The 56,265-nt window shown below is 63.1% G+C and carries 53 protein-coding genes and 1 pseudogene (1 of these 54 only partly in view); 32 read left to right on the forward strand and 22 right to left on the reverse strand.

Features of this window, described 5'->3' with window-relative positions:
- The first annotated feature begins 113 nt into the window (after positions 1–113).
- A complete protein-coding gene (locus ACEWPM_RS00005) occupies positions 114–1,715 on the forward strand; it encodes an ATP-binding protein (RefSeq protein WP_393964161.1) in 1,602 nt (533 codons plus the stop codon).
- A gap of 146 nt (positions 1,716–1,861) precedes the next feature.
- Here the strand turns inward: ACEWPM_RS00005 and tnpC are convergent.
- The 3 genes and pseudogenes from tnpC to ACEWPM_RS00020 all read right to left on the reverse strand — a co-directional run bounded on the left by tnpC (position 1,862) and on the right by ACEWPM_RS00020 (position 4,122).
- Positions 1,862–2,968: pseudogene (gene tnpC / locus ACEWPM_RS00010) on the reverse strand (IS66 family transposase).
- A 233-nt stretch (positions 2,969–3,201) separates the two neighbouring features.
- Positions 3,202–3,393 (reverse strand): transposase, encoded by a 192-nt coding sequence (locus tag ACEWPM_RS00015; protein WP_393960445.1) that lies wholly within the window; start codon positions 3,391–3,393, stop codon positions 3,202–3,204.
- A 90-nt stretch (positions 3,394–3,483) separates the two neighbouring features.
- Entirely contained in the window at positions 3,484–4,122 is a 639-nt protein-coding gene (locus ACEWPM_RS00020) for a sulfotransferase family protein (protein WP_393960446.1), read from the reverse strand.
- Positions 4,123–4,314: 192 nt separating this feature from the next.
- Between ACEWPM_RS00020 and recA the strand changes: the two genes are divergently transcribed.
- The 4 genes from recA to ACEWPM_RS00040 all read left to right on the forward strand — a co-directional run bounded on the left by recA (position 4,315) and on the right by ACEWPM_RS00040 (position 9,129).
- Entirely contained in the window at positions 4,315–5,397 is a 1,083-nt protein-coding gene (gene recA / locus ACEWPM_RS00025) for a recombinase RecA (RefSeq protein WP_393960447.1), read from the forward strand.
- 138 nt (positions 5,398–5,535) lie between these two features.
- Positions 5,536–8,199, forward strand: a complete 2,664-nt coding sequence (alaS, locus tag ACEWPM_RS00030) for an alanine--tRNA ligase (RefSeq protein ID WP_393960448.1) — start codon at positions 5,536–5,538, stop codon at positions 8,197–8,199.
- A gap of 3 nt (positions 8,200–8,202) precedes the next feature.
- Complete coding sequence (locus ACEWPM_RS00035) at positions 8,203–8,490, forward strand: DUF1330 domain-containing protein (protein WP_393960449.1); 288 nt, start codon at positions 8,203–8,205, stop codon at positions 8,488–8,490.
- Positions 8,491–8,577: 87 nt separating this feature from the next.
- Positions 8,578–9,129 (forward strand): histidine phosphatase family protein, encoded by a 552-nt coding sequence (locus tag ACEWPM_RS00040; RefSeq protein WP_393960450.1) that lies wholly within the window; start codon positions 8,578–8,580, stop codon positions 9,127–9,129.
- 3 nt (positions 9,130–9,132) lie between these two features.
- On the opposite strand, the gene typA is transcribed toward ACEWPM_RS00040, so the two are convergent.
- From typA to ACEWPM_RS00055, 3 genes are all read right to left on the reverse strand, one after another.
- Entirely contained in the window at positions 9,133–10,953 is a 1,821-nt protein-coding gene (gene typA, locus ACEWPM_RS00045) for a translational GTPase TypA (RefSeq protein ID WP_393960451.1), read from the reverse strand.
- 111 nt (positions 10,954–11,064) lie between these two features.
- The gene (locus ACEWPM_RS00050; RefSeq protein WP_393960452.1) at positions 11,065–11,958 is read right to left on the reverse strand and encodes a GNAT family N-acetyltransferase; all 894 of its coding nucleotides are present in this window, start codon (positions 11,956–11,958) and stop codon (positions 11,065–11,067) included.
- A gap of 59 nt (positions 11,959–12,017) precedes the next feature.
- Positions 12,018–12,539, reverse strand: coding sequence for a single-stranded DNA-binding protein (locus tag ACEWPM_RS00055; RefSeq protein WP_393960453.1), 522 nt, complete (start codon positions 12,537–12,539; stop codon positions 12,018–12,020).
- 181 nt (positions 12,540–12,720) lie between these two features.
- On the opposite strand from ACEWPM_RS00055, the gene ACEWPM_RS00060 reads away from it, so the two are divergent.
- Positions 12,721–13,305, forward strand: coding sequence for a lytic transglycosylase domain-containing protein (locus tag ACEWPM_RS00060; RefSeq protein WP_393960454.1), 585 nt, complete (start codon positions 12,721–12,723; stop codon positions 13,303–13,305).
- Between the two features lie 6 nt (positions 13,306–13,311).
- Here ACEWPM_RS00060 and ACEWPM_RS00065 read toward each other — a convergent pair whose 3' ends face one another.
- Positions 13,312–14,103: an AraC family transcriptional regulator gene (locus ACEWPM_RS00065; RefSeq protein ID WP_393960455.1), complete on the reverse strand. Its 792-nt coding sequence runs from the start codon at positions 14,101–14,103 to the stop codon at positions 13,312–13,314.
- A 93-nt stretch (positions 14,104–14,196) separates the two neighbouring features.
- Positions 14,197–15,066, reverse strand: coding sequence for a tRNA (adenosine(37)-N6)-dimethylallyltransferase MiaA (miaA, locus tag ACEWPM_RS00070; RefSeq protein WP_393960456.1), 870 nt, complete (start codon positions 15,064–15,066; stop codon positions 14,197–14,199).
- Positions 15,067–15,234: 168 nt separating this feature from the next.
- On the opposite strand from miaA, the gene pyrH reads away from it, so the two are divergent.
- The 13 genes from pyrH to lpxB all read left to right on the forward strand — a co-directional run bounded on the left by pyrH (position 15,235) and on the right by lpxB (position 27,498).
- Positions 15,235–15,966 (forward strand): UMP kinase, encoded by a 732-nt coding sequence (pyrH, locus tag ACEWPM_RS00075; protein WP_393960457.1) that lies wholly within the window; start codon positions 15,235–15,237, stop codon positions 15,964–15,966.
- Between the two features lie 84 nt (positions 15,967–16,050).
- Complete coding sequence (gene frr, locus ACEWPM_RS00080) at positions 16,051–16,614, forward strand: ribosome recycling factor (RefSeq protein ID WP_393960458.1); 564 nt, start codon at positions 16,051–16,053, stop codon at positions 16,612–16,614.
- Positions 16,614–17,372, forward strand: a complete 759-nt coding sequence (gene uppS / locus ACEWPM_RS00085; protein ID WP_393960459.1) for a polyprenyl diphosphate synthase — start codon at positions 16,614–16,616, stop codon at positions 17,370–17,372. Before frr ends, uppS begins: the two co-directional genes overlap by 1 nt.
- On the forward strand, positions 17,372–18,154 hold the full coding sequence (locus ACEWPM_RS00090) for a phosphatidate cytidylyltransferase (protein ID WP_393960460.1): 783 nt from the start codon (positions 17,372–17,374) through the stop codon (positions 18,152–18,154). Before uppS ends, ACEWPM_RS00090 begins: the two co-directional genes overlap by 1 nt.
- A complete protein-coding gene (dxr, locus tag ACEWPM_RS00095) occupies positions 18,151–19,320 on the forward strand; it encodes a 1-deoxy-D-xylulose-5-phosphate reductoisomerase (RefSeq protein ID WP_393960461.1) in 1,170 nt (389 codons plus the stop codon). Before ACEWPM_RS00090 ends, dxr begins: the two co-directional genes overlap by 4 nt.
- Positions 19,321–19,361: 41 nt before the next feature.
- Positions 19,362–20,708: an RIP metalloprotease RseP gene (gene rseP / locus ACEWPM_RS00100; protein ID WP_393960462.1), complete on the forward strand. Its 1,347-nt coding sequence runs from the start codon at positions 19,362–19,364 to the stop codon at positions 20,706–20,708.
- Between the two features lie 171 nt (positions 20,709–20,879).
- Entirely contained in the window at positions 20,880–21,002 is a 123-nt protein-coding gene (locus ACEWPM_RS00105) for a hypothetical protein (RefSeq protein WP_393960463.1), read from the forward strand.
- A 138-nt stretch (positions 21,003–21,140) separates the two neighbouring features.
- The gene (gene bamA / locus ACEWPM_RS00110; RefSeq protein ID WP_393960464.1) at positions 21,141–23,498 is read left to right on the forward strand and encodes an outer membrane protein assembly factor BamA; all 2,358 of its coding nucleotides are present in this window, start codon (positions 21,141–21,143) and stop codon (positions 23,496–23,498) included.
- 41 nt (positions 23,499–23,539) lie between these two features.
- Positions 23,540–24,184, forward strand: a complete 645-nt coding sequence (locus ACEWPM_RS00115; RefSeq protein ID WP_393960465.1) for an OmpH/Skp family outer membrane protein — start codon at positions 23,540–23,542, stop codon at positions 24,182–24,184.
- Positions 24,185–24,277: 93 nt separating this feature from the next.
- A complete protein-coding gene (gene fabZ / locus ACEWPM_RS00120; RefSeq protein WP_393960466.1) occupies positions 24,278–24,742 on the forward strand; it encodes a 3-hydroxyacyl-ACP dehydratase FabZ in 465 nt (154 codons plus the stop codon).
- Positions 24,739–25,533 carry an acyl-ACP--UDP-N-acetylglucosamine O-acyltransferase gene (gene lpxA / locus ACEWPM_RS00125; protein ID WP_393960467.1) on the forward strand — a complete coding sequence of 265 codons (795 nt, stop codon included), beginning with the start codon at positions 24,739–24,741 and terminating at the stop codon, positions 25,531–25,533. The genes fabZ and lpxA overlap by 4 nt, the downstream gene beginning before the upstream one ends.
- A 4-nt stretch (positions 25,534–25,537) precedes the next feature.
- Positions 25,538–26,347 carry an LpxI family protein gene (locus ACEWPM_RS00130; protein ID WP_393960468.1) on the forward strand — a complete coding sequence of 270 codons (810 nt, stop codon included), beginning with the start codon at positions 25,538–25,540 and terminating at the stop codon, positions 26,345–26,347.
- Complete coding sequence (lpxB, locus tag ACEWPM_RS00135; RefSeq protein WP_393960469.1) at positions 26,344–27,498, forward strand: lipid-A-disaccharide synthase; 1,155 nt, start codon at positions 26,344–26,346, stop codon at positions 27,496–27,498. Before ACEWPM_RS00130 ends, lpxB begins: the two co-directional genes overlap by 4 nt.
- Positions 27,499–27,508: 10 nt before the next feature.
- Here lpxB and mnmA read toward each other — a convergent pair whose 3' ends face one another.
- Positions 27,509–28,654, reverse strand: coding sequence for a tRNA 2-thiouridine(34) synthase MnmA (gene mnmA / locus ACEWPM_RS00140; protein ID WP_393960470.1), 1,146 nt, complete (start codon positions 28,652–28,654; stop codon positions 27,509–27,511).
- A gap of 183 nt (positions 28,655–28,837) precedes the next feature.
- On the opposite strand from mnmA, the gene sciP reads away from it, so the two are divergent.
- The 5 genes from sciP (at position 28,838) to ACEWPM_RS00165 (ending at position 34,827) form a co-directional block, all read left to right on the forward strand.
- Complete coding sequence (gene sciP / locus ACEWPM_RS00145; protein WP_393960471.1) at positions 28,838–29,116, forward strand: CtrA inhibitor SciP; 279 nt, start codon at positions 28,838–28,840, stop codon at positions 29,114–29,116.
- A 92-nt stretch (positions 29,117–29,208) separates the two neighbouring features.
- Positions 29,209–29,925 (forward strand): response regulator transcription factor CtrA, encoded by a 717-nt coding sequence (ctrA, locus tag ACEWPM_RS00150; protein ID WP_393960472.1) that lies wholly within the window; start codon positions 29,209–29,211, stop codon positions 29,923–29,925.
- A gap of 294 nt (positions 29,926–30,219) precedes the next feature.
- A complete protein-coding gene (gene ligA / locus ACEWPM_RS00155) occupies positions 30,220–32,469 on the forward strand; it encodes an NAD-dependent DNA ligase LigA (protein WP_393960473.1) in 2,250 nt (749 codons plus the stop codon).
- A complete protein-coding gene (gene recG / locus ACEWPM_RS00160) occupies positions 32,466–34,592 on the forward strand; it encodes an ATP-dependent DNA helicase RecG (protein ID WP_393960474.1) in 2,127 nt (708 codons plus the stop codon). Before ligA ends, recG begins: the two co-directional genes overlap by 4 nt.
- A gap of 103 nt (positions 34,593–34,695) precedes the next feature.
- Positions 34,696–34,827, forward strand: coding sequence for a hypothetical protein (locus ACEWPM_RS00165; RefSeq protein ID WP_420767987.1), 132 nt, complete (start codon positions 34,696–34,698; stop codon positions 34,825–34,827).
- Between the two features lie 216 nt (positions 34,828–35,043).
- On the opposite strand, the gene ACEWPM_RS00170 is transcribed toward ACEWPM_RS00165, so the two are convergent.
- Positions 35,044–35,484: an iron-sulfur cluster assembly scaffold protein gene (locus ACEWPM_RS00170; RefSeq protein WP_393960476.1), complete on the reverse strand. Its 441-nt coding sequence runs from the start codon at positions 35,482–35,484 to the stop codon at positions 35,044–35,046.
- A gap of 67 nt (positions 35,485–35,551) precedes the next feature.
- Here ACEWPM_RS00170 and hisI point away from each other — a divergent pair, with 67 nt between their 5' ends.
- Complete coding sequence (hisI, locus tag ACEWPM_RS00175; protein ID WP_393960477.1) at positions 35,552–35,914, forward strand: phosphoribosyl-AMP cyclohydrolase; 363 nt, start codon at positions 35,552–35,554, stop codon at positions 35,912–35,914.
- A 30-nt stretch (positions 35,915–35,944) separates the two neighbouring features.
- Here the strand turns inward: hisI and gluQRS are convergent, their stop codons facing one another.
- From gluQRS to ACEWPM_RS00190, 3 genes are all read right to left on the reverse strand, one after another.
- On the reverse strand, positions 35,945–36,817 hold the full coding sequence (gene gluQRS / locus ACEWPM_RS00180; RefSeq protein WP_393960478.1) for a tRNA glutamyl-Q(34) synthetase GluQRS: 873 nt from the start codon (positions 36,815–36,817) through the stop codon (positions 35,945–35,947).
- Between the two features lie 48 nt (positions 36,818–36,865).
- Complete coding sequence (gene trmFO, locus ACEWPM_RS00185; RefSeq protein ID WP_393960479.1) at positions 36,866–38,212, reverse strand: methylenetetrahydrofolate--tRNA-(uracil(54)-C(5))-methyltransferase (FADH(2)-oxidizing) TrmFO; 1,347 nt, start codon at positions 38,210–38,212, stop codon at positions 36,866–36,868.
- 390 nt (positions 38,213–38,602) lie between these two features.
- Positions 38,603–39,388, reverse strand: coding sequence for an enoyl-CoA hydratase (locus tag ACEWPM_RS00190; RefSeq protein WP_393960480.1), 786 nt, complete (start codon positions 39,386–39,388; stop codon positions 38,603–38,605).
- Positions 39,389–39,446: 58 nt separating this feature from the next.
- Between ACEWPM_RS00190 and ACEWPM_RS00195 the strand changes: the two genes are divergently transcribed.
- The 4 genes from ACEWPM_RS00195 (at position 39,447) to ACEWPM_RS00210 (ending at position 43,137) form a co-directional block, all read left to right on the forward strand.
- Positions 39,447–39,881: a PaaI family thioesterase gene (locus ACEWPM_RS00195; RefSeq protein WP_393960481.1), complete on the forward strand. Its 435-nt coding sequence runs from the start codon at positions 39,447–39,449 to the stop codon at positions 39,879–39,881.
- Between the two features lie 185 nt (positions 39,882–40,066).
- Positions 40,067–40,531, forward strand: coding sequence for a 50S ribosomal protein L13 (gene rplM / locus ACEWPM_RS00200; RefSeq protein WP_393960482.1), 465 nt, complete (start codon positions 40,067–40,069; stop codon positions 40,529–40,531).
- Entirely contained in the window at positions 40,531–41,013 is a 483-nt protein-coding gene (rpsI, locus tag ACEWPM_RS00205; protein WP_393960483.1) for a 30S ribosomal protein S9, read from the forward strand. Before rplM ends, rpsI begins: the two co-directional genes overlap by 1 nt.
- 117 nt (positions 41,014–41,130) lie before the next feature.
- On the forward strand, positions 41,131–43,137 hold the full coding sequence (locus ACEWPM_RS00210; RefSeq protein WP_393960484.1) for an acyltransferase family protein: 2,007 nt from the start codon (positions 41,131–41,133) through the stop codon (positions 43,135–43,137).
- Here ACEWPM_RS00210 and ACEWPM_RS00215 read toward each other — a convergent pair.
- The 6 genes from ACEWPM_RS00215 to guaA all read right to left on the reverse strand — a co-directional run bounded on the left by ACEWPM_RS00215 (position 43,119) and on the right by guaA (position 49,103).
- Positions 43,119–43,748 (reverse strand): TetR/AcrR family transcriptional regulator, encoded by a 630-nt coding sequence (locus tag ACEWPM_RS00215; protein WP_393960485.1) that lies wholly within the window; start codon positions 43,746–43,748, stop codon positions 43,119–43,121. The genes ACEWPM_RS00210 and ACEWPM_RS00215 overlap by 19 nt on opposite strands.
- Entirely contained in the window at positions 43,749–44,630 is an 882-nt protein-coding gene (gene ppk2 / locus ACEWPM_RS00220; RefSeq protein ID WP_393960486.1) for a polyphosphate kinase 2, read from the reverse strand.
- Between the two features lie 67 nt (positions 44,631–44,697).
- Positions 44,698–45,657 (reverse strand): alpha/beta fold hydrolase, encoded by a 960-nt coding sequence (locus tag ACEWPM_RS00225; RefSeq protein ID WP_393960487.1) that lies wholly within the window; start codon positions 45,655–45,657, stop codon positions 44,698–44,700.
- A 4-nt stretch (positions 45,658–45,661) separates the two neighbouring features.
- The gene (gene metA / locus ACEWPM_RS00230) at positions 45,662–46,585 is read right to left on the reverse strand and encodes a homoserine O-acetyltransferase MetA (protein ID WP_393960488.1); all 924 of its coding nucleotides are present in this window, start codon (positions 46,583–46,585) and stop codon (positions 45,662–45,664) included.
- Between the two features lie 29 nt (positions 46,586–46,614).
- Positions 46,615–47,487 (reverse strand): ATPase, encoded by an 873-nt coding sequence (locus ACEWPM_RS00235; protein WP_393960489.1) that lies wholly within the window; start codon positions 47,485–47,487, stop codon positions 46,615–46,617.
- Positions 47,488–47,540: 53 nt separating this feature from the next.
- A complete protein-coding gene (guaA, locus tag ACEWPM_RS00240; RefSeq protein WP_393960490.1) occupies positions 47,541–49,103 on the reverse strand; it encodes a glutamine-hydrolyzing GMP synthase in 1,563 nt (520 codons plus the stop codon).
- A gap of 210 nt (positions 49,104–49,313) precedes the next feature.
- Here guaA and ACEWPM_RS00245 point away from each other — a divergent pair, with 210 nt between their 5' ends.
- A complete protein-coding gene (locus ACEWPM_RS00245) occupies positions 49,314–50,858 on the forward strand; it encodes a trimethylamine methyltransferase family protein (RefSeq protein ID WP_393960491.1) in 1,545 nt (514 codons plus the stop codon).
- 28 nt (positions 50,859–50,886) lie between these two features.
- On the opposite strand, the gene ACEWPM_RS00250 is transcribed toward ACEWPM_RS00245, so the two are convergent.
- Positions 50,887–51,183: a DUF6477 family protein gene (locus ACEWPM_RS00250; protein ID WP_393960492.1), complete on the reverse strand. Its 297-nt coding sequence runs from the start codon at positions 51,181–51,183 to the stop codon at positions 50,887–50,889.
- 263 nt (positions 51,184–51,446) lie between these two features.
- On the opposite strand from ACEWPM_RS00250, the gene ACEWPM_RS00255 reads away from it, so the two are divergent.
- Positions 51,447–52,547 (forward strand): DUF6456 domain-containing protein, encoded by a 1,101-nt coding sequence (locus ACEWPM_RS00255; protein WP_393960493.1) that lies wholly within the window; start codon positions 51,447–51,449, stop codon positions 52,545–52,547.
- Here ACEWPM_RS00255 and ACEWPM_RS00260 read toward each other — a convergent pair.
- Both ACEWPM_RS00260 and katG read right to left on the reverse strand, forming a co-directional pair.
- Entirely contained in the window at positions 52,544–53,269 is a 726-nt protein-coding gene (locus ACEWPM_RS00260; RefSeq protein WP_393960494.1) for a VIT1/CCC1 transporter family protein, read from the reverse strand. The two genes, ACEWPM_RS00255 and ACEWPM_RS00260, sit on opposite strands and share 4 nt — an antisense overlap.
- A gap of 128 nt (positions 53,270–53,397) precedes the next feature.
- Positions 53,398–55,584, reverse strand: coding sequence for a catalase/peroxidase HPI (gene katG, locus ACEWPM_RS00265; protein WP_393960495.1), 2,187 nt, complete (start codon positions 55,582–55,584; stop codon positions 53,398–53,400).
- A 158-nt stretch (positions 55,585–55,742) separates the two neighbouring features.
- On the opposite strand from katG, the gene ACEWPM_RS00270 reads away from it, so the two are divergent.
- A protein-coding gene (locus tag ACEWPM_RS00270; protein ID WP_393960496.1) for a hydrogen peroxide-inducible genes activator crosses the window boundary here: on the forward strand, positions 55,743–56,265 show its 5' portion. It continues 437 nt past the right edge of the window; only the first 523 of its 960 coding nucleotides appear in the window; the start codon lies at positions 55,743–55,745; its stop codon lies off the right edge, out of view.

Genomic DNA, 56,265 nt, shown 5'->3' on the forward strand with positions numbered 1-56,265 from the left:
ATCCAAATTTATCAGGGGGGTCACTTTTGGACGCCGATCACCCCAATACAGGGGTCAAAGTTGCATGCTGATCCACACGCATCTGCGCCAAATTGCCGCTCAGATCTGGCCAGATGAACGATATCAGCACGCAAACCGGCGTTCAGTCCTGCCTCGTGGTCGAACTTGAGGGAATTGCCGGGCGACGCGAGGTATTCATCATGCCAGGCATCGCCGCCACCGAGCGCCCCTCCGATGGGTGGACGTTCTTCGATGAACTGCCGGTGCCCTTGCTGAAACTGACGCGCGGCGGAGCGATCGATCTCTGCAACCGGCCTGCAAGTGAATTGCTAGGATGTGCCGATTGGTCGGGCAAGCAAATTACCGACCTGCTGGAAGGATTGGGCCGGTCCATACCCGATTGGCTGGAAGATGCGGCCTTGGCGCGCGGCAGTGTACATTCCGAATTCCTCCGCGTGCGCCGGGCGGACGAGGAGGTGTTCATCCAGGTGACGCTCAATCGGGCCACCGAAGAAGGAGAGACGGTCTTGATCGCGGTTTTGAATGACGCGACAGAGCTGAAGTCTCTTGAGGCGCAGTTTGTACAATCCCAAAAGATGCAGGCGATCGGCCAGCTTGCGGGCGGCGTTGCACATGATTTCAACAATCTTTTGACTGCGATTTCCGGTCACTGCGATCTTTTGCTGCTGCGGCATGACCAAGGCGATTCCGACTACGGCGATTTGCTGCAGATCGCGCAAAATGCGAACCGTGCGGCTTCCCTCGTTAATCAGTTGCTCGCCTATTCCCGCAAACAAACACTGCGCCCCGAGGTCATGGATCTGCGAGATGCGATGTCAGATCTGACGCATCTGCTCAATAGATTGGTTGGCGAGAAGGTTCTCCTGTCCCTGAACCACGATCCCACGCTTTGGTCCATCCGTGCAGACAAGCGCCAAGTTGAGCAAGTCATCATGAATTTGGTCGTCAACGCACGGGACGCAATGTCGTCGGGCGGCGAGATCAGGATCGAGACCAAAAATGTTACATTGGACAAACCGATGCATCGCGACCGCGCGGTTGTTTCGCCCGGAAGATGGGTCAGGATTAGCGTCTCCGACGACGGAACGGGAATCCCGCCGGACCGTTTGCAGAAAGTGTTCGAGCCATTTTTCACAACCAAGCGGACGGGTGAGGGGACTGGGCTGGGCCTGTCGACAGCCTACGGAATTGTCAAGCAGACCGGTGGTTTCATCTTCGTCGACAGTGAGCGCGATGTCGGGACGACTTTTTTCCTGATGTTCCCGGCTCATGAGAGCGTTGCGCTGCCGGTAGAGGCCGAAAAGCGGCTGGTCATGGATTCCGCGCCGGCGGAAGGTATCGTGCTGCTGGTCGAGGATGAGGCGCCTGTGCGGGCCTTCGCCTCGCGTGCTCTGCAGATGCGCGGCTTCACGGTTCTCGAGGCCGAATCCGCCGAAGAGGCTTTGGAAATCCTCGCCGATGCTAGCGTATCCGTTGATGTTTTCGTGACAGACGTCGTCATGCCCGGGATGGATGGGCCAAGCTGGGTCCAAAAAGCGCTGATAGACAGGCCCGAAGCCCGCGTGGTCTTTGTTTCTGGATATGCTGAAGAGGATTTTGGAGACACGCAGTCTCGCATCCCGAACTCGGTTTTTCTTCCCAAGCCTTTTTCTCTTACCGACCTGACGGATATCGTGCAGCGGCAACTTGAGTAGACCTTCTGAGGCCGCATATCGCAGGCAATTAGCCAAGTGACGATCAGATGGGTTGTCGGAAAAGACCGCGGCGGTTCTGGGTGAAGACCAGATGAATCAGCGGCTGACACCTGGTAGAGTAAGCGTCGTCTGCGGCCCGCTCGGGATCATCTTGACGGCGAGACGGTCCATGGCAAGAGGTCGTCGATCCTGCTTTGCGGATGGCCGGCGGCGATGGCCTCGATGGCGGCCTTGAGATAGGCGAAGGGCTCGACACCGTTGATCTTCGCGGTCTCGATGAGCGATGCGATGCGATGCGGCCCCAGGCCCGCCCGCCTTCGTCATGTCCGGCGAACAATGCGTTCTTCCTGTTCAGAGCGATCGGCCGGATCAGGTTCTCGACGCTATTCGAGTCGAGTTCGACCCGCCCGTCCTGCAGGAAGGTTTGCAATTCGTGCCACTGGCAATGGATATAGGCGAGCTTCTCTCTCAAACGCGACTTGGCGGAGATGCGCAGGCGCTGTTGTTGCAGCCATTCACCGAACTCAGCCACGAGGGGTGCGGTGCGCACCTGGCGGGCCGGGAGGCGCTGTCCCGGAGCCGCGCCGCGGATGTCTGCCTCGACCTTGTAGAGCTCGGCAATCCGGCGCAGCCCCTCGGCGGCGATCTGGGAGCCATCTGGGAGCCGTCGCGGGCGAACACCTCCTTCAGCTTGCGCCGCGCGTGCGCCCAGCAATGCGCCACGCGGACCGGATCGCCACCTTTGCGAGCGGGACGCGTCAGGCGGTTGTAACCCTGGTAGCATTGAGCTGCAGGATGCCGTCAACGGTGACGATCACCCGCAGCTGCGCGGGCACGATTTCCAGCCGCTCGGCGCGATCCTCGCCGATCTTGTGCATTTGCCCGCAACCACAAGGGCACAGCAGGCTGTCCGGTTCGATCACGCGCTCGATGCGCGGCAGGTCCTCGGGCAGGTTGCCCCGGTTGCCCCGGTTGCGCCGGTTGCGCCGGGCCGCACGCCGGGGTCGGCGCTCGGAAGGTGCCAGCGCATCCTGCTTCGCCTCAACTTCGGCAATCGCCCTCTCGAGATCCTCGAAAGCCAGTTGCCGGTCATCTTCGCCAAGCTTCTCGGAGCCTTTGCCGTGAACCGCGTGGTTGAGCTCGGCGACCAGAGGCTCGAGGCGCTTGTTGGCCTCCTTCAGCACATCCCGCTCGCGCAGCACCGCGGCGACAGCTTCACGCTGCGCCTCGGGGATGTGGGACGGGATCATCATGATGACGCCCCGAGCGCAAGCACGATCTCGGCAATCCGTACCGCCGGGGTATCGGCGGCGAGTTCGATCGCCACGTCACCGAAGATCAGCCGCAGCTTGTCATCTGGTTGCGGGGAAGGTTCCGGCGCTTGCGGCGGTTCCGGGTCGCACAACACCAGCGGCGCGAAGGTCGTCGGGTCGGCCGCCGTCTCGGCGGCGGGCAGGACCAGCTTGCCCCGCTTGGCCAGGCATCGTCACGCGGAAAGCTGGTTCGGCTTCACTCCGTAACGCCCGGCTACGGCGTTGACCATTGCCCTCGGTTCCAGCGTCTGCGCGACGGCCTGCGCCTTTACCGCTGGCCATCGTCGATGCCCGCTCTCGAAAGTCTCAACCCCGAGCGATCTGAGAAACGCAGTCTGAGCATCCATTGCGAAACGCACTCCCATCAAAAGATGGGTACCACCTCGCAGGCCACGCCGGGGCGAGCAACGTGTGGCTCAGCCACCGCTTGCCTGGTAGAGAACACGTCGCCGGAATCATCCGACGGGAGATGCAACTGGCTTGGGGGTGTAGGAACCGTCTGGCTGAATGCTGTCATACAATTCGAAATCAGGCGCGTACTTTCTGGTGAGGACGGCCATTGTTTCGGCCGAGAGATCGAGTCGCTTTGATCGGGATGTGTTGATTCGGTCTGTTTCAACTCGCTTGCCCAGGCGCTGCTCAAGATACGATATAAGGGAACCCTGATCTTCATATCGGAAAAGATGCGTCGCCGATGTGCCATTTCGCTGCGGCTGCAGGAACTTGGATTGCGAGCCGACATTGGCAAACTGTGGCTGGGTGCCCTGGACATAAGCCCGGACGAATTCATCAAAACTGATCCCTTCGGTACTGGTGGCCTTGCCTGAAAGAAATGACCGCTGTCGATAGCGATACCAACTGCCCAACCAGTCGATCGGTGCGCGCATCACGGCGATAACATGAAGATCCTCGCCGATGAACTTTTCAAGCGCCGGTCTGAAAAACCGATTGTATCGGAAAACCGGCGCATGTTTCAGCTCGGGTGGGTCGCTCACGATCATCGACGCTTGCGGGCCAAGCGCGGCCTGCCACGCGGTCGTGCCGGTCTTAGGCACGGATAAAAACACCAGTTTCTGCTTGGAAAAGACCAACATACCGCTTTGTGCCACCTCATATTGACCTCACAGGCCGACGTTAACAGTTCTTCAACAGTTCTGGTTAAAAGTGAATACATGAACATTTGACTTGAAATGTTCGCCATTTGTCTGCATCTAGGTGAGAACAAGAGGCGAACAAACGCAGCGATTGCCGGTAGAGGCATGGTGTGAAATAAGGATGCGAACGCAATGGCAACGGCAGATCTTTTGAGCATGGACAACAAGAAGAGCGCAGACAAGCAAAAGGCCCTGGACAGTGCGCTTGCGCAGATCGAGCGTCAGTTCGGTAAGGGCTCGATCATGAAGCTGGGGGATAACCCCATCACGGATATGGAATCCACGTCAACCGGGTCGCTGGGGCTCGATATTGCCTTGGGTATTGGCGGTATTCCCAAGGGGCGGATCGTCGAAATTTATGGTCCCGAGAGTTCTGGCAAGACGACGCTGACACTGCATTGCGTCGCCGAAGAGCAGAAGAAGGGCGGCGTTTGCGCCTTTGTCGATGCCGAGCACGCGCTGGATCCGCAATATGCGCGCAAACTGGGTGTCGATCTGGACGAATTGTTGATCTCGCAGCCTGATACGGGTGAGCAGGCGCTTGAGATCGTAGATACGCTTGTGCGGTCCGGCGCGGTCAGCATGGTCGTGGTCGACTCGGTGGCGGCGCTTACGCCGAAATCCGAACTCGAGGGTGATATGGGCGACAGCAGCGTCGGCGTGCATGCCCGTCTGATGAGTCAGGCAATGCGCAAGCTGACCGGTTCGATCAGCCGCACGAAATGCACGGTCATTTTCATCAATCAGATCCGCATGAAGATCGGCGTCATGTTCGGCAGTCCTGAGACGACGACGGGTGGTAACGCGCTGAAATTCTACAGCTCGGTCCGGCTGGATATTCGCCGCATCGGTGCCCTCAAGGATCGCGATGAAGTTGTCGGAAACGCGACGCGGGTCAAGGTCGTCAAGAACAAGGTCGCCCCTCCGTTCAAGCAGGTCGAATTCGACATCATGTATGGCGAAGGCATCAGCAAGATGGGCGAGATCCTGGATCTGGGCGTCAAGGCCGGCGTTGTGGAGAAATCCGGTAGCTGGTTCAGCTACGGCGATGAGCGGATTGGACAAGGGCGCGAAAACGCCAAGACCTTTCTCAGGGAAAACAGCAAGATGGCGCTGGAAATCGAGGACAAGATTCGCGCCGCGCATGGGCTGGATTTCGATATGACCGCCTCCGGCGATGAAGGCGGGGACAATGACGATCTGATGGAGGCGTAGCCGCCTCCGGATTGAAAGCTGAAGGCCCGGCGGCATCTGCGCGCCGGGCTTTTTTCTTGCGGTGGACAGGGCGGGCAGGGGCGGATAATCAATGCGACGCCCGACCCGTCTGAAATCATCCTTGAAACGAGGCCCCGCATGCCGACGCTGAACGACATCCGCTCGACTTTTTTGAGTTATTTCGACCGAAATGATCACCGCATTGTCGATAGCTCGCCCCTGGTGCCGCGTAACGATCCGACACTCATGTTTACCAATTCGGGGATGGTTCAGTTCAAGAACCTCTTTACTGGCGTGGAAAAGCGCGACTATGTCCGCGCCACCACCAGTCAGAAATGTGTGCGAGCGGGCGGCAAGCACAATGACCTGGACAATGTCGGCTACACGGCGCGCCATCATACCTTCTTCGAGATGATGGGAAATTTCAGCTTTGGCGATTATTTCAAGGATGACGCCATCCGCTTTGCTTGGGAGCTGCTGACGCGCGATTTCGGCATCGACAAGTCCAAGCTGCTGGTCACCGTTTACCATACCGATGACGAGGCCGCGAATATCTGGAAAAAGGTTGCAGGCCTTTCGGATGACCGCATCATTCGCATCGCGACCGATGACAACTTCTGGTCCATGGGGGCGACCGGTCCTTGCGGGCCATGCTCGGAAATCTTCTACGATCATGGCCCAGAGATCTGGGGCGGCCCTCCGGGCAGCGCCGAGGAGGATGGCGACCGGTTCATTGAGATATGGAACCTTGTTTTCATGCAGAACGAGCGGTTCGAGGATGGAACGCAGCGCGATCTGGACATGCAGTCGATCGATACCGGCATGGGGCTGGAGCGGATCGGCGCGCTCTTGCAAGGCAAGCATGATAATTACGACACCGACCTTATGCGCGCGCTCATCGAGGCCAGCGCCCATGCGACCAGCACCGATGCGGATGGGCCGGGCAATGTGCATCACCGCGTGATCGCCGATCACCTGCGTTCGACCTCTTTCTTGATGGCTGACGGCGTGATGCCGTCGAACGAGGGGCGAGGATACGTGCTGCGGCGGATCATGCGGCGCGCGATGCGGCACGCGCATCTGCTGGGGGCGAAGGATCCGGTGATGCACCGCCTTGTGCCGGCGCTGGTGGGTCAGATGGGTCAGGCCTTCCCGGAGTTGGGCCGCGCGCAGGGGATGATCGAGGAGATGCTGCGGCTGGAGGAGACACGTTTCAAGCAGACGCTGGAGCGGGGGCTTGGCCTACTGGACGATGCGCTGAACACTCTGGATGAGGGCGCGGATCTGCCGGGCGAGACGGCTTTCAAGCTCTATGACACGTTCGGATTCCCCCTGGATCTGACGCAGGACGCGCTGCGCGAGAAGGGCCGGAACGTGGATACCGAGGGCTTCGATGCGGCCATGGCCGAGCAGAAGGCCAAGGCGCGCGCCGCTTGGGCGGGCACGGGCGAGGCGGTCGATCAGGCGGTATGGTTCGATATCGCAGAGTCCAGCGGCGTGACCGATTTCCTGGGATATGACACGGAAGAGGCTGAGGCACAAATCGTCGCACTGGTGCGCGATGGGGCACAAACGGACAACGCGGGCGAGGGCGATGCGGTGCAGATCGTGCTGAACCAGACGCCGTTCTATGCCGAGTCCGGCGGCCAGGTGGGCGACAGCGGCGTGTTGCGCTGCGAGGGCGGTGAGGCGCGTATCACGGACACTCGCAAGGTGGCCGGCGTGTTCATTCATTTTGCCGAGGTGACCAAGGGTGAGCTGACCAAAGGCGCCGCCGCGCAGCTGGAGGTCGATCATGGGCGCCGCAGTGCGATCCGGGCAAATCATTCGGCGACGCACCTCCTGCATGAGGCGCTGCGCGAGACGCTGGGCAATCATGTTGCGCAGCGCGGCAGTCTCAATGCAGATGACCGCCTGCGCTTTGATTTCAGCCACACCAAGGCGCTGACGGCAGATGAGCTGGCTCGGATTGAGGCCGATGTGAACGCCTATATTCGGCAGAATGCACCGGTGCAGACGCGCATTATGACGCCGGACGAGGCGCGCGCGCTGGGGGCGCAGGCGCTGTTCGGTGAGAAATACGGCGACGAGGTGCGCGTGGTTTCCATGGGACGCAAGGACGGCTCTGAGCGCGGCGCCGATGGCGCGACCTACTCAATCGAGCTTTGCGGCGGCACGCATGTCCGCAGTACGGGCGATATCGGCCTCTTCGTCCTCCTTGGCGATGCCGCCTCCAGCGCCGGTGTACGGCGGATCGAGGCCCTGACGGGCGAGGCGGCGTTGCGCCATCTGGGCGGTCATTCCAAGGCCCTGACCGAAATCGCGGGCGCGCTGAAAGTGCGGCCCGATGGCGCGCAATCCCGCGTGCAGGCCCTGCTGGATGAGCGCCGCGCGCTGGTGCAGGAGGTTGCGCAGCTGCGGCGCGATCTGGCCATGTCCGGCGGCGCCGGAAGTGGCGGCGAGGCCGAGATCGAAGAGATTGGCGGCACGCGGCTGATCGCGCAAGTTCTCAGCGGTGTTGCGGGCAAGGAGTTACCCGGCCTGATCGACCAGATGAAGACGCGGATAGAGAGCGGTGCAGTCTTGTTGATCGCGGATACGGGTGGCAAAGCCGCTGTGGCCGCGGGCGTGACCGATGACAAGACCGGCACGCTATCGGCGGTTGACATCGTGCGCGCCGCCGTGGCCGAGTTGGGCGGCAAAGGCGGCGGTGGCCGGCCCGATCTGGCACAGGGCGGAGGGGTTAACGCTGCTAATTCCAGCGCCGCGATCGACGCCGTGCGCGCTCTCTTGAAAGGATAGATCATGCCTGCACTCTGGATTGCCCATGTCTCGGTCAAGGACGAGGAGGCCTATGGCCGCTACGCTGCATTGGCCGGGCCTGCTGTGGCCAAGCATGGTGGCAAGTTCATCGCGCGGGGCGGGCGGTTCGTTCAGCTTGAGGGCAAGGAGCGGCCGCGCAATGTGGTGGCGAAGTTCGACAGCGTCGAGGCTGCCGAAGCCTGCTATCACTCGCCCGAATACCAGGAGGCTCTCGGCCATGCGCGCAATGCGTCCGAGCGGGAATTGCTGATCGTTGAAACCGACGAATAGACGCGCAACGCCGGTGCGGGGCCTTTCGTCTCGCAGAACTGGACCTTCCGCTGCTTTCTCCTACCTCACATCGTGTAGGAAAACGTCATGCGTATCTGGGTATTGCCTCTTGTTTTGATCTGCCTGCCGGGGCTTGGTGCCGCGCAGGATGCCACTTTGCTGGATCGGCCGGGCGCCGTTTGGTTGATGCGGCATGCGCTGGCACCCGGCACGGGCGATCCCGCAGCGTTCATGCTTGGCGATTGCACCACCCAGCGCAATCTGAGCGCCGACGGGCGCGATCAAGCGCGCCGGATCGGTGCAGCATTGCGCCACGCTGATATACGGCCAACGCATATCTTTACAAGCGAATGGTGCCGCGCGCGAGAGACCGCCGATCGTTTGGGCCTTGGCGACGTCACGCCGCTTCCGGCGCTCAACTCGCATTTTGCGGGACGAGGCGATCAGGCCGCCCAGGCGGGCGCGGTTATGCGGGTTTTGGCGGAGCTACCCGAGAACGCACGGCCCCTACTGGTCACACATCAGGTGAATATCAGCGCGCTCAGCGGAACCTACGCGCGCTCGGGTGAGATCGTGGTGACCACCCGCGACGAAAACGGCCAGCTTGCCGAAGCTGGCCGTTTTCTGATCGAACCCTGAGGATCAGGCGCTTTTGGACGCGCGCTTGCGCTCATGCGGGTCCAGATGCCGCTTGCGCAGACGAATCGCGTTGGGCGTGACCTCGACCAACTCGTCATCGTCGATATAGGCAATGGCCTGCTCAAGGCTCATCTCGACCGGTGTCGTCAGGCGCACGGCCTCATCGGTGCCGGAGGCGCGCACGTTGGTCAGCTTCTTGCCCTTCAGCGGGTTCACCTCAAGATCGTTCTCGCGGCTATGCTCGCCGATGATCATGCCGGTATAGATCTTGGCTTGCGGGCCGATGAACATTTTGCCGCGATCCTCAAGGTTCCACAGCGCATAGGCGACTGATTCGCCGTTTTCCATCGAGATCAATACGCCCGCCCGGCGGCCCGGGATCGGCCCCTTATGCGGCGCCCAGCTATGGAAAACGCGGTTGAGAACGCCGGTGCCGCGCGTGTCGGTCAGGAACTCGCCGTGATAGCCGATCAGGCCGCGGGACGGGACATGCGCGATGATGCGCGTCTTGCCGGCGCCCGCGGGCTTCATCTCGGTCAGATCGCCCTTGCGGGGGCCGGTCAGCTTTTCGATCACGGCGCCGGAATATTCGTCATCGACGTCGATCGTGACCTCTTCGATGGGCTCCAGACGCTCGCCATTCTCGCCCTCGCGCATGACGACCTGTGGGCGCGAAATGCTGAGCTCGAAGCCTTCACGACGCATATTCTCGATCAGAACGCCCATCTGCAGTTCGCCGCGGCCCGCGACCTCGAAGGCCTCGCCGCCGGGCGTATCCTTGACCTTGATGGCGACGTTCGATTCCGCCTCCTTCATCAGGCGGTCGCGGATGACGCGGCTTTGCACCTTCTTGCCATCGCGGCCCGCGAGGGGGCTGTCATTGATGCCGAACGTGACGGTGATGGTGGGCGGGTCGATGGGACGCGCCTCCAGCGGCTCGTCCACGGCCAGCGCGCAGATCGTGTCGGCCACGGTGGCCTTGGACATGCCTGCGAGGCTGACGATATCGCCCGCCTGCGCCTCTTCGATGTCTTGGGAGGCGAGGCCCCGGAACGCCTGAATGCGCGTCACGCGAAACTGCTCGATCTTCTGGCCGATGCGCGAAAGCGCCTGCACGGTCGCGCCCACCTTCAGCTTTCCCGATTCCACGCGGCCAGTCAAAAGGCGGCCGACGAAAGGGTCGGCACCCAGTGTCGTGGCCAGCATGCGGAAATCATCATCCTGATGCTTGACCTGCTTGGGGGCGGGGACGTGGTTAACAATCAACTCGAACAGCGCGGTCAGATCCTTGCGCGGCCCGTCGAGCTGATGATCGGCCCAGCCGGAGCGGCCAGAGGCATACATATGCGGAAAATCCAGCTGGTCGTCATCCGCGCCGAGGTTGGCAAAAAGGTCAAAGCACTCGTCGAGCGCGCGATCCGGCTCGGCATCAGGCTTGTCGACCTTGTTCAGCACGACAATGGGGCGCAATCCGAGGGCGAGCGCCTTGGACGTGACAAACTTGGTCTGCGGCATCGGGCCTTCGGCGGCGTCGACCAGAAGGACGACACCATCGACCATGGAGAGGATACGCTCCACCTCACCGCCGAAATCGGCGTGGCCGGGCGTGTCGACAATGTTGATGCGCTTGCCCTTCCATTCGACCGAGGTCGGCTTGGCAAAGATGGTGATGCCGCGCTCACGCTCGAGGTCGTTGCTGTCCATCGCACGCTCATCCACGGCCTGGTTGGCGCGGAAAGCGCCCGATTGCTTGAGCAATTCGTCGACCAGCGTGGTTTTGCCGTGGTCAACGTGGGCGATGATCGCGATATTGCGAAGGTCCATTCGAGTAAATCCTTGGGGTTTTTTTCAGCGCCCTATAGGCTGCGCGCCCGTTTGACCAGAGCAAAGAGGGTTTCGGACGGATATCGGCGGGCCTCTGTTGCGCTGCGCGGGTCAAAGGCGCAGCCGTGTCGGGCCCAGCTCGCGACCAGCCGCCCCTGTGCCCAGCTTGAAGCGGGCGATGCCGGGCGTCTGCGCGGCGTCGGTGCGGCCAAGGTCGAGGGCGCTATACCCCGACTGCGCCAGCAGGCAGGAGGCGCGCCATAGCAGCAGGGTATGCGCATTCAGGGCGCGTCCGCACGCGCCCGTCCAGCCGATGTGATAGGTGGCCATGTCCGAATGCAGCAGCATCAGCATGAAGGCGATGGGCGCGCCTGCGTCTTCCGCAATCAGCATCAGGCTATCGCGCGGGGCGAGCGTGGCCCACTTGGACGTGAAGTCGGGCGGCAGGGCGGCATAGCGGCGCGCGCGGCGCTGTGCCTCTTCGTTCTGCAGAAAGGGCGCATCGCAGGCCATGTCGAGAGGGCGTGCGATCACCCGGAGGCCCGCCGCCTCGGCGCGCTTCAAACGGTTGCGCCATTTCCCATCCAAGGCCGCGCGGCGGGATGCCTCGTCAGGGCGAAGATCTAGCTGAGCCATCTGCACGCCCTTCGAGACGGGGACGCCAAGGCGCGGCCCCGAGGTGTCCGCGCTGCTCGCCCAAAGCGCGCGCCATGGCGCGGCGCGGGGCAGGGCTGTGACCAGTTCGGCACGTTGATCGCGGGAGGCCGCCGGGTCCCAAACCGGACCACGCGGGAGCCACGCGAGGCGCAGCGGGCCCGCCCGGCGTAGATAGATGCGCGCGCGGCCCAGGAGCGTGCCGTCTCCGCGCATTTGGGCAAGCATGGAGGCGCAGCCGAACTCGCGAAGAACGGATGCATAGATGCCGGATTGCTGAAGGGGGGTGCCGGGCAGATCGCAGCCGCAAGAGGGATCGACGAAATCGATCTGGAGAGAGTTGGATGGCATGGGCGCCAGTAAGCGGCGCCCATGCCTAAGATAGGGTTAATGCCTCTGCGGCGCGCCGCTCAGAACGGGATTTCGTCGTCGAAATCGCGTGAGGGGGAACTGCCCCCGCTGCCCCCGCCGCCCGAGGGGCCGCCGCGATCATCAGGTCCGCCATAGCCGCCATCATTGCCGCCGTAGCCTCCGCCACCGCCGCCGGAATAGCCTCCGCCACCACCGCCGCCGCCGCCGTCGCGACCGTCAAGCATGGTCAAGGTGCCATTGAAACCTTGCAAGACGATTTCGGTGGAATAGCGGTCCTGGCCCGATTGATCTTGCCATTTGCGCGTCTGAAGCTGCCCCTCGATATAAACTTTAGAGCCCTTCTTGAGGTATTGCTCGGCGATACGCACGAGGCCTTCGTTGAAGATGGCGACCGAGTGCCACTCGGTCTTCTCGCGCCGCTCGCCAGTGCTTTTGTCCTTCCAGGTCTCGGAGGTGGCGATGCGCAGGTTGCACACCTTGCCGCCATTCTGGAACGTGCGGACTTCGGGATCGCGGCCCAGATTGCCGATGATGATGACTTTGTTAACCGACCCGGCCATGCGCGTCCTCCTGCTAGGGCTTGGAATTTGACTCCGTGTTACATCACCCAATGAGGGTTAATGCCAGCCTAAAAATGGCGCGGTTGCCGCCGCGTTCCCGCGGCAACTGGCGTGCGAGACTGGAAATCCGCGGCGGAATCGGTTAACCCCACTGCATCAGGGACGGAAAAGAGATTTCACCATGAAGACATTTCTTGGAACGGCACTGGCATTTTCGGTCATTGCACAGCTCGGCCATGCCCAGGTCATCTCGACGAAAAGCCGAGGGAATCTCTTCAAATCGCAGACCAGCGTTCTGGATACCCGCGCGGCGTCGCAATACAAGGCATCGGTGCGCCTGCAGCCGGCCAAGATCAACACGCCGACCAAATGGAGCGCGGCCAAGGCCTATTCCGGCAGCTATCGCGGCGAGTTCTTGAGCATGGCCAAGGAGGCCGCGCGCAAGCATTCCGTGCCCGAGGATCTTTTTCTGCGCCTTGTGCAGCAGGAAAGCGGATGGAAGCCAACTGCGCTTAGCCACAAGGGGGCCATCGGTCTGGCGCAGCTCATGCCGGGCACGGCCGCCGTGCTACGTGTCGATCCGCATGATCCGCGCCAGAACCTTGAAGGCGGCGCGCGCTATCTTGCGATGCAGTATCGCGAATTCGGCTCGTGGCGGCTGGCGCTGGCGGCGTATAACGCGGGGCCGGGGGCGGTCAAGAAATACGGCGATGTGCCGCCCTACGAGGAAACCACCAATTACGTGCGCGTCATCTGGGGCAGCTGAGACGGCTTAGCTCTTTTGAGCGCGGCGGCGCAGCTCGGAAGGGCTGATGCCCGTGTGCTGTGTGATGAAGCGCGAGAAGTACGCGGCGCTTCTGAAACCCAGTTGCGCCGCGACGTGGCGCACAGCGTCGTCCCCGTCCTCCAGCATTTCGCGCGCCCTGTGCAGGATGCGCTGCACGAGCAGATCGGCGGCGGTCAGCCCGCAGCAGGCCTTGCAACTGCGGGTCAGATGCGTGGGCGTCACGCCCAGATCGCGCGCATAGGCGGCCATGGGCTGACCGGTGGCAAAGTCCTGTTCGAGCAGCGCGGCATAGGCCGTGATCAGGCGCTGCGCTGCCGTGGGGCGCGGCGCGGGCTCCTGTCCGATGAGGGCGCGGCGCAGCCAGACGGTGACCATGATCGCCAGCGCCTCGGCCGCCTCATCCGCAAAGGGGCGGTCCTGACTTGCCTCGCGGGTCATCGCGTCGAGCAGAGATGTCAGCTCCGCCTGTTGCTGCACCTCGCGGATGCGCAGATGCTCGGGCATGTCGGGCATCAGGGCTGGGCCGCCCGGCGGTATCAGGCAGACCTGACCATAGCAGGCCGGCCCGATGTCCAATGAAAAGAGCGTACCCGCCGGCACTGCCAGCGCATTATGCGCGCCGACGCCACGCCGCACGCCGCCCACGGTAGCACGGGCCTGGCCACGCGTGACCCAGATCAGCGCATGGGAGGTTTGACTATGCGGCAGGTTGAGCCGCCATGGCGCGCCCCGCGACCATTGAGCGAGCGTCATCAATCTGGGAGCACTGTCAGTCACGCGGGCGATCCTTTTGATCGGAATCATGCAACTTCATTGCTCGCATGGCGCGGCGAATATGGCAAATGATCGTAAATTGTAAATTTGGCTGTTTCAGGGCAGAGTGATGCGCTGCCAGGCACCCATGCGGGCGCGAAACCAAGTGCGCTGCCGCTTGGCAAACTGGCGCGTGGCGATTGTCGCAGCAGTCGTGGCCTCCGGCAGGGACATGTCGCCGCGCAAATAGGCGGCCAGTTCCGGCGCTCCGATGGCTTTGGCGCTTTGACGCAAGGCGGGACGATGCATGTTGGCGCGCACCTCGTCCAGCGCGCCCGTCTCGACCATCGCCTCCATCCGGCGGGCGATACGAGCATTCAGCCAATCGCGATCCGCATCCAGCAAAAGAGCGTGGCAGTCGACCAGCGGCAAGAGCGGCGGCGGCGTTGCATCCTGCCACTCGGCCAGACCGCGGCCGGTGGCGCGCTGCACCTCCCAGGCGCGCTGCACGCGCATCGGGTTCTGCAGATCGACGCGGGCCCTGGTGGCGGTGTCCAGCGCTGCGATCATCTGCGCCAGATGCCCGTTCAGCCGCAGCGCGTCAGCCTCGCTACGAACCTCGGCGGGTGTGGGCGGAATTTCGGCCAGCCCCTCGGTCAGCGCGGTAAAGTAAAGCCCGGTGCCGCCCACGATGATGGGCCGCGCGCCGCTCAGCAGCGGCGCGGCCTCGCGCAGCCAGTGACCGACGGAATAATCGGCCTCCTGAGGGACATGCCCATAAAGCGCATGGGGTGCGCGCGCCTCATCCTCGGGCGAGGGGCGGGCCGTCAGGATGCGCCAGCCGTCATAGACCTGCATGGAATCGGCATTGATGATCCGGCCGCCCAGACGCTCGGCGATATCGAGCGCGAGTGCGGATTTGCCGGAGGCTGTCGGCCCGGCGATCAAAACGGGACGGTCCCGCGATATGTCGAGATGGCGCAGCATGGCCGTCTTCTAGCGCGGGCGCGGTCCACTGGCGAGGCCTTGCGCGGCGTTTTGGCGCCGGACCCGCTGCGCCCACGCTTTATGCGATTGAACATTGCCGCCTTTTGCGACATTTTGCCCGCCAGACAGCCCCAGCCATTCAGGCAGCCACAAAGACGGAGCCACCCCATGCCCGAGAGCGACACCCCCAAGACGACCTTTCGGCGCGTATTGCTGAAAATCTCGGGGGAGGCGTTGATGGGGGACACCGCCTATGGCCTGCACCCGCCAACGGTCGAACGCATCGCGCGCGAGGTCAAGGTGGTCCATGACATGGGCGTCGAGATCTGCATGGTCATCGGCGGCGGCAACATCTTTCGCGGGCTGCAAGGGTCCGCCCAGGGGATGGAGCGGACGACCGCGGATTACATGGGCATGCTGGCCACGGTGATGAACGCGCTGGCGATGCAATCGGCGCTGGAGAAGCTGGGCGTTTACTGCCGGGTGATCAGCGCTATCCGCATGGATGAGGTGGCCGAGCCCTATATCCGCCGCCGCGCGGTGCGCCACCTGGAGAAAAAGCGTGTGTGCATTTTTGCCGCAGGCACCGGCAACCCTTATTTCACCACCGATACCGCAGCGACCCTGCGCGCCAATGAAATGGCCTGCGAGGCGATCCTGAAGGGTACCAAGGTGGACGGCGTCTACGACAAGGATCCAGTGACAAACCCCGATGCCGTGCGCTATGACCGTGTCACTTATGACGACGTTCTGGCCAAGCACCTGAAGGTCATGGATGCCAGCGCCATCGCGCTGGCGCGTGACAACAACCTGCCCATCATCGTGTTCTCGCTGGACGAGCCGGGAGGGTTCAAGGGCATCCTGGCGGGTGAGGGCACCTACACGACCGTTCACGCCTGAGGGCAAAGCGCCCGCGACACTCGCGGGCATTTTAAATGACGCCCGCGCCTGCGGGTTCGATAGAGTGCAAGAGGATACTTCACCATGGCCGATGATATCGAAATCGACACAGCCGATCTGGAACGGCGGATGGAGGGCGCGATCGCCTCGCTCAAGACCGAATTCGCGTCCCTGCGTACGGGCCGCGCCTCGGCCTCGATGCTGGAGCCGGTGATGGTCGACGCCTACGGCGCGCAAACTCCGATCAATCAGGTCGGAACCGTCAACGTGCCCGAGCCGCGCATGGTGACCATCAACGTTTGGGACAAGGGTCTGGTCAACAAGGTGGAGAAGGCCATCCGCGAGAGCGGCCTTGGCATCAATCCGCAGATGAACGGCACCATCATCATGCTGCCCATCCCCGAACTGAACGAAGAGCGCCGGCGCGAGCTGACCAAGGTGGCCTCGAATTATGCCGAGCATGCCCGCGTTGCCGTGCGCAACGTGCGCCGCGACGGCATGGACCAGATCAAGAAGGCCAAGAATGACGGCATGTCCGAGGATGACCAGAAATTCTGGGAGACCGAGGTGCAGGATCTGACCAACAAGTTCATCGCCCGCGTCGACGATACGCTCGAGACCAAGCAGGCGGAGATCATGCAGGTTTGATGTTCGGGCGCAGCGGCACAGTCGATACCGGGCCGAAGGCTCCGACCACTGATGCGGCTCGCGGGCCGCGTCATGTTGCTGTCATCATGGACGGTAATGGCCGATGGGCGCAGGCGCGCGGTCGCCCGCGTCTGTTTGGACACCATGCGGGCGCCAAGCGCGTGCGCGAAATCGTCAATGCCTGTCCCGACCTGGGTGTCAAGTATCTGACGGTGTTTGCCTTTTCGACCGAGAACTGGAAGCGTACGCAGACCGAAGTCGCGGGCCTGATGAGCCTCTTTCGCCGTTACATCGCCAAGGAGGCGCGCGCGCTGCGTGACGAGGGCGTGCGCGTGCGGTTCATTGGCGACCGGGTCCGACTGGATGCCAAGCTGATCGCGCTGATGGACGAGTTGGAAGAGATCACCGAAGGCAATGACCGCGTCCATCTGACCATTGCGCTGAATTACGGCAGCCGCGACGAGGTGAGCCGCGCGATCAAGGATCTGGCCGGCGATGTGGCCGCAGGCAAGTTGAGCCCAGACGAGGTGGATGAGGAAACCCTGACCCGTTATCTCGATACGCGCGTTTTGCCCGATCCGGATCTGGTCATACGCACATCAGGAGAGGCGCGGATTTCGAACTTCCTGCTATGGCAATCGGCCTATGCAGAGTACGAATTCGTAGACACGCTCTGGCCTGACTTCACCAAAGAAATCTTCGCCGGCATCGTCAGCGCCTATGGCGTGCGCGACCGGCGCTATGGAGGGACCCGCTGATGGCGCGCACGGAACGCTGGGCGGATTTGAACGTGCGCCTGATCTCGGCGGCGGTCATGATTGTCATCGGAGCGGTCGAGGTCTGGCTGGGCGGTGCGCCCTTCCTGGTGGCGATCTGGGTGCTGGGCGGGCTCATGGTGTGGGAATTGGCGCGGATGCTGGGCGGACATGCCTGGGCGCCGGGTATGGGCATCATCGCGGGCGTCTCACTGGGACTGGCTTGGCTGGTGCCCGTGTGGATCGCGCTGCCGGGCCTTGTCGCCATCGCCATCTTCGGCGCGTGGCAACTGGCCGCGCGGCGGGTTCTCTTCGGCAGTTTCGCCGCAGCGACCTTGCTGGCCTGCCATGCAGCCGTTCTCTTGCGCATTGAGGCTGGGATGGGCTGGCTGCTATGGGTCGTCTGCGTGGTCGTCGCCACGGATGTGGCGGGCTACATGGCCGGCCGCTCGCTGGGTGGGCCGAAGTTCTGGCCCGCGATCAGCCCCAAGAAAACCTGGAGCGGCACGATAGCCGGGTGGTTGGCGGCAGCTCTGACGGGGCTTGCCTTCGGTATTTACTTTGGAGTCGGATCGGGCCTGATGCTGGTCTCGCTGGTCCTTTCGGTCGCCGGGCAGGTGGGTGACATCTGGGAAAGCTGGATCAAGCGGCGCGTCGGCGTCAAGGACAGCTCGAACCTCATTCCCGGCCATGGCGGCGTCCTGGACCGCTTTGACGCGATGCTGGGCGCGACCTTGGTGACGGGCGTGCTGTGGCTCTTTGGACTGCTGCCGGGGATCGCATGAGGCGTGTCAGTATTCTGGGGGCAACAGGCTCGATCGGGCAGAACACGCTTGACCTGATCCGCCGCGCTCCGGACGATTTTCAGGTCGTGGCGCTGACCGGGGGGCAGAACATTGCCCAACTGGCAAAAGACGCGCGGGAGTTTTGCGCGGACCTGGCGGTGACCGCAGATCCCGCGCGGCTGTACGATCTGCGCGCGGCGCTTGCGGGCAGCGATGTGCGCGCTGCGGCGGGCGAGGCGGCGCTGATCGAGGCGGCCGAGCTGCCTGCCGACTGGATCATGTCGGCCATCGTCGGCGCCGCGGGCCTTGCGCCGGGCCTTGCCGCGCTGGGGCATGGTGGCACTTTGGCGCTGGCCAACAAGGAATCGCTGGTGGCCGCCGGTCCGCTGATGATGGCGACCGCCGCCGCGCATGGCGCGCGCATCCTGCCCGTCGACAGCGAGCATTCGGCCATCTTTCAGGCGCTGGTGGGCGAGGATCCGGCTGCGGTCAATCGCGTCGTGATCACCGCCTCGGGCGGGGCGTTCCGGGATCGCCCGCTGAGCGATCTGGCGCATGTGACGGTGGCAGAAGCGTCGCAGCATCCCAATTGGGACATGGGCCAGCGGATCACGATCGACTCCGCCTCGATGTTCAACAAGGCGTTGGAAGTCATTGAGGCCAAGGAGTTTTTCGGTATCTATCCGGATCAGATCGAAGTGCTGGTACATCCACAATCTACCATTCACGCCTTGGTCGGGTTCGTCGATGGCGCGCTGATGGCCCATGTCGGCCCGCCCGATATGCGCCACGCCATCGGCTATGCGCTGCACTGGCCCGAGCGGCGCGCGCTGCCGATCGAGCGGCTGGATCTGGCGGCGTTGGGCCGTCTCGATTTCGCTAATCCCGATCCGGCGCGATATCCGGCGCTGGACCTCGCGCGGCAGGTGATGGCAGCGGGCGGTCACGCGGGCGCGGTCTTCAATGCCGCCAAGGAGCGTGCGCTGGATCACTTCATCGCCGGGCGCACCGGTTTTCTTCAAATGAGCGATCTTGTGGCGCGAACGCTTGATGAGGTCGGCGGCAGCGATGGCGGTGTCACGGGCTGCAACGAGATCACGCTTGAAAGCGTCGGACACTGGGACCACCTTACACGACAACATATAGACCGGCTGGTCGCCGCTTGAGGGCAGGCGAGGCAGATGGCACAGGCAGAATAGGACATTCCTTGGATATTTCCGCGCTACTCCCGCAATTTGGCAGCTTTATCGGCGTCATTGCCGCCTTCGTCGTCGCGCTGTCCGTGATCGTCGCGATCCACGAATACGGACATTACATTGTCGGGCGCTGGTCGGGCATCAAGGCCGAGGTGTTCTCGCTGGGCTTTGGCCCGGTTCTTTTCTCGCGCATCGACAAACATGGCACGCGCTGGCAATTGGCGGCCTTGCCCTTTGGCGGCTATGTGAAGTTCCTCGGCGATGCGGATGCGGCCAGTGGCAAGGATGCCGAGGCGATGGCCGCGACCCCGCCCGAGCGTCTGCGCCAGACCATGCATGGTGCGCCGCTCTGGGCGCGCACTGCGACGGTTGCGGCAGGGCCGGTCTTCAACTTCGGGCTGTCGATCCTGATATTTGCGGGCGTGATGATGGTGCAGGGCAAGATGGCCGAGCCGCTACAGATCGGCGCCCTCAAGCCGCTGCCCGCGCAGGGGATCGAACTGCGCCCGGGTGACACGGTGCTGGATGTCGCCGGCGCGGACGTGCCGGGATACGAGGACCGCGATGCGTTTGATGCCTTCTCGGACGCGCTGCCCGACCGGCAGGTTATGGACTACCGCGTTCTTCGGGACGGATCCGAGACGACCGTTGCAGGCCCGCACCCCTTGCCCCCCATCGTGACGCAGCTGGCCCCGCAATCGGCATCGTATCGCGCGGGGATGAAACCGGGCGACGTGATCACCGCAGTGAATGGAAATGACATCTCGTCCTTTACGCAGCTCAAGAATGTCGTCGAGGCATCCGACGGCGCACCGATCGCGCTGCAGGTCTGGCGCGCGGGCGAGACAGTTGATCTGGAACTGACGCCCCGGCGCACGGACGAGCCGCAAGAGGATGGCGGGTACGCCACCGTCTGGCGGATCGGCATCGCGGGCGGTTGGGCCTTCGATCCGGGCACCGAAAGGATGGGACCCATTGCCGCGCTTGGCACCGGCGTGCAGCAGACATATGCGGTTGCTGCTGGCTCGCTCACCGGGCTTTATTACATGGTCACGGGCGCGATCAGCAGTTGCAACATGTCGGGGCCCATCGGGATCGCCCAGGCTTCGGGTGCGATGGCCAGCCAAGGTGCCGAGAATTTCATCTGGTTCATTGCCGTTTTGTCGACTGCCGTCGGTCTGCTCAACCTCTTTCCGGTGCCGGTCCTGGATGGCGGTCATCTGGTGTTCTACGCTTATGAGGCAGTGGCCGGAAAGCCGCCCAGCGACGGAGCGCTCCGGGTGATGATGACCATCGGATTGACACTGATCCTCAGCCTCATGCTCTTTGCACTCTTCAACGATATCTGGTGCCCATAGCTTCAAAGCGAACGGTGCGGCCACATCATATGGCGTGACTTTGCGGCAACGGACGGAATGCCCCGGTTTTGCCACAATGTTGCGCCGTTCTTGGCCATAATGCGCTGCCATACCCTTTGCCGACGCGCCTGAATTTGAAGTGGCGCTTGACTGGACCAAGGGATGAGACCCGTGCAAAACACTATCGGATTCAAGGGCTTCGGCCTCTTTATCGACCTCAATATCGACCGCTTCCTGATGCCGGGCGCATTAACAGTGGCGCTATTTGGTGCGGCATTCATCAGCTCTTTCTGACCAAGTTGCGCCAGTGGCGCCGCCATCCTGCTCATGCCGCCTGCGTGCCATGTCAACACGCGGCGGCATTGGCATTTTGACAAGCCATCCATGACCCGTTACTGAAATTCGTAATAGGGTATTTGACCGGGTGGTATCATGAAATTGTCGAGAATCCTGAGCGCAACGCGCCTCATGCTGACGTCCCTGCATGGCAGGGGTGCTGACACCGGGCAGGGGCGTTCGGCCATCATCGGCCCGATATGCACCGCCCTGATTGCCTTGACCTTTTCGCTCATGCCGGCGGGGGCCGAGGCTCAGTCATATCAGTTCACCAACGTTGCGATCGAGGGCAACCAGCGGATCGAGTCCGGCACGATCCTGACCTATGCGGGAATCGGACGCGGCCAGACCGTTTCGGCAGGTGAGTTGAACGAGGCGTATCAACGCATTCTGAACAGCGGTCTCTTCGAGGAAGTGGCGATCACGCCGCGCGGAAATACCCTGGAAATTCGCGTGATCGAATATCCGACGATCAGCAAGATCGCCTTCGAGGGAAACACCCGCATCGAAGACGAAGACCTCGTGGGACAGATCGAGAGCGCACCGCGCCAGGTCTATAATCCGTCAAAAGCCGAGCGTGACGCTGCCGCAATCATTGACGCTTATGCCGTAAGTGGCCGCAGCGCTGCACGCGTCAGCCCCAAGGTCATACGCCGCAGCGATAACCGCGTCGATCTGGTCTTTGAGATTTTCGAGGGTAAGAAAATCGAGGTCCAGCGCCTCAGCTTTGTCGGGAACCGCGCCTATTCGGACCGCCGTCTGCGCCGCGTCGTGGACAGCAAGCAGGCCGGCCTTTTCCGCGCGCTGGTCAACCGTGATACGTTCGTTCAGGACCGTATCGAGTTCGACAAGCAACTCCTGTCCGATTTCTACGCCGCCCGGGGCTATGTCGATTTCCGCGTGACCGGCACCAATGCCGAGCTGGCGCGAGAGCGTGACACCTATTTCGTGACCTTCAACATCGAGGAAGGTCAGCAGTTCCGGTTTGGCAACATTACCACGATCAGCGAGCTGCCCAATGCGGATGCGGCCGAGTATCAGGATGCACTCAAGGTCAAGCCGGGCCAGATCTATACGCCGACACAGGTCGAGAATTCGATTGCCCGGATGGAGCGCCTTGGCGTGCGCAACGGGGTCGATTTCCTGCGGGTCGAGCCGCGCATCTCCCGCAATGACCGTGACCTTACGCTGGATGTCGAGTTCGCTTTGGTCCGTGGCCCGCGAATTTTTGTCGAGCGGATCGATATCGAAGGCAACACGACCACGCTCGACCGCGTGATCCGCCGCCAATTTGACACTGTCGAAGGCGATCCGTTCAACCCCCGCGAGATCCGCGAGGCTGCCGAGCGCATCCGCGCGCTGGATTACTTCGAAACCGCCGAGGTGGATGCCCGCGAGGGCTCGACCCCCGATCAGGTGATCGTGGATGTGGATGTCGAAGAGAAAAGCACCGGCTCGCTTTCGTTTGGCGCGTCCTATTCCACCAGCAGCGGCGTCGGCTTCTCTGTCGGTTTTTCCGAGCGCAACTTTCTTGGGCGGGGCCAGCGCCTCTCGGCGCAGATCTCGGCCAGTGCTGACCAGGCCAATTATCGCCTCAGCTTTGTCGAGCCCGCATTCCTAGGCCGCGATGTGGCCTTCGGTCTCGATTTCGGCTTGGTTGAGACGCAAGATGATTTCGCGTTCTACGACACGACTATCGGTACGTTCCGTCCCAGCCTGACCTTCCCCGTCAGCGAGAACGGTCGCTTGGCGCTGCTCTATAGTGCCGCCTACAAGGACATGAGCAACTACACCGGGACCAGCGGCATTCTGGCGACCGAAGTTGCGCGTGGCGATGAATGGGCCAGCGGTGTAGGGTATGAATATACATATGATACGCGCCGCACCGGTCTGAACCCCAATGCGGGTGTCCTGTTGTCCTTTGGTCAGGAATTCTACGGTCTCGGCGGCGATCAGGAGTATATCAAGACCTCGGCCCGCGCCATCGCACAGACCAAGGTGCTGAACGAAGAGCTTACGCTCCGCGCCACGCTTGAAGGCGGCGCCTTGAACTTCACCGGCAGCGATGACAGCCGCGCGGTCGATCGTTATTCAGGCCAGATCATCCGCGGCTTCGAGCCGAACGGCATTGGTCCTATTGAGAACGGTGAGCAACTGGGCGGTAACTACTTCGCCGCGCTCAAATTCGATGCGGAGTTCCCGTTGGGTCTGCCGGACGAGTATGGGATTACGGGCGGCGCCTTCTACGATATCGGTGCGCTTTGGGATGTGGACACGGCCGGCGCGACCGGACCAGTCAGTTCAACCGGCTTCAATGCCCGTCATGCGGTCGGTGTGTCGGTGATCTGGCAATCGCCGTTCGGTCCGCTGCGGTTCAACTTCTCGCATGCGCTGAAGAAAGAGCCGGGCGATAACACGCAATCGTTTGACCTGTCGATTGCCTCGACCTTCTGATGCAGTGTCGCGGCCTTACCGGCTGGGGCTTGGCGGTATCAGTGGCGCTGATCCTGGTGGGCGCAGCGCCAGCGGTGACGCAGGCTCAGGATGTAGGCACCATCCAGAGCGAAATTCTGGTGCTGGACCCTGATCGGCTGTTTTCGGGCACGCAGGTGGGCCAGCGTCTGACCGACCAATATCAGGCCGAGCGCGACGCCCTCATTGCGAACAATCGCGAGCTTGAGGCCGAATTGCGCGCCGAAGAGCAGGCATTGACCGAGGCGCGCAAGACGATGACCGCGACCGAATTTCGCGCCGAGGCGGACGCATTCGACGACAAGGTCCGTTCGATCCGGGCCGAGAATGATCGCAAGGCCCGTGATCTGGAACGCGGGCGCGAACTGGCGCCGCTCAGCTTGATGCGCATGGCCGAGCCGATCCTCATTCAGGTGATGCGCGATACCGGCGGCAAGATCATTCTCGATAGCCGGCAGGTTCTGTTACGTGCGGATGCGATCGACATCACTGATCTGGCTATTGCGCGTATCGATGCCGTGATCGGTGATGGCTCTGGGATGACATCCAATCGGGGCCTCAGCGCTCCGGATGGCGAGGCCGGTGCCGAGCGCCGCGAAGAGGGCGAAGCTTCCCCTGCCGCACCCGCGCCTGAGACTTCCGCGCCCATGCCCGAGACAGCAGAGTAAGAGGGCGCGCCTTGCTCCGTTCGGGCCGAGTTGGTAAAGCGAAGCCTGATACCGCTCCCATGCCGCGCCCTGATGGCGCCTGAAAGGACATTGATGACCCAGCCGCTCGCCACTGCCGATATTCACATGATCCAGCGGCTGATTCCGCATCGCTACCCGTTTCTGTTGATCGACAAGGTGCGCGATATCGACGGTTTCCAATCGGCGGTCGGCGTCAAGAACGTGACCATGAATGAGCCGCATTTTCAGGGCCATTTCCCGTCCAAGCCGATCATGCCCGGCGTGACCATCGTCGAGGCAATGGCCCAGACGGCGGCGGTGATGGTGGGCACAGCGCTGGAGATGCAGGACAAGAATATGCTGGTCTATTTCATGGCCATCGACAAATGCAAGTTCCGCCGCATGGTCGTGCCCGGCGATGTGCTGGAGATGCATCTGACGACGCAGCGCGGCAAGCCGGGCGGTAAGGTCTGGAAATTCGCTGGCGTGGCGAGCGTGAATGGCGAAATGGCCTGTGAGGCCGAGTTCACCGCCATGATGGACCTCGGCGCCGCATGAGTGACAGCTCCATCCATCCCAGCGCGGTGATCGAGCAGGGCGCGCAAATCGGTGCTGGCTGCAGTATTGGGCCGTTCTGCCATATCGGACCGGACGTGGTGCTGGGTCACGGCGCGGTCCTGAAAAGCCATGTGGTCCTCACCGGCGATACGGTGATCGGCCCCGAGGCGACAATCTATTCCTTTGCCTGCATCGGCGAAGTGCCGCAGGATCTCAAGTTTCAGGGGGAAAAAACCCGGCTGGAGATTGGCGCGCGCGTGCGTATCCGTGAGCACGTGACGATCAACACCGGGACCGCAGGCGGCGGCGGCGTGACGCTTGTGGGCGATGATTGCCTGCTCATGGCGGGCTGCCACGTGGCCCATGACGTGCGCATCGGCAACAGCGTGATCATTGTGAACAACGCGGCGCTGGCCGGTCATTGCGTGGTGGAGGACGATGTGATCATCGGCGGCCTCTCGGGCGTGCACCAGTTCGTGCGCATCGGGCGCGGCGCGATCATAGGCGCGGTGACGATGGTGACGAATGACGTCATTCCCTACGGTCTGGTGCAGGCGCCGCGCGGCGTGCTGGACGGGCTGAACCTCGTGGGTCTCAAGCGGCGCGGTGTCGGGCGCTCGGATATCACAGCGCTGCGCGCGGCGTTCCAGATGTTGGCGCAGGGCGAGGGCACCTTTCAGGAGCGCGCACGGCGCATGGGTGGTGAGAGCGAGAGCGAATATGTCGCGCAGATCGTCGAATTCGTGACCGGCGTCAGCGATCGCTCGTTCCTCACGCCCGGACAGGGTTAGGCGCATGGCGGGACGGCTGGCCATACTTGCCTGCGGCGGCGCGCTTCCGGTGATGCTGGCGCGGGCGCATCCGGAGGCGCTGCATTTTACTCTGCGCGGCGTGCCGAGCGAGTTGGCAGGATCGGCGCAGGAATTTCCACTGGAACAGATCGGCGCGCTTTTCGCTGCGATGAAGGCGGCGGGCGTAACCCGCATGGTCTTTGCCGGAACGCTGGTGCGTCCGTCGCTGAACCCCGCCGAGTTCGACGCGGAAATGGCGCGGCTTGCACCCGGCCTGATGGCGGCCATCCCTCAGGGCGATGATGCGCTCCTGCGCTTCGTCATCGGCATGTTCGAAGAGCAGGGGTTTGAGGTGCTCGGCGCGCATGAACTTTTGCCGGGCCTCACTGTCGAGGCTGGGCTCGCCGTTGGAGTCGCGCCCAGCGAGGCCGAGCTGGCAGATGCCGCGCGCGCGACGCATATCCTGGCTGAAATCTCGCCGCTCGATATCGGGCAGGGCTGTGCGGTGGCCGCGGGGCAGTGCCTGGGGATCGAGACGGTGCAGGGTACGGATGCCTTGCTGGCCTATGTGGCTCAAACGCCGGATGCGTTGCGGCGCGGTCAGCGGGGGGTCTATGTCAAGGCGCCCAAGCGCGGGCAGGACCTGCGAATCGACATGCCGACGGTGGGTCCTTCGACGATGGATGCGGTGGCGGATGCCGGGCTCGCCGGGCTGGTTCTGGCGGCGGAGAGCGTTGTGATTCTCGACCGGGATGCTGCGCTGAAGCGCGCGGTTGCGCGCGGAATTTTTGTCATATCCCAGGCGCTTGCATGAAGGTCTTCATCCTTGCGGGCGAGGCGTCGGGCGATCGACTTGGCGCCGCGCTGATGGCGGGTCTTCGCGGGTTGACGGATGTGGAGTTCGTGGGCGTCGGCGGGCCGCTGATGCAGGCCGAGGGGATGCAGAGCCTTTTCCCCATGGACGAGTTGAGCGTGATGGGAATCACGGAGGTGCTGCCGAAATACCGCCATCTCAAACGCCGGATTAGTGAGACTGCCGAGGCTGCGCTTGCCTGCGATGCCGACGTGATGATCACCATCGACAGCCCGGATTTCTCGCTGCGCGTGGCCGCCTTGGTGAAGGCCCGGAGTGACCTGAGAACGGTACATTACGTTGCGCCCTCGGTCTGGGCCTGGCGCGCGGGCCGCGCGGCAAAGATGGCCAAGGTGATCGACCACGTCCTGGCCCTGCTGCCGTTTGAGCCGCCCTATATGGAGGCTGCGGGTATGGAGTGCGACTTCGTCGGCCATCCCGTCGTGAGCGAGCCGCAAGCGACCGAGGCGGAAATCGCCGATTTCCGGGCGCGGCATGATCTGGGCGAGGCGCCGGTGATGCTGGTGCTGCCGGGCTCACGCAAGGGCGAGGTCGGACGCCTCGGACCGATCTTTGGCCGGGCCCTCGCGCCTGTTCTGGAGCGGACTCCAGACATGCGGCTGGTTGTACCGACCACGGCGCATGTCGCGCCGCTCTTGCGAGACATTGTGATGGATTGGCCGGTGAGGCCGTTGATCCTCGATCCATCCAGCATGATGAGTGATGCGTATAAAGCCGAAAAGACAGCAGCTTTTGGCGTTGCCTCCGGCGCGCTCGCGGCGTCCGGCACCGTCTCGCTTGAACTGGCGGCCAGTGCGACACCGATGGTCATTGCCTATGATGTCAGCTGGATCAGCCGCCAGATCATCGCGATGATGCTGCGGGTTGACACCCTGACACTGGTCAATCTGGTCAGCGAGACGCGGGCCATTCCTGAATGCAATGGGAAGCATTGCAACGCGCCGGAGATTTCAACGGCACTCCTGAAAATGCTGGACGCGCCGGGCGCGCAAATGGAGGCGATGGCGCTGACGATGGAGCGGCTGGGCCAGGGTGGCGAGGCGCCTGGGCTACGCGCGGCCCGCGCAGTCTTGCGGGGCCTCGGGCGCTAAACTAGCCGGATCAGTAGCCGCGCCAGATCCAGCCGCCGCCCAGGATGCGGCTGCCGCCCGTTTCGTAGAAAACGCAGGCTTGTCCGGGGGAGACGCCTTCCTCGGGCGTCAAAAGTTCAACTTTCGCGGTGGTCGCCGAAAGAGGGCGGATCACGGCCTCGCGCGGCGCACGGGTCGAGCGAACCTTGACCGAGACCTGCCGTTCCGGAACGGCATCGAACGGCTCATCCCCCAGCCAGTTGATCTCGCGGACCGGTACGATGGCGGTGCTCAGCATCTCCTTGGGCCCCACGATAACGCGCCGCGCCTCCACGTCCAGCTTGACGACATAGAGCGGCGTCTCCAGCCCGCCGATGCCGAGACCGCGGCGCTGGCCGACCGTGTAATGCAGCACGCCCTCATGCTGGCCCAGCACGTTGCCCTCGGTATCCACGATCTCGCCCGGCTCGGCGGCGCCAGGGCGCAGTTTTTCGATCACCGAGGCATAGTTGCCATTGGGAACAAAGCAGATGTCCTGACTGTCCGGCTTGTCGGCCACGCTCAGCCCGTATTTCGCCGCCAGCGCGCGGGTCGCGTCCTTGGAAGGCAGATGGCCCAGCGGGAAGCGCAGGTAATCCAGCTGCTCTTGCGTGGTGGAGAAGAGGAAATACGACTGGTCGCGGTTCGCATCGGCCGCCGAGTGAAGCTCGGGGCCGTTTTCGCCCATCTTGCGCTGAATGTAGTGGCCTGTGGCCATGCAATCGGCGTCTAGATCGCGCGCGGTCTCCAGCAGGTCCTTGAACTTGACCCGTTCATTGCAGCGAATGCAGGGTACCGGCGTGGCGCCGGCCAGATAGCTGTCGGCAAATTCGTCAATCACGGCTTCTTTGAAGACGTTTTCGTAATCCAGCACGTAATGCGGAAATCCCATTTCCTCGGCGACGCGGCGCGCATCGTGGATATCGAGGCCCGCGCAGCAGGCGCCCTTCTTGGCCAGCGCCGCGCCGTGATCATAAAGCTGCAGCGTGACGCCGACCACGTCATACCCCTCTTCGGCCAATTGCGCCGCCACGACCGAGCTGTCGACGCCGCCCGACATGGCAACGACAACGCGCGTTTCGGATTCGGGCTTGGCAAAGCCGAGCGAATTGATGCGGGGGGCGGTATCGAGTGGCATGATGCGGGGTCCGTTTGCGTCTTTGATCGCTCACATAGTGGTTCGGATGGCAGAACGCAAAACGCTTTGGCCTGAATCTGCAAAGGCGGTTTAGGTAAATGCGACGTATTTCGCGCGCCGCGTTTCAGCCGGTATTAAGAGGCAGCACCCATTTTGGTGCTCGGTATTGTGAGGATATGAGAGATGTACCTGAAAAAAGTCGATTGTCCGCGTGCTGTCACCTTGCCCGATGGCGCCACCATGACGCAGGCCGATTTGCCGCCGAAGGACACGGTGCGTTGGGTCGCATCGCGTAAACTGGCCGTGGTGCGCGGCGTGCTCTACGGCCTTATTACACAAGGCGATGCGTGCAAACGCTATAATCTGAGCGAGGAGGAGTTTTCCGAATGGGTCCGCGCGGTTTCCGTGCATGGCGAGGGGGCTTTGAAGGCCACTGCACTGAAAATGTATAGACAACCCTGAATTGTATTCGCTAAATGTTCACCTACGGTAACTTGTAGTTAACCAATTTTGGTCAGGTTGGACGAAAGTGATCCTGTTGCGGAGAAAAGCGAATGCGTATCCTTCTGGTTGAAGATGATCCCACTACCTCGAAAAGCATCGAATTGATGCTGACCCATGCCAATCTCAACGTCTACACGACGGAGCTGGGCGAGGAGGGGATCGATCTGGCCAAGCTCTATGATTATGACCTGATCCTGCTGGATCTGGGCCTGCCGGACATGACGGGGCATGATGTGCTGCGTCAGCTGCGTTTGGCACGGATTGAAACGCCCATCCTGATCCTGTCGGGCGCCGACGATACGGATAGCAAGATCAAGGGCTTCGGCTTTGGCGCGGATGACTATCTGACCAAACCGTTCCACCGCGAGGAACTGGTGGCACGCATCCACGCTATCATCCGCCGCTCCAAGGGGCATTCCCAGTCGGTCATTCGGACCGGTCTGATCAATGTCAATCTCGATGCCAAGACGGTGGATGTAGCGGGCAAGGCGGTGCATCTGACCGGCAAGGAATATCAGATGCTGGAGCTTTTGAGCCTGCGCAAGGGGACGACGCTCACCAAGGAGATGTTTCTGAACCATCTCTACGGCGGTATGGACGAGCCCGAGTTGAAGATCATCGACGTCTTCATCTGCAAACTGCGCAAGAAGCTGAGCGAGGCCACAGGCGGCAACAGCTATATCGAGACGGTCTGGGGCCGCGGCTATGTCCTGCGTGATCCCGAGCCGTCGGAACTGGGTGATCAGCGTCTGGCAATCGGCGCCTGAGAGGCTCCAAAGAGAGATAACTAAGCCGGGCGCACAGTCGTCCGGTTGGCGCCTTGCATCGTCAATAGCCATGGCGCGGTTCAAGGCGGCTAGGTGCCCAAGCTGCATTTGGCAACCTTCACCGGCAATGGGTGCCGGCCGACGCAGCTAATTCGACGTCTCATTATACTGCCTCACTATGCGGATCGCCGGTGCTCTGGCGCGTCACGTGACTGGACCTCCCAACAGGCTCGTCCTATCACAAGAGCGACGAGTTTGGTCCGGTGCCCCGGGCCGCACAGCATGAGGGCAAGAATGCAGAACGCGCGCGCTGTCGGGAATTTGACTGAGGATGAGGCACGGGCCGAGCTCGAATGGCTGGCGAAAGAGCTGCTGAAAGCCAATCTGGAGTATCACGCTGAAGACGCGCCCACGCTGAGCGACGCGGAGTATGATCGCCTCAAGATACGCAACAGCGAGATCGAGGCCCGGTTTCCGGGCCTGAAACGTGCGGATAGCCCCAGTGAGATGGTGGGGGCCGCGCCCTCGGGTGGATTTGGCAAGGTTACGCATGCGCAGCGGATGATGTCGCTGGGTAATGCTTTCGACGCGGTCGAGATCACCGAATTTGACGACCGCATTCGCAAATATCTCGGGATGAGCGCGTCGGATTCGCTCGCCTACACGGCCGAGCCCAAGATTGACGGGCTGAGTCTGTCCTTGCGCTATGAGGGCGGAGTTCTGGTACAGGCGGCGACTCGGGGCGATGGCACGGTGGGCGAGAACGTAACTGCCAATGCGCGCACCATCGACAGCATCCCCGAGGGTCTGGAGGGTGCGCCCGACATCCTGGAAGTGCGCGGCGAGGTCTATATGACCCATGCCGATTTCGAAGCGCTTAACCGGCGGCAGGCAGAGACTGGCGCCAAGATATTTGCCAATCCGCGCAATGCCGCTGCCGGGTCTTTGCGGCAGCTTGATTCCGACATTACCCGCTCCCGTCCGCTCGCCTTCTTTGCCTATGCCTGGGGCGAGATCAGCACACCCCTTGCCCCGACACAAATCAAGGCGGTCGCGCGGCTGGCGGAGCTGGGGTTTTCGGTCAATCCGCTGACCGAGCTTTGCCGCGATGTCGAAGGGCTGCTGACGCATTACGAAATGATCGAACAGCAACGCGCGAGCCTCGGTTATGACATCGACGGCGTCGTCTACAAGGTCGACGATCTGGATTTGCAGCGGCGGCTGGGCTATCGCAGCACCACTCCCCGGTGGGCGATCGCGCATAAATTCCCCGCCGAGCTGGCTTGGACGCGCCTCGAGGAGATCGAGATAAATGTCGGGCGCACGGGAGCCCTGAGCCCGGTCGCGCGCCTGTCGCCGGTCACCGTTGGCGGCGTCGTGGTCAGCAATGCGACGCTGCATAACGAGGATTACATCGCCGGGCGCGCCAGCGACGGAAGCGAGATCCGGGGCGGCAAGGATATCCGTGTGGGCGATTGGGTGCAGGTCTATCGGGCGGGCGATGTTATCCCGAAAGTCGCGGATGTTGACCTGAGCAAACGGCCAGAGGATGCAGAGCCCTTCACCTTTCCGCATGTGTGCCCCGAATGCGGGTCGGACGCGATCCGCGAGGATGGGGATGCGGTGCGGCGCTGCACCGGGGGACTTGTCTGCCCCGCGCAGGCCGTGGAAAAGCTGAAGCATTTCGTCAGCCGGGGTGCGTTTGACATCGAGGGCCTTGGGGCCAAGCAGATCGAGATGTTCTACGCCGATGACCAGCTTTCCATTCGCACCCCGGCTGATATCTTTACGCTTGAGGCGCGCGATGCGAAGAGTCTGAACAAACTGGCCAATCGCGACGGATGGGGCGAGACGAGTGCGCGCAATCTCTTTGCCGCAATAGACGCACGGCGGCGCGTACCGTTGGCCCGTCTGCTTTTTGGCTTGGGGATCCGCCATGTGGGCGAGGTGGCAGCCGCCGATCTGGCGCGTCATTTTGGCAGTTGGGAGGCTCTTGCGGCCGCCGTCGATGCCGCGGCGCCCGCGGCGGCCTGCCATCTGCGGGCCGATGCCGCCGAGGCAGGCGAGCGTGCGCGTGCCGCCGATGAAGGCCGCCGCGCCCGGATCAAGCCTGTACGGGAGGCCGAATGGGAGGGCTGCGACACGGCCGCCTGCGCGGCCTGGGATGATCTGATCGGCATTGACGGCATTGGCGCCACGGTCGCCGCCTCCCTCGTGATGGTGTTCGGCCAGACAGCCGAGCGGGCCAGCATTGATGATCTGGTGGCGCACCTGATGATCGAAGATGCGGCCGCGCCGATCGTTTCGGACAGTCCGGTCGCGGGCAAGACGGTCGTCTTTACAGGAACGCTGGAAAAGATGACCCGCGCCGAGGCTAAGGCGCGCGCCGAGGCGCTTGGCGCCAAGGTGTCGGGCAGCGTCTCGTCGCGTACCGATATCGTCATCGCCGGCCCCGGCGCAGGCTCGAAAGCGGACAAGGCAGCCGAGCTTGGGATCGAGACCATGGACGAGGACGCCTGGCTGGCGCTGATCGGCGGCGCATGAGCCAGACCGGTCCCAACGCGCCGCCCAGTGCCCCCAAGGGGCGGCCTCCGGCGCTATTCCCGCTCTTCGCGGGGATCGAAACCTTGCCGGGCGTAGGCCCCAAATCGGCCAAGCTGCTTGCCGCGCTACGCATCGAAAAGCCTGTGGATCTGTTGCTGACCTTGCCGCATTCGGGGATCGACCGGCGCAAACGAGCCAGCGTTCTGGGTGCCGATCTGCCCGGCTATATCACTGTCGAGGCGGTGATTGGCCCGCATCACCCGCCGGCGCGGCGCGGCGGAGCCTACCGTGTCTCGGCGGAGGATTCGCAGACGACCTTCCAGATCGTCTTTTTCCGCGCCCATGACGAATATCTGCACCGGATCCTGCCCACCGGCGCGCGGCGCGTGCTGTCCGGCAAGGTCGAGCTGTTCGACGGCGTGCCCCAGATGGTGCATCCCGATCACGTGCTGCCGGCCGAAGAAGCCGATGACATCCCTGATTTCGAGCCTGTCTATCCGCTCACTGCGGGCCTGACTCAGGGCGTGATGCGCAAGGCGGCTGCGGCGGCCCTGGCGCGCGCGCCGGAACTGGCCGAGTGGATTGACCCGGGCCAGAAGGCGCACGAGGGCTGGCCCGATTGGGCGGCGGCGCTGCGCATGGCTCACTCGCCGCAATCAATGGCCGAGCTGGGCGCAACCCACCCGGCGCGGCTGCGACTCGCCTATGACGAATTGATGGCGCATCAGCTGACGCTGGCCTTGGCGCGCACGCAGTTGAAGCGCGGGAAGGGGCGCGGCACAGCGGGGACGGGCGCGCTGCGCGAGCGCGTATTGGCGGCGCTACCCTATAGCCCAACGGGCGCGCAGAGCCGGGCCACCCAGGAAATCGCGCAGGACATGGCCCGCGAGGTGCGGATGAACCGCCTGCTTCAGGGCGATGTCGGCGCAGGCAAGACGCTGGTGGCCCTGAACGCGCTGTTGATCGCGGTCGAGGCGGGCGGGCAGGGCGTGATGATGGCTCCGACCGAGATCCTCGCGCGGCAACATCTGGAGGGGCTGCGCCCACTGGCGGAAAGCGCCGGTGTGGTGCTTGAGATCCTCACCGGGCGCGACAAGGGGGCCGAGCGGCGCGCCAAGCTGGCCGCGCTGGCGGAGGGCGATATCCAGATCCTTGTCGGCACGCATGCCGTCTTTCAGAAGGATGTCGAGTTTCACGATCTGCGCCTTGCCGTCATAGACGAGCAGCACCGGTTCGGCGTGCGCCAGAGGCTGGAGCTGGGGCGCAAGGGGGCGGCGGTGGATGTGCTGGTGATGACCGCAACGCCCATTCCCCGCAGTCTCAGCCTTGCGCAATATGGCGACATGGATGTGAGTGTGCTGGACGAAAAGCCGCCGGGGCGCAAACCCATCGCGACGGCGATGGTCAACATGGCGCGCATGGATGAGGTGGTCGCCAAGCTGCGCCATGCCATCAGCGAGGGACGGCAGGCCTATTGGGTCTGTCCGCTGGTCGATGAAAGCGAGGTCAGCGATCTCAGCAGCGCCGAAGAACGGTTTCGCGCCTTGCGCGCGGCACTTGGCGAGGGACGCGTCGGGCTGGTCCACGGCCAGATGCCCCCCGAGGAGAAGGACGCCGCGATGGCGGCCTTTCAGAAGGGTAAGACATCCGTGCTGGTCGCGACCACGGTAATCGAGGTGGGTGTAGATGTGCCCAACGCCTCGATCATGGTGATCGAGCGCGCCGAGAGCTTCGGCCTGGCGCAGCTGCACCAGTTGCGGGGCAGGGTCGGGCGCGGCAGTGCCGCTTCGACCTGCCTCTTGATGTATCAGGCGCCCTTGAGCGAAGGCGGCGAGCGGCGCCTGACCACGATGCGCGATACGGAGGACGGGTTTCGTATCGCCGAGGTGGACCTTGAAATGCGAGGCGCGGGCGACATGATCGGCACTGCGCAATCAGGCCTGCCGCGTTTTCGCATCGCGGACCTGGAAGGGCAGACAGCGTTGATGGCGGTTGCGCAGAGCGATGCGCGCAAACTGCTCTCCGAAGATCCCGGTCTGACCGGACCGCGCGGGCAGGCCGCGCGCGTTCTGCTTTGGTTGATGGAGCGCGATCAGGCGATTCGTTTGATTTCAGTGGGTTAAGCGCGAAGTTCTATTTTGCTCTCAAATGTTCTTAAAAAGTTCTTTACTTTGGTTAATGAAAGTGAGAACAAAGTGGCAACTGATCCATTGAGAGGAGGACATGATGATTGACCAGATCAAAACAGCCGCCACCCGCTCGCAAGAGACACTGCTGGGCGATGCCGTGGGCATGGCGGCGCTTGTCGTTCTTTTGATGGGATGCCTTTACCTGCCGGGCCTTCTTCAGGGTTTCTGATCCACACCGTTTCTGCCTGCGAAATCCCATGCCTGCGCGCGAATGCATCTCCTGTCCCCAACACCAGATGCCTGCGACGACCGACACTGCCTGTCACCGATCGTTTCGAACCCTGCCTTGTTCGAAATCCGCGCCCAGGGTCCCTCATGGGAACACGCATACTTCCGCCGCCATCCAGACCGGATGCGCGGCGGTTTTTTTGTAACAGGGCGGGGATCAGCCGCAGGCGGTATCCAGCGCCTCGACAGCCGCCTCGAGCGACAGCATGATCGACGCGTGGCGATTCTTGTACTCCTGCGCGGGCCGCAACACTTCGAGCCCATCGAAAGGTGGGGGCGGGGTCGGGCCATCCTCGGTCAACATATTCGAGAGCGCATCGCGCGCGGCGCGCACCTGATCGCCTTCGCATCCGACAATGGCCCCGCCGACGACGCTGGCCGCCGCCTGACCCAGCGCGCAGGCCTTGACGTCCTGTCCGAAGGCGCTGACTTTGCCATCTTCGCAACAGATATCCACCGTCACGGTCGATCCGCAGAGCGGCGCGCGCCGCTTGACAGTGGCGTGAGGCGCATCGAGGCGCCGATGGTTAGGGATATCCGCCGCCAGCGCCAGGATACGTTGCGAGTAGAGCTTGATCATGTCGGTCTTGGCGGTCATGTCTGGTTCCTCAAAGTGCTGCGCCTTAGATAAGGCGCGGACAGCGAGATGCAAAAGGAAAACCCGCATGAATTTCGATCCCGCCAGCCTGGCCTATGACGCGCGCGGCCTGATCCCCGTCATCGCACAGGATGCCGGAACGGGCGAGGTGCTGATGATGGCTTGGATGAATGCCGAGGCGGTGGCGCAGACGCTGACGACGGGACGCGTGACCTATTGGTCGCGCTCGCGCAAGGCCTTGTGGGTCAAGGGCGAGACGTCCGGCCATGTGCAGAAGCTGGTGGAGTTCCGCGTCGATTGTGACCGCGACTGCCTGCTGCTGAAGATCGAGCAGACGGGGCCTGCCTGTCACACGAATCGACGCAGCTGTTTCTACACGGTGGTCGAGGATGGCACGGAACGCGTGACGATGGCGCCTCAAGCGGGCTGAGGAATTGACTATTTTTGCCAGGATGAAGCGCTAGGGCAGGTCCAGCATGTCGCGGACCTGCGCGGGGCTGATGCCCTCGGCGCGGTATTTGGCGATAGCACGGGCATCGTCGCGTTTGGCCAGCCGCTTGCCCGCCTCGTCGCGAATGAGGCGATGGTGAAGATATTCGGGCGTGGGCAATCCCAAAAGGCGCTGGAGGATCACATGGATCACTGTCGCCTCGAAGAGGTCGACGCCGCGTGGCACCAGCGTGACCTTCTGTGCCGCGTCATCCAGAACGACCGAGAGGTGGTATGAGGTGCCCATCGCAGGGCGCGCGAGAACGATATCGCCGACACCGTTCAGGATATCCTGCCAATCGGAGCGGATGAGACCCGTCCCACCTTTGGGGCCGGCGCCTGTTTCTGTGAATTCTGGTGGCGCGCCCAGAACTTGTTGCGCCGCACCCATGTCGAGGCGCAGGGCCGCGCCGGGCGGTAGCTGGGTGCAGGGCGCCGTGCCCTTGGGCGGGCGGCAGGTTCCGGGATAGACGATGCCATCTGGGCCCAGAAGCGGCGCGCCTTCTTGCGGCGCGCTGGCCGCGGCGGCGATATCTCGGCGCGTGCAGGTGCAGGGATAGGCGAGCCCGCGCCGCATGAGGGAACGGAGGGCAGCGGTGTAGACGGGCAGGCGGTCTGACTGGCGCATGACCGGGGTGGGCCATGTGAGGCCAAGCCACGCCAGATCATCATAGATCTGCGCCTCCCATTCGGGGCGGCTGCGCGACTGGTCGATATCCTCGATCCGCAGCAGGAACGTGCCACCCTTCGCGTTAGCCATATCATGGGCAAGGAGCGCGGAATAGGCGTGGCCAAGATGAAGCGGGCCAGTCGGAGACGGAGCAAAGCGCGTAATGAATGTCATGGGCTTTCAGACCGTTCTGCGGCAATCCTCATGTTGCGCAGCATGGCGTCAGGCCGGGCTTTGCGCCAGCCATCCTTGCCACGCTTCCTTGGCGCGGTCGGTGTAGGCCTTGTAGCGGTCGGTGCGGCCCCGGCGGCCGCCCTTGAGGCCCTCGACCGGGCGAAAGAGGCCGAAGTTGACGTTCATCGGCTGGAATGTCTTGGCCTCGGCGCCGCCGGTGATGTGGTGGATCAACGCGCCCATGGCGCTGTCCTGCGGTGGACTGCTCAGCGGCTGTCCGAGGAGTTCCGAGGCGGCGAGCCGCCCGGCCATAAGGCCCATTGCGGCGGATTCCACATAGCCTTCTACGCCGGTGATCTGCCCGGCAAAGCGGATATGCGGATGCGTGCGCCAGCGCATCTGATCGTCGAGCAGCGTGGGAGAGTTGAGAAACGTGTTGCGGTGGATGCCGCCGAGGCGGGCAAAGCGCGCATTTTCGAGGCCGGGAATCATGCGCAGCACTTCGGCCTGCGCGCCGTATTTCATCTTGGTCTGGAAGCCTACGATATTATAGAGCGTTCCCAGCGCGTTATCGCGGCGCAGCTGAACCACGGCCCAAGGCTTCACGTCCGGCTGATGAGGATTCGTCAGACCCACAGGCTTCATCGGGCCATGGCGCAGCGTCTCGCGTCCGCGCTCGGCCATCACCTCGATCGGCAGGCAGCCATCGAAATAGCCTGCCGTTTCGCCCTCGTGGAACTCGGTCTTTTCTGCCGCCAGCAAAGCGTCGATGAAGGCGTCATAGGTCTCGCGGTCCATCGGGCAGTTGAGATAGGCAGTGCGCTCTTCTTCGGTTTCACCCTTGTCGTAGCGCGATTGCATCCAGGCGCGGGACATGTCGATGCTGTCATGGTGGATGATGGGCGCGATGGCGTCGAAGAAGGCAAGCGCATCGGCGCCCGTCTCGGCGGCGATGGCCTCGCCCAGGCCGGCGGAGGTCAGCGGGCCAGTGGCGATGATCCAGCGTCCGTCCTCGGGGATCTGGGTGATCTCGGCATCCTGAACGGTGATGTTGGGATGCGCGCGCAGCGCCTCGGTGACGGAGGCGGCAAAGGGATCGCGGTCGACGGCCAGTGCCCCGCCGGCGGGCAGGCGGTGCTTGTCAGCGGTCTGCATGATCAGACCGTTCGCCGCCCGCATTTCCCAGTGCAGAAGGCCCACGGCGTTCTGTTCGTCATCGTCCGAGCGGAAAGAGTTGGAGCAGACCATTTCGGCCAGATCGCCGGTGCGATGGGCAAAGGTTGCGACCCTGGGGCGCATTTCGTGGATGATGACCTGCACGCCCATATTGGCGGCCTGCCATGCGGCCTCGGACCCGGCCATGCCGCCGCCGACGATATTGAGAACCTGTGTCATAGGCCGGCAGATAGTCCATGCGCGGGCGTATGGAAAGGGGGCAGGCATTGCTGCATGTTACATCGCCGACGGTTCGAACGGAATGTCATGGGATTGAGGGGTGGCTCTTCGGGTCACCGCGCCGGGCACGTCTGCGGCCAGAGAGAGGCTGGCCTGGAGGGACATGACTGCGGCGACGGTGACCCAAGATCTCTTAGATTGGTAGCCTGAAACAGTGTGTTTAGGAAGTAGAAATGGCGGATTGGGGCGGAAAAACGGCAAAAGTGCAGGAAATGGGGCGAGGTATTGGAAACAGTGACGGGCAGATAAGGGCATTATGCGGCCTCAGTGAACGCGGCCGCGCGTATCCAAAGGGCCAAGCTCCGAATCGGGCGGAATTATGACGAGACGCTACTGCGACCACTCCGGGCTGCGCTTGGCGAGGAAGGCGTCGATCCCCTCGGCGGTGTCATCCATCATCATATTGGTCGTCATTACGCTGCCCGTGTGGATATAGGCCTGCTCGACCGGCATCTCGAGCTGCTCGTAGAAGGCGCGCTTGCCGATCCGCACCGCGCCGCCCAGCTTGGCCGCGACGGTTTGCGCCAGTCGCATCGTTTCATCCTGCAGAGCATCCGGCGCAACAGCGCGGTTGATCAGGCCGATCCCGACCGCGCGCTCGGCATCGACGAAGGCGCCGGTAGTCAGCATCTCAAACGCCTGTTTGCGCGGCACATTGCGGCTGAGCGCGACCATCGGCGTGGAGCAGAAGAGGCCGATATTGACGCCATTGACGCCAAAGCGGGTGCCTTGCGCCGCCACGGCCATGTCACAGGAGGCGACCAGCTGGCAGCCGGCCGCGGCGGCGACACCGTGGACCTCGGCGATGACGGGCTGGGGCAGGGCGCGAATGGCCATCATCACGGCCGAACAGCGTCCGAAAAGATCGGCGAAATATGCCTGGCCACCATCCTCGGCCGCGCGGCCTGCCGTCATCTCCTTCAGATCATGGCCTGCGCAGAACGCCTTGCCTGCCCCCGCGAGGATCACGGCACGGATATGCGGCTGACCTTCCAGCGTTTCCATCTCGGTCTTGAGGGCAGCCAGCATCGTGTCGCTCAGCGCATTGAGGCGGTCCGGCGCGTTCAAGGTCAGCCGTGCCACGGCACCGGTATCGTCTCGCGTGATCATCGCCATCTTGTCGCTCCTTATGATATGCGCCTATTTGTAGCGGTGACGCAGCGCGGAGGAAAGCATGAAGCCCAAGATGAGCAAGGCAGAACTGACGGATTTCATGGCGCGCGAATTTCCGCAGGTGGCGCACGATTTTGCCATCGACGATCTGCGCCCCATGCATCTGTCGCTGCGCCTCAAGGTAAAGGAGCTTCACCTGCGTCCGGGCGGCACCGTGTCGGGTCCGGCGATTTTCGCACTGGCCGATGTGGGCATGTATCTGGCGGTTCTCAGCATGATCGGCCCCGAGGCGCTAGCCGTGACGACGAATTGCAGCATCGATTTCATGCGTAAGCCGCAGGCCGGGGCAGACATGATCGCCGATGTGCGCCTGCTCAAGCTGGGGCGCGTTCTGGCGGTGGGCGATGCTCTGATCCGCTCGGACGGGGCCGACGCGCCCGCAGCGCGCGCGAGCCTGACCTACTCGATCCCGCCGGCGGCACTCGGGCCGGGCTGAAAACGGGCGTTTATAGTAATTTTGCATGGGGTATTTTAATACCTAAATTGCAAGCCTTTGTTTTAACTTTATAAATCCGTATAAACGCGTGTTGACGCGGCATGCGCCTGCTATATAACCCGCCCATCACCAAAGGGGCAGGCCCGGCCTGCGCCCCGTTCGACGTAATCAAGGATTCTGCGGTCATGAAGACATTCTCAGCGACACCGGCGGATATCGACAAGAAATGGATCATCATCGACGCCGAGGGCGTCGTTCTGGGCCGTCTTGCTTCGGTTATCGCCATGCGCCTGCGCGGCAAGCACAAGGCCAGCTTCACTCCCCATATGGACATGGGCGACAACGTCATCGTCATCAACGCCGAGAAGGTCCAGCTGACCGGCAAGAAGCGTGACAAGCCGAACTACTGGCATACCGGCCATCCGGGCGGCATCAAGTCGCGCACCACGGGCGAGATCCTCGAGGGCAAGTTCCCCGAGCGTGTCGTGATGCAGGCGGTCAAGCGCATGCTGCCGGGCAACCGCCTGAGCCGCACGCAGATGACCAATCTGCGCGTCTATGCCGGCGGCGAGCACCCCCACGAGGCGCAGAGCCCCGAGGTGCTGGACGTCAAGAACATGAACTCCAAGAACACGCGGGTGGCTTACTGATGGCTGACGAAATCAATTCCCTCGAAGAACTCTCCGCCGTCGCAACCGGCACCCCCATGGAAGAGGCCGCCCCGCGCGAGCCTGTCCGCGACGAGCTGGGCCGCTCTTACGCCACGGGCAAGCGGAAGGACGCGGTCGCCCGCGTTTGGATCAGGCCCGGCTCGGGCAAGGTCACCGTCAACGGCAAGGAGATGAAGGTCTATTTCGCCCGTCCCGTGCTGCAGATGATCCTGCGTCAGCCCTTCACGATTTCGGGCACCGAAGATCAATTCGACGTGATGGCCACGGTCGTCGGCGGCGGTCTCTCGGGTCAGGCCGGTGCGGTCAAGCACGGCATCTCGAAGGCGCTGCAACTTTATGATCCCAGCTTGCGCGGGGCGCTGAAGGCGGCAGGTTTTCTGACCCGCGACAGCCGCGTCGTCGAGCGCAAGAAATACGGCCGCCGCAAGGCCCGCCGGAGCTTCCAGTTCTCCAAGCGCTAAGGCGCGCCCGGACGATCATGTTCTGGAGAGGGGCGCAGCGGGAAACCGCCGCGCCCCTTTTGCTATCGGGTCTGTGCCATGGCAGCGCCCGGCCCAACTGCTGGATTCTCTTGCCCCATGCGTTACCGGCCTGAAATAGATGGATTGCGCGCGGTTGCGGTGATCCCGGTGATCCTGTTCCACGCAGGTTTCGCCCCCTTCGCCGGGGGCTATGTCGGCGTGGACGTGTTTTTCGTGATCAGCGGGTATCTGATTACGACGATCCTGATCTCGGAGCGCGAGGCAGGCACTTATTCGCTGCTGGGCTTTTACGAGCGGCGTGCGCGGCGCATCCTGCCCGCGCTGTTTGTCGTGCTGCTGGTCACGATCCCGTTTGCCTGGCGCTGGCTGGCGCCGGACCCGTTCGACGACTACGCGCGCAGCGGGGCCTTTGCGGCGCTTTTTCTGTCGAATTTCCATTTTCTCGAAAAGTCGTCCTATTACGATATCGGCTCGGCGCTACGCCCGCTTTTGCACACTTGGAGCCTTGCGGTCGAAGAGCAGTTCTACCTGCTCTTCCCATTGGTCCTTGTCCCGCTGGGCGCCTTTGCGCGGCGCAAGTTTCTGGTAGTGTTCCTGATCCTGTCGGTATTGTCGCTGGCCCTCGCGGAATGGGGGTGGCGCAACTATCCGGGACAGAATTTCTACTTCACCTTCTCGCGTCTGTGGGAGCTTCTGGCCGGCTCGATCTGCGCTGCGATCCTCTTTGCGCGGCCCCGAATGCGCAGCGATGTAGCGGCCTTGGCGGGGTTGGCGATGATCCTGTGGTCGGTGTTCAATTACACCGCCGCCACGCCTTTTCCGTCTGTATACGCGCTGGTGCCCATTGTCGGCACGGCGCTGGTGATCCTCTTTGCCGATACCGGAACACGGGCGGCAAGACTACTGAGCGCGGCGCCTATGATCTGGGTCGGCTTGGTCAGTTACAGCGCCTATTTGTGGCACCAGCCGCTTTTTGCCTTTGCCCGCATTCGCAGCATCGAAGAGCCCCCGTTGTGGGTGATGGCGCTTTTGTCTGCTGTGACGCTGGGTCTGGCATGGCTGACGATGCGCTATGTCGAGACGCCGTTTCGGCGGCGCAGTCTGCTGCCCGGGCGGCGTGGATTGCTGTCGGTCAGCGTTGCCGGTATCGCGGGGTTTGCGGCGCTTGGCTTCTCGGGTGTCGCGACGGACGGCTATCCGTCGCGCCTCGATAATGCGGGGTCGGGCGCTGTGACGGCCATGCGCGCAGAATTGATGATCTGGCCCGATAATACCGGCTGCCTTGACGGCGAGACGCAAAGCGACGCGGAGCTTTGCGCTGTTTTCCAACCGGCTGGCACCGCCGGGGGCGATATCCCCAGAGTCGCTGTCCTTGGCGACAGCCATGCTCAGGCGCTTTTGCCCGCCTATGCCCTCATGTCGCAAGAACATGATGTCGAGGTGCAGTATGCAGCGCTTGGTGCCTGTTCGCCTCTTTTGGGCGTTTATTCCGCCAAGGGCGGTAGCTATTCCCAGCGGTGCCATGACTTTGTGCGCAAATCGGCCGAAGATGTCGTCGCGCGCGGGATCGACACCGTCTACCTTGTTGCGCGCTGGACCCTCTACGCTATCGGCGACTACGCCGACGAAGAGCTGACATACGCCCTCGCCGAGAGCTTTGGCGCACAGCATGTGCGCGCGGATCAAAGGTTGGCGACGTTTGAGTCAGCCTTGGCGCGGACCTTGGACTTCTATCGCGCGGCGGGTGTGCGTGTGGTGGTCGTGGGCCAGGTGCCTTTGCAACACGTGATCACCCAGACGATGATCGAGCAATCCATGCTGATTGGGCTGGACTGGCCGCAGGCCGAACAGAAGTTTCGTGCCAGTTTCGTTGCGCGCAAAACCTTCGATGGCTTCAGCCAGGCCGCGGACGAGATCATGGCGCAGCAAGTCGCGAAATACGGCGCCACACTCCTGATGCTGAGCGAAGCCTTTGCAGAGGGTGACGGCTATGCGTGGATGCGGGATGGCAAGGCGCTCTACCGCGATACCAACCATCTGTCGCTGGCCGGGGCGCTCGCCCTTGCGCCGCTGCTATCGCAAAGCTACGCGCCGCGCCCCTGATCCTGCGGGATCAGGCCCAGGCCGCGCAGATAGATCCCGATCCCCGATTCGAGCAGATCTTCGGGCGCGAAGGGGCTGGCCGCGCCGGGCGCACCGCGTGCGAACAATTCGACCACACCGTGGCTGAGCGCCCAGATATGAGCCGAGAACATCGCCGCAGGCGGGCGCTGAGCCTCTGGAATATGCTGGCAGAGCTGCGCCGCCGCCGCCTGATGAACGCGGCGCGCGGCCAGGGCGGCAGCGGCGAGTTCAGGTGTACGGTTGATGGAGATGCCGCTTTCAAACATGGCGATGTAATGGCCGGGATGCTTGCGTGCGAAGGCCAGATAGGCGCGCCCCGTCGCTTCGAACGCCGCAAGCGCCGAGGGAGCGCCGCCGTTATAGGCGTGCTCCATCAGCGCGCCGAACATCTCGTAGCCTTGCAGGGCCGCCTCGGCGATCAGATCCTCGCGGCCGCTGAAATGGCGATAGACGGCGGCCGGCGTTACACCCGCGCGCGACGCCGCCTCCGACAGGGTGAAGCCGGTGGGGCCTTTGGCCTCGATCAACTCCAAAGCCGTCTCGACAAGGGCCTGGCGCAGATTGCCGTGATGATAGCCGCGCTTTGCCACCTAATCGATCTTGCTGTCGGACCAGAGGGCGGGGCCGCCGGTGATGGTGGGGTCGACCGGGCCGATAGCCTCTGGATCCTTGCCCTCATAGGGCACCGCATTCAGCAAGTGCCGGATTACTGCAAGGCGTGCTCGGCGCTTGTCATCGGCGCGGATGACGGACCAGGGCGCGTGGCTGGTTTCGGTGCGGGCCAGCGTTTCGGTGATCGCCTCGGAATAGGCGTCCCACTTCTTTAGTCCCTCCACGTCGATCCAGCTGAGCTTCCAATGCTTGAGCCGGTCGCTCTCGCGCGCGAGAAACCGGCGCAACTGCTCGGCCCGGCCCAAATTCAGCCAGAATTTGATCAGGATGATGCCGTCCTGCATCAGCATCCGCTCGAACGCCGGGGTCTGATCGAAAAACAGGGCGCGCTCGGACTCGGTGCAAAAGCCGAAGACATGCTCGACGACGCCGCGGTTATACCAGCTGCGGTCAAAAGAGACGATCTGGCCTGCGGCGGGAAGATGATCAATGTAGCGCTGAAAATACCACTGCGTCGCCTCGGTATCCGAGGGCTTGGGCAGGGCAATGACGCGCGCGCCGCGCGGATTGAGGTTGAGATGGGTGCGTTTGATTGCGCCGCCCTTGCCGGCGGCATCCCGCCCCTCAAAGACGGTGGTGATCCGCGCGCCGCTGGATTTGACCCAGGATTGCATCTTGACCAGCTCGACCTGCAGCAGATGGAACTGCTTTTCATAGGCCTTGCGCTTCATCCGGCGGTCATAGGGGTAATCCGGGCCGATGATATCTTTCTTATCGGCGCTAAGGATGGCCTCGCGCAGATGCGCGGCGTCTTTGCTGTGAAAAAAGGCGCTGATGGCACCGTCAAAAGGAAGGCTCATGATGTCGGTCTCTCCCGTGTCGGTCCAGTATGGGGCGACAGGAACCAGGGTGCAATCGCCGCGCTACTTACAGGCCGGCGCGCGCGGCCGCGCGGTCAATGGCGGCGACGACGGCATCCTCGGCAACATGCTGCAGCATATGGCCCATGCCTTCGAGCCGGGTGAGGGTCGCGCCCGCGATCTGATCGACCAGCTTGGCCGAGTGGATTTCAAGGCCGACGGTGGTATCGGCGGTGCCATGCAGGATCTCGGTCGGGGCTGTGATCTGCGCGTATTGCGGGACCAGTTGCTCGATCTCGCCCAGGAGGTTGGCGCGCTGATCTGCATTGGCGCGCAGCGAAACCCGGCGGAGGGTCAGGGGGGCGGCGATGGCCTCGGTATAGCCTTCGGGCGCATCCTGCGGATCGAACACCGCCTCGACAGAGGAGGTCACGACCGAGCTGGGCACAAAGGCCGTGATCAGCGGCACGACCAGGGCCTGACCCCATCTGGACGAGGTGACCTCGTAAAAGGTGCCAAGGCCAGTGTCCCAAGGGTTGGATGCGGCGGCAACGGGGATCAGGGCCGCGACATCCTCGGGGTATTCCGCAGCCCAGGCGAGCGCGACTGCGCCGCCATAGCTTTGGCCCATGACAATGGGACGTTTTGCGCCCAGCTGCGCGGCGGCGGCGCGCAGAAGCGTGGCCTGCTGTTTCAGCGTCGCGCCCGATCCGTTCAGCCGCTCGGTATAGCCAAGGCCGGGGCGGTCGAACACGATGACGCGGTAGCGCTCGGCCAGACGCGGCGCGAGACGATACGTCATGTCTCGGGTATTGCCGCTGGCCCCATGGATCAGCACCAGATCCGGGGCGGTCCCGGTTTCGGGACCCATGACAACTGCATGGACCTGTATCCCATCCACGTCGAGGACCTGCCCCTCGGGCGGGTATTCCGCGACGGCGCGCCGCTCGCGCAGGGTGGCAGTGACGTGAACGACGATAACCAGAACGGCCAGGAACAGCGCGATATAGATCAAGGCTTTGGGCACCGGATCATGCCCCGATGCAGTCGATGTCGTAGGGCACCGTCTGGTAGATCATCGAAATCCAGTTGCCATAAAGCAGATGCGCATGGCTGCGCCATCGGTTGCGCGGCGTCTTGGCGGGATTATCGTCGGGGTAGTAATTGCAGGGAACGTTGATGAGCGTGCCGGCAGCGGCATCGCGGTCATATTCCTGTTTCAACGTGTCGCTGTCATATTCGAAATGGTTGAATACATAAAGCGCGCGGTGCAGCGAATCCTCAACAAGACAGGGGCCTACCTCGTCCGAATGGAGCAGGGTGGTCAGGCCCGGCGCGGCGTCGATCTCGGCCTTGCGCATTTCGGTCCAGCGGCTGACGGGGATCACCATATCGTCGGAAAACCCGCGCAGATAGGGCGAGGCCGGCTCCATATTCTCATGCCGGAAGCAGCCGAAGGCCTTGGCGGGCAGCATGTGTTTCTGCACGCCGTGAAAGTGATTGATCATCGCCATACCGCCCCAGCAGACGCCGAAGGTGGAATGCACATGGGTCTGCGTCCAGTCGAAAACGCGGGCCAACTCGTCCCAATAGGTCACGTCGTGGAAATCCAGATGCTCGATCGGTGCGCCGGTGATTATCAGGCCGTCGAACTTCTCGCCGGTCGTCTCGACCTCGGCGAAGGAGCGGTAGAAGCTCTCCATATGGTCGGCCGCCGTGTTGCGCGTCTGGTGCTCGCTCATGCGAATGAGGCTCAGTTCGATCTGCAGGGGCGTCGCGCCGATGAGGCGGGCGAATTGGTTCTCTGTCTGGATCTTCTTGGGCATCAGATTCAGCAGGCCGATGCGTAGCGGGCGGATATCCTGACGCGCCGCCTGATCCTCGTCCATGACCATGACGCCTTCGCGCGTGAGCACGTCATAGGCGGGCAGGTCGGCGGGGATCTTTATGGGCATGGGTCAGGTTGTCCGTTCTGGTAGATTGCTTAGGTAGAAGTTACGGCGCGGCGCTCAAGGGCGTCCGCAATCCGTGCGTTGAAACTATCGGCATCGGTGATGCTTTCGACGTCCGATGGGGTCAGCGTGACACCCCAGGGTGCCATCGCCTCGTAGCGCGGTTTGCGGTGTGCCAGAGCGCGCGCGTAGGTCCAACGAATGAATCCATTTGGATCAACTTCGGTCTCGACGCAGTTGTTTTCCTGCAGGTATTCCCTCCAGGCGACATCGAGGAATTCAGGTTGATACGCCATCGGTTTGGGCGCGCGGTCAAAGCGGCGGATCAGCTCGGCGGTATGCGCCTCGCTGCCCTCCAGATAGACCAGCAGGCAATGCTGCGACAGCTCGGTCAGCAGCGGATCGGTGGGGTCGTTGCCGTCCACCCATTCGCAGATCGATCCGCCCGTGTCGCAGATGAAATTGGGATACCCATAAAGGCGCATCGCGCGGTCAATGAAGTAGCCGGTGTCGTTGAGGGCGGCAATCTCGGCCCGGCGGAATTGGTCCTGCCTTGCGCGATACTCGGCGATGGGCATGCCGCCACGCGCGGGATCGCCCGGTTTGCCCAGGTAGGTCGAGACCGGAGCGAGATTGTTGAACGTGATGTTCGAGCCGATATAGATCGAATCCGATAGCAGAAGATCGCGCAGGAACGGAACCTGCATCGCGTGTGCCTTGGCATTGTCTGCAATCAGCTCACCCATGTAGCGCGTGCCGATGCGGTAATCGATCGAGTAGTGAAACCAGTCACCCGCGCCACGCAGCATATTCGACAGATGCGTCTTGCCGAGCCCCGACATCCCATAGAACAGCACGTGTTTCGCGGGCGCGGCGCGCCAGGTTTCAGCGTCGGGGTATAGCATGCTCAGCCTCGTTGCCTCGGATGCCAGGCTGTTGGGGCGTCAGGTTATGGCGCTCATTCCCACTCGATGGTGCCCGGCGGTTTGCTGGTGATGTCATAGGTCACGCGGTTGATGCCGCGTACCTCGTTAATGATGCGCGTCGCCGTCTCGCCCAGGAAATCATGGGTAAAAGGGTAGTAGTCGGCGGTCATGCCGTCCACGGAGGTGACGGCGCGCAGCGCGCAGGCAAAATCATAGGTGCGCCCGTCGCCCATGACGCCAACGGTGCGGACGGGCAGGATGGCCACGAAGGCCTGCCAGATCTCGTCATAGAGACCATGCTTGCGAATCTGGTCGATATAGACCGCATCGGCCTTGCGCAGAATCTCCAGTTTCTCCCGCGTGATCTCGCCGGGGCAGCGGATGGCGAGGCCGGGTCCGGGGAAGGGGTGGCGCCCGATGAAGCTGGCCGGAAGGCCCAGCTCCATACCCAGCGCGCGCACCTCGTCCTTGAAAAGCTCGCGCAGCGGCTCGATCAGTTTGAGGCCCATCTTTTCGGGCAGGCCGCCCACATTGTGATGCGACTTGATCGTGACCGACGGGCCGCCGGAGAAGCTGACCGATTCGATCACATCGGGATAGAGCGTGCCTTGGGCGAGGAATTCCGCGCCCTCGATCTCGTTCGCGTATTTCTGGAACACGTCGATGAAGAGGCGCCCGATGATCTTCCTCTTGGTTTCCGGATCGCTCACGCCATCAAGCTCACCCAGGAAGAGGTCTGCCTCGTCGGCGTGGATAAGCGGGATATTGTAGTGGTCTCGGAACATCGTGACCACTTCATCCGCCTCACCCTGGCGCAAAAGGCCATGATCGACAAAGACGCAGGTCAACTGATCGCCGATCGCCTCGTGAATCAGGACGGCCGCGACAGAGGAATCAACGCCGCCCGAGAGGCCGCAGATCACCTGCTTGTCGCCCACCTGCTCGCGGATCTGGCGCACGGCCTCTTCGCGGTAGGCGGCCATCGTCCAGTCGCCGGTAAAGCCCGCGTCCTGGATGAAATTCTGGTAGAGCGTCTTGCCGTTCGGGGTGTGATGCACCTCGGGATGGAACTGCACGGCGTAAAACCGGCGCTCCAGATCCGCAGTCACGGCAAAGGGCGCACCCGGAGAGGTGCCGTAGATTTCGAAGCCGGGCGCGAGGGCAGCCACGTGATCGCCATGGCTCATCCAAACCTGCTCGCGCTGCTCCATGAACCAGCCCGTGAGCAGGTCGATCCGTGTCTCGGAAGGGGTGACATAGGCGCGTCCGAATTCGGCAGTACCATCGCCGCGCTCCACCTTGCCGCCCAGCATATGCATCATTACCTGCTGGCCATAGCAGATGCCCAGAACGGGCACGCCCATCTCGAACACCTTCATCGGCGGGCGGGGCGAGCCTTCGTCCATGACGCTGGCCGGGCCGCCCGACAGGATGATGGCGCGCGGCTGCATCTCGTCCAAAAAGGCGTCGGTGACGTTCTGGAACGGATGAATTTCACAATAGACATCCAGCTCGCGCAGGCGGCGCGCAATCAGCTGCGTCACTTGAGAGCCGAAGTCGATGATAAGAAGGCGTTCGTGATGTATCTCGGTCATGCCAGCCTAGTAGGCCGCGCCGGGCATTTGCGCAAGAGGCCGACGGCCATTTGCGCCATCGGCGCGGGCCAGAAGCGCAAGAGGACGGGCCATGTCGCTTTCCCCCCGCAAATGGCGCAAACCGGCGCCGCCATGCGCGGGCGCTGCGATATGAGAGGCCATCAATTGGCCTCGCGTGCGGGGCCGCACAGCATTGCGAAGGGGCACATCATGGCAGAAGCAGCAGCCGGCAGACGGACACGTGGGGGCGGAGGCGCCGCCCGCCGCGCCGAGCGGACCGCCGTCAGCGTCGAGACCGCCAAGTATATCGAGCGCAACATCCCCGTTTACGAGCTGCTCAACGAGGAGGCGCTGGAGATCATCGAGCAGAACGCCGAGACGGTGCTGGCCGAGATCGGCGTCAACGTGGTGGACAATCCCGCGGCGCTCGACCGCTGGCGCGAGGCGGGCGCCGAAATCGACGGCGAGCGTGTGCGCATCCCCCGCGGCCTTGCCCGCAAGCTGTGCGAAACCGCGCCCAGCCGCTATACTCAATATGCCCGCAACCCCGAGCGCAACATAGAGATCGGCGGCAATACCCTGGTGACGGCGCCGGTCTATGGTCCGCCCTTCGTGCGCGACATGGAAGGCGGGCGGCGCTATGCGACGATGGACGATTTCCGCAAATTCGTGAAGCTGGGATACATGTCCAAATGGCTGCACATGTCAGGCGGCACGGTCTGCGAGCCGACGGACATTCCGGTGAACAAGCGCCATCTGGACATGCTCTATGCCCATATGACGCTTTCGGACAAGCCGTTCATGGGCTCGGTCACCGAGCCGAGCCGCGCGCAGGACAGCGTGGATATGTGCGGCATCCTCTTTGGCGAAGAGTTCGTGCAGCAAAACACGGTGATGACATCGCTCATCAACGTGAACTCGCCGCTGACCTTCGACGATGTGATGATGGGCGCACTGGAGGTCTATGCCAAGAACAATCAGGCCTGCATCATCTCGCCCTTTATCGTCGGCGGGGCGATGGCTCCGGTCTCTGTCATAGGCACACTGACGCAGGTTCTGGCCGAGGTGATGGCGGGCGTGGCCTATAGCCAGTTGGTGCGCCCCGGCGCGCCGGTGATCTTCGGCGCATTTGTCACCTCGATCGACATGAACTCGGGCGCGCCGACCTTCGGCACCCCGGAGGCGAGCCATATCCTTTATGGCGCCGGCCAACTGGCGCGCCGGATGAACCTGCCGTTCCGCTCGGGCGGCGGGCTCTGCGGCTCCAAGCTGCCCGATGCGCAGGCGGCCTACGAATCGGCGCATACGCTGAACGCGGCGCTGATGGGCGGCGTGAATTTCATGCTGCATAGCTGCGGCTGGCTGGAGGGCGGGCTGGTCGCAGGTTTCGAGAAGTTCGTGATGGATGCTGACCAGCTGGGCGTGCTGCACCATTTGGCGCGCGGCGTGCAACATGACGAGAACGGGCAGGCGATGGACGCAATCCGCGAGGTCGGTCCGGGCGGGCACTATCTGGGCTGCGCGCATACGCAGGCCAATTTCAAGAACGCCTTCTGGCGCACCGAGCTGCTGGATTACAAACCGTTCGAGACATGGGACGAGGAAGGCGCGCGCGACACGATGACGCTGGCCAATCTGCGCATGCACCGGATGCTGGACACGTATCAGCGGCCCTCGCTGGATCAGGGCATTACCGACGCGCTGGATGAATACGTGGCCAGGAAAAAGGCGTCGATGCCCGACGCCTTCATGTAAGCTTCCGGAACCTGCGCGCGGCCGCGTTTCAGGCCGCGTGCGCCCCGGTGCCGCGCAGGATGCGCGCCTCGCCCATCATGGCGATCAGGATCTCCACATGGCGCGTGGCCGAGTAGCCGCCCGTGCCGACCTGGCGCTGCTGATTCAGCGCCTCTTCCATTTCGACCAGCCTTTCCAGCGCTGCAGCGCTGCGCGGCAATGCGCCATAGCCGAAATGGCGGCGCAGATGCGCATCGCGCCGGTATTCGGCGGCACCGATGCGCGCTGCGCGGATCAGAAGGCGCGGGCGGCGCAGGGTGTCGAGGGCTTTCAGGATATCATGCATCACGGGTCTCCGAACTGAATTGCGGCCTTTTCATGGCACAACTATGGCGGGTGTTGCGCAAAGCAGAGCTTTTGCGGTCGGTGCACTTCCCGTTTGTTTACCGTTTAGCAACCAATGTTGCCAACACGTTGACAATTAACGGACCGGTAACTTTTTCTCGCATAGGTTGTATTCAAGGACGTGGATAAGTCTGTGGATAATCAGCGATGGCGCGGGGCCAGACCCCGCCGGGAACGTCGCGGTCAGGCAAAAGAAGGGTAGAGATGTTGAATCGGGGAACAGACAGCGTCGGTGCGCGCAGCGTGCCGTCATGGGTGCCGCATGGGGCGAAGCTATATCTCGCCCATACCGAGCAGGGATCGTCGATCCGTGCTCTGGCGCGGCAGAACGGCTGTCATGCCTCGACGGTTCTGCGCCGCATCCGCCAATTCGAAACCCGCCGCGACGATCCCATGGTGGACGAGGCGCTGCGCCGTCTCGGCTGCCATGTCGCTCCGCGAGAAAAGATCGGTCCCCTGCACCAGGAGACTGCCATGACTGCCAAAACCCAAGACAGCGCCAATGACGTGGCCGAAGTGACCGAAGCGCAGCTGATGCGCGAGGCCGGACGGATCCTGCGCCGCCTCGCCGAGGCGGGGGCGGTGCTGGCCGTCGCGGCGCAGATGGAAAAGGCCGTCGTCGTGCGCGGCGATGGGGCGGCCGATCCGACCCGGACTGCGGTGGTCGACCGCGCCGTGGCCGAGGCGATGGCCCTGAAGGGGTGGATCGCCTGCGACGCACCCGGCCGCCTTGCACGCTATCACATTACCAAGGCAGGACGCGCGGCGCTGGGGGGGCTGTTGGCCGAGGCAGAAAACCGGGCCTCCGGCTTTGCCGACGCGCAGGCGCCCTTCAGCGCGCGCGAGGCGGCCGCCGCCCCGCGCCGCATGCGCTATTCGGCCAATGAAAGCCCGCTTCTTGCGCTGGCGCGGCGGCGCGACCGGGATGGCACGCGCTTTATTCCCGAGGATCTGGTGCGCGCGGGCGAGCGGCTGCGCGAGGATTTCGAGCTGAGCCTGATGGGCCCGCGCGTGACGCAGGACTGGAGCCGGTTTCTGACCACGCCGGGCGGGGGCAGCAGTGCGGGCGGTCATGCGCGCGGCTTCGAGGCGGCGCGCCGCAGGGTCGAGGGGGCGCTGCATGATCTGGGGCCCGGCCTGGGGGATATTGCGCTGCGCTGCTGTTGCCATCTTGAAGGCTTGGAAAAGGCGGAAAAGCGGATGGGTTGGTCCGCGCGCTCGGGCAAGATCGTGCTGCGCATCGCGCTGCAACGGCTCAAGCGGCACTACGACAGCCTGGGCGAGGCCGGCGGGATGATCGGCTAGCCGCCCACCACCGCGCCGACGACGAAAGCGACAAGGGCGCAGACGGTGCCGACCATCACCGTCTCGCCCACCGTGCGCACCAGCCGCTCGCCCGTGGCGTTCCAGCGCACGATGCCAAGCGCCACCAGCGCCGCGCCCGTGCTGCACACCGACAGCCAGAAGGTGTCCGAGGTCGGCTCCAGCAGGAAATAGGGAACCAGCGGCACCGCGCCAAAGACGACGAAAGAGCCGAAGGTCATCAGCCCCGAAAGGGCAGGGCTGTCCTCGTCCGGATCGAGCATTCCGAATTCATAGGTCATCATCAAATCGGCCATCAGGTCAGGATGGCGCGCGACAATGGTCGTCAGCGTATCCGCCTCGCCCGAGGGAACGCCGCGCTGGCGCAGGATCTCGAACAGTTCCATGCGCTCATGCTCGGGGTCCTCGATGATCTCTTGCATCTCGCTGGCGCGCCGATTGCGGTAGAGATCATGTTGCGAGCGGGTGGACAGGAAGTCGCCCAGCCCCATGCTGACCGCGTCGGCAAAGAGGTTGGCAAGGCCGAAGACGAGGACAGCGACCCCGCCGATCTGCGCGACGCCATCGGCCTGTGCGCCGGCGAATCCGGCGACGATGGCAAAGGTGGTGACGATGCCGTCATTGCCACCGTAGACGATCTGCTTGAGAAATTCCTGCATTCGCCCGAGGGCATGCGCCTCGCGCCGATGTGCTTGCCAGTCCATGCCTGTCCCTCGTTCGTTGCCGCGATCCTATGGGCGCGCGCACCTATCGTCCAGCGGGGGGGGGGAGGCTGACAGAAAAAGAGCGGGCCGTGAAGCCCGCTCTTTCGTAGTCTCGTCCCGGTGACGGATCACTTCAGATCGAAGCGGTCCCCCTCCATCACCTTGGTCCAGGCGGCGACGAAATCGCGGACAAAGCGCGGGCCTGCATCGTCCTGACCATAGACCTCGGCCACGGCGCGCAGCTGTGAGTTGGAGCCGAAGACCAGATCGGCGCGCGTGCCGGTCCAGCGGCGCTCGCCTGTCTTGCGGTCCTTGGCCTCGAAGTGGTCCTGACCTTCATCGGTCGAGAGCCATTCGATATCCATGCCCAGCAGATTGACGAAAAAGTCATTCGTCAGCTGGCCGGGACGGTCCGTCAGAACGCCGTCCTTGCTGCCGCCGTGATTGGCGTCCAGCGCGCGCAGGCCGCCAACCAGCACTGCCATCTCGGGCGCGTTGAGGCCGAGAAGCTGTGCGCGGTCGATCAGCAGATGCTCGGCCTTCACGCTGAACGTCTGCTTTTGGTAGTTGCGGAAGCCATCGACGATCGGCTCCAGCACATCGAAGCTCTCGACGTCGGTCTGCTCGGCGGTAGCATCGGTGCGGCCGGGATGGAAGGGAACATCGACCTTGTGACCGGCATCGGCTGCGGCTTTCTCGACGGCTGCGACACCACCCAGAACGATCAGATCGGCCATCGAAACCTTCTTGGAGCCGGATTTGCCGTCGAAATCGGCCTTGATCGCCTCCAGCTTGTCCAGAACCGAGGCGAGGCGCTTGGGATCATTGCCCTCCCAATCCTTTTGCGGGGCAAGGCGGATACGCGCGCCATTGGCGCCGCCGCGATTGTCCGAACCCCGGAACGTCGAAGCCGACGCCCATGCGACGAAGACCAGATCACTGACGGACAGGCCGCTGTCCAGGATCCGCGCCTTGAGCGCCTTGATGTCCCCCGCGTCGATCATGTCATAATCGGCGGCGGGAATCGGATCCTGCCAGATCAGGTCCTCGGCGGGCACGTCCTTGCCCAGGTAGCGCGATTTCGGACCCATGTCGCGATGGGTCAGCTTGAACCACGCCCGCGCGAAGGCATCGGCAAACGCCTCGGGATCCTTGTGGAAGCGGCGCGCGATCTTTTCGTATTCGGTATCGAACCGCATCGCGAGGTCGGCCGTGGTCATCATCGGTGGATGGAATTTCTCGGGATCATGCGCATCGACGACCATATGCTCGGGCTTGGGGTCCTTGGGCGTCCATTGCTGCGCGCCTGCGGGGCTCTTGGTCAGCACCCACTCATTGTCGAATAGCACGTCGAAATAGCCCATGTCCCACTTCGTCGGGTTGGGCTTCCACGCGCCTTCGATGCCCGATGTCAGGGTGTGGCCGCCAATTCCGGTTTCATGGCTGTTCTTCCAGCCGAGACCCATCTGCTCAATGCCGCCGGCCTCTGGCTCGGGGCCCATGTAGATCGGGTCATTCGCGCCATGCGCCTTGCCGAACGTGTGACCGCCTGCGACCAGCGCCACGGTTTCCTCGTCGTTGACGCCCATGCGCGTAAAGGTCTCGCGCACGTCATGGCCAGAGGCCACGGGATCGGGATTGCCGTCCGGGCCTTCGGGGTTGACGTAGATCAGGCCCATCTGGACTGCCGCCAGCGGATTGTCGAGCTCGCGCTCACCGTAATAGCGGCTGTTATCCTTGTCGGAGGTGGCCAGCCATTCGGTCTCGGCGCCCCAATAGACGTCTTCCTCGGGAGCGTAGATATCGGCACGGCCTCCGCCAAAGCCATAGATCGGCCCGCCCATCGATTCGATGGCGACGTTGCCCGCCATGATCAGCAGATCGGCCCAGCTGAGATTGTCGCCGTACTTCTTCTTGATCGGCCACAGAAGGCGGCGCGCCTTGTCGAGGTTGCCGTTATCCGGCCAGCTGTTCAGCGGCGCAAAGCGCTGGTTTCCGGTATTCGAGCCGCCGCGACCGTCCGCGGTGCGGTAGGTGCCGGCGCTATGCCATGCCATGCGGATGAAGAGCGGGCCGTAATGGCCGTAATCCGCCGGCCACCAGTCCTGGCTGTCGGTCATCAGCGCGTGCAGGTCTGCCTTGACCGCGTCGAGGTCGAGCTTCCTGAACGCCTCGGCATAGTTGAAATCCTCGCCCATCGGGCTCGGGCTGCGGCCATGCTGGTGCAGCACGTTGACGGGCAGCGCGTCAGGCCACCAGTCACGATTGGTGCGCTTTTTCTTGGATGTAACGGGGCATTTCAGATTGCCGTCCATGGGGACCTCCTTGGGCTGCGCGGGTCTGTCCCGGCGCGTCAGTGCAGTTTGTTCTCTCCACATGGCGGGTGCCATTTGGAATCATTCCAGATTGAACATCACCGCAGCGCGTCATAAATGCAAATTGCAGTTTCTTCTTGTTGCGATAGGATTAGGTTATGAATATCACCCTTCGCCAGCTCGCCTATTTCCGCGCCCTGGCCGAGCATCGGCATTTCGGGCGCGCCGCCGCAGCCGTGTCCGTGTCGCAGCCTGCGCTGTCGGTGCAGATCCGCGAGCTGGAGGCGACGCTGGGCCAGCCATTGGTTGAGCGGCGCGCGCGCGACGTGGTGCTGACCCCCTTTGGCCGATTGATGCTGACCTATGCCGAGGCGGTGGGCGAGGGCGTGCGGGCGATGGGCGATGCGGCGCGCTGGCATGGCGGGCTGTCGGGGCGGCTTCGCCTTGGCCTCATTCCGACGCTGGCGCCCTATCTGCTGCCCGGCGTGCTGGAGCGCTTGCGCAGCGGCGATATCTCGATGGATGTCTCGGTGCAGGAGGCCAAGACCGACCGCTTGATCGGCGATCTGACCACTGGACGACTGGACGCTGCCGTCATGGCGCTGCCGGTCGAGGCCGGCGGGCTGGTCGCGCGCTCGCTCTTCGAGGATCGCTTCTTGCTGGCCGGCAGTGCCGCCCGGC

Origin of the sequence: Roseovarius maritimus (assembly GCF_043355895.2) — a bacterium.
Lineage (GTDB): Bacteria > Pseudomonadota > Alphaproteobacteria > Rhodobacterales > Rhodobacteraceae > Roseovarius > Roseovarius maritimus.

Bases quoted from the DNA above. Each gene is read 5' to 3' on its own strand.
- ACEWPM_RS00005 (WP_393964161.1), top strand. From the start codon at position 114: ATGAACGATATCAGCACGCAAACCGGCGTTCAGTCCTGCCTCGTGGTC.
- ACEWPM_RS00015 (WP_393960445.1), bottom strand. From the start codon at position 3,393: ATGGGAGTGCGTTTCGCAATGGATGCTCAGACTGCGTTTCTCAGATCG.
- ACEWPM_RS00020 (WP_393960446.1), bottom strand. From the start codon at position 4,122: ATGTTGGTCTTTTCCAAGCAGAAACTGGTGTTTTTATCCGTGCCTAAG.
- recA (WP_393960447.1), top strand. From the start codon at position 4,315: ATGGCAACGGCAGATCTTTTGAGCATGGACAACAAGAAGAGCGCAGAC.
- alaS (WP_393960448.1), top strand. From the start codon at position 5,536: ATGCCGACGCTGAACGACATCCGCTCGACTTTTTTGAGTTATTTCGAC.
- ACEWPM_RS00035 (WP_393960449.1), top strand. From the start codon at position 8,203: ATGCCTGCACTCTGGATTGCCCATGTCTCGGTCAAGGACGAGGAGGCC.
- ACEWPM_RS00040 (WP_393960450.1), top strand. From the start codon at position 8,578: ATGCGTATCTGGGTATTGCCTCTTGTTTTGATCTGCCTGCCGGGGCTT.
- typA (WP_393960451.1), bottom strand. From the start codon at position 10,953: ATGGACCTTCGCAATATCGCGATCATCGCCCACGTTGACCACGGCAAA.
- ACEWPM_RS00050 (WP_393960452.1), bottom strand. From the start codon at position 11,958: ATGCCATCCAACTCTCTCCAGATCGATTTCGTCGATCCCTCTTGCGGC.
- ACEWPM_RS00055 (WP_393960453.1), bottom strand. From the start codon at position 12,539: ATGGCCGGGTCGGTTAACAAAGTCATCATCATCGGCAATCTGGGCCGC.
- ACEWPM_RS00060 (WP_393960454.1), top strand. From the start codon at position 12,721: ATGAAGACATTTCTTGGAACGGCACTGGCATTTTCGGTCATTGCACAG.
- miaA (WP_393960456.1), bottom strand. From the start codon at position 15,066: ATGCTGCGCCATCTCGACATATCGCGGGACCGTCCCGTTTTGATCGCC.
- pyrH (WP_393960457.1), top strand. From the start codon at position 15,235: ATGCCCGAGAGCGACACCCCCAAGACGACCTTTCGGCGCGTATTGCTG.
- frr (WP_393960458.1), top strand. From the start codon at position 16,051: ATGGCCGATGATATCGAAATCGACACAGCCGATCTGGAACGGCGGATG.
- uppS (WP_393960459.1), top strand. From the start codon at position 16,614: ATGTTCGGGCGCAGCGGCACAGTCGATACCGGGCCGAAGGCTCCGACC.
- ACEWPM_RS00090 (WP_393960460.1), top strand. From the start codon at position 17,372: ATGGCGCGCACGGAACGCTGGGCGGATTTGAACGTGCGCCTGATCTCG.
- dxr (WP_393960461.1), top strand. From the start codon at position 18,151: ATGAGGCGTGTCAGTATTCTGGGGGCAACAGGCTCGATCGGGCAGAAC.
- bamA (WP_393960464.1), top strand. From the start codon at position 21,141: ATGAAATTGTCGAGAATCCTGAGCGCAACGCGCCTCATGCTGACGTCC.
- fabZ (WP_393960466.1), top strand. From the start codon at position 24,278: ATGACCCAGCCGCTCGCCACTGCCGATATTCACATGATCCAGCGGCTG.
- lpxA (WP_393960467.1), top strand. From the start codon at position 24,739: ATGAGTGACAGCTCCATCCATCCCAGCGCGGTGATCGAGCAGGGCGCG.
- ACEWPM_RS00130 (WP_393960468.1), top strand. From the start codon at position 25,538: ATGGCGGGACGGCTGGCCATACTTGCCTGCGGCGGCGCGCTTCCGGTG.
- lpxB (WP_393960469.1), top strand. From the start codon at position 26,344: ATGAAGGTCTTCATCCTTGCGGGCGAGGCGTCGGGCGATCGACTTGGC.
- mnmA (WP_393960470.1), bottom strand. From the start codon at position 28,654: ATGCCACTCGATACCGCCCCCCGCATCAATTCGCTCGGCTTTGCCAAG.
- sciP (WP_393960471.1), top strand. From the start codon at position 28,838: ATGTACCTGAAAAAAGTCGATTGTCCGCGTGCTGTCACCTTGCCCGAT.
- ctrA (WP_393960472.1), top strand. From the start codon at position 29,209: ATGCGTATCCTTCTGGTTGAAGATGATCCCACTACCTCGAAAAGCATC.
- ligA (WP_393960473.1), top strand. From the start codon at position 30,220: ATGCAGAACGCGCGCGCTGTCGGGAATTTGACTGAGGATGAGGCACGG.
- recG (WP_393960474.1), top strand. From the start codon at position 32,466: ATGAGCCAGACCGGTCCCAACGCGCCGCCCAGTGCCCCCAAGGGGCGG.
- ACEWPM_RS00165 (WP_420767987.1), top strand. From the start codon at position 34,696: ATGATTGACCAGATCAAAACAGCCGCCACCCGCTCGCAAGAGACACTG.
- ACEWPM_RS00170 (WP_393960476.1), bottom strand. From the start codon at position 35,484: ATGACCGCCAAGACCGACATGATCAAGCTCTACTCGCAACGTATCCTG.
- hisI (WP_393960477.1), top strand. From the start codon at position 35,552: ATGAATTTCGATCCCGCCAGCCTGGCCTATGACGCGCGCGGCCTGATC.
- gluQRS (WP_393960478.1), bottom strand. From the start codon at position 36,817: ATGACATTCATTACGCGCTTTGCTCCGTCTCCGACTGGCCCGCTTCAT.
- trmFO (WP_393960479.1), bottom strand. From the start codon at position 38,212: ATGACACAGGTTCTCAATATCGTCGGCGGCGGCATGGCCGGGTCCGAG.
- ACEWPM_RS00190 (WP_393960480.1), bottom strand. From the start codon at position 39,388: ATGGCGATGATCACGCGAGACGATACCGGTGCCGTGGCACGGCTGACC.
- ACEWPM_RS00195 (WP_393960481.1), top strand. From the start codon at position 39,447: ATGAAGCCCAAGATGAGCAAGGCAGAACTGACGGATTTCATGGCGCGC.
- rplM (WP_393960482.1), top strand. From the start codon at position 40,067: ATGAAGACATTCTCAGCGACACCGGCGGATATCGACAAGAAATGGATC.
- rpsI (WP_393960483.1), top strand. From the start codon at position 40,531: ATGGCTGACGAAATCAATTCCCTCGAAGAACTCTCCGCCGTCGCAACC.
- ACEWPM_RS00210 (WP_393960484.1), top strand. From the start codon at position 41,131: ATGCGTTACCGGCCTGAAATAGATGGATTGCGCGCGGTTGCGGTGATC.
- ppk2 (WP_393960486.1), bottom strand. From the start codon at position 44,630: ATGAGCCTTCCTTTTGACGGTGCCATCAGCGCCTTTTTTCACAGCAAA.
- metA (WP_393960488.1), bottom strand. From the start codon at position 46,585: ATGCCCATAAAGATCCCCGCCGACCTGCCCGCCTATGACGTGCTCACG.
- ACEWPM_RS00235 (WP_393960489.1), bottom strand. From the start codon at position 47,487: ATGCTATACCCCGACGCTGAAACCTGGCGCGCCGCGCCCGCGAAACAC.
- guaA (WP_393960490.1), bottom strand. From the start codon at position 49,103: ATGACCGAGATACATCACGAACGCCTTCTTATCATCGACTTCGGCTCT.
- ACEWPM_RS00245 (WP_393960491.1), top strand. From the start codon at position 49,314: ATGGCAGAAGCAGCAGCCGGCAGACGGACACGTGGGGGCGGAGGCGCC.
- ACEWPM_RS00250 (WP_393960492.1), bottom strand. From the start codon at position 51,183: ATGCATGATATCCTGAAAGCCCTCGACACCCTGCGCCGCCCGCGCCTT.
- ACEWPM_RS00255 (WP_393960493.1), top strand. From the start codon at position 51,447: ATGTTGAATCGGGGAACAGACAGCGTCGGTGCGCGCAGCGTGCCGTCA.
- ACEWPM_RS00260 (WP_393960494.1), bottom strand. From the start codon at position 53,269: ATGGACTGGCAAGCACATCGGCGCGAGGCGCATGCCCTCGGGCGAATG.
- katG (WP_393960495.1), bottom strand. From the start codon at position 55,584: ATGGACGGCAATCTGAAATGCCCCGTTACATCCAAGAAAAAGCGCACC.